This is a genomic window from Streptomyces herbicida, from assembly GCF_032656585.1.
GTDB lineage: Bacteria > Actinomycetota > Actinomycetes > Streptomycetales > Streptomycetaceae > Streptomyces > Streptomyces herbicida.
The window spans coordinates 344,501-402,171 of record NZ_JAUYWJ010000006.1 but is presented as its reverse complement, the minus strand read 5'-3'; the positions used below and the strand labels follow the sequence as shown (position 1 = coordinate 402,171).

The 57,671-nt window shown below is 70.5% G+C and carries 44 protein-coding genes (1 of these 44 cut by a window edge); 24 read left to right on the top strand and 20 right to left on the bottom strand.

Features of this window, described 5'->3' with window-relative positions; all coding sequences use genetic code 11:
- The first annotated feature begins 161 nt into the window (after positions 1–161).
- Positions 162–1,319: an ROK family protein gene (locus Q8A52_RS16145; RefSeq protein WP_316752521.1), complete on the top strand. Its 1,158-nt coding sequence runs from the start codon at positions 162–164 to the stop codon at positions 1,317–1,319.
- A 183-nt stretch (positions 1,320–1,502) separates the two neighbouring features.
- On the opposite strand, the gene Q8A52_RS16140 is transcribed toward Q8A52_RS16145, so the two are convergent.
- Positions 1,503–1,844, bottom strand: coding sequence for a DUF1877 family protein (locus Q8A52_RS16140; RefSeq protein WP_316752519.1), 342 nt, complete (start codon positions 1,842–1,844; stop codon positions 1,503–1,505).
- A gap of 349 nt (positions 1,845–2,193) precedes the next feature.
- Positions 2,194–3,438 (bottom strand): alpha/beta hydrolase family protein, encoded by a 1,245-nt coding sequence (locus tag Q8A52_RS16135; RefSeq protein ID WP_316752517.1) that lies wholly within the window; start codon positions 3,436–3,438, stop codon positions 2,194–2,196.
- Between the two features lie 523 nt (positions 3,439–3,961).
- Between Q8A52_RS16135 and Q8A52_RS16130 the strand changes: the two genes are divergently transcribed.
- Entirely contained in the window at positions 3,962–4,168 is a 207-nt protein-coding gene (locus tag Q8A52_RS16130) for a hypothetical protein (RefSeq protein WP_316752513.1), read from the top strand.
- A gap of 43 nt (positions 4,169–4,211) precedes the next feature.
- Positions 4,212–5,885, top strand: coding sequence for a DUF6895 family protein (locus Q8A52_RS16125; protein ID WP_316752510.1), 1,674 nt, complete (start codon positions 4,212–4,214; stop codon positions 5,883–5,885).
- Between the two features lie 502 nt (positions 5,886–6,387).
- Here the strand turns inward: Q8A52_RS16125 and Q8A52_RS16120 are convergent.
- From Q8A52_RS16120 to Q8A52_RS16085, 8 genes are all read right to left on the bottom strand, one after another.
- Positions 6,388–7,953 (bottom strand): alpha/beta hydrolase, encoded by a 1,566-nt coding sequence (locus tag Q8A52_RS16120; protein WP_316752507.1) that lies wholly within the window; start codon positions 7,951–7,953, stop codon positions 6,388–6,390.
- Between the two features lie 813 nt (positions 7,954–8,766).
- Positions 8,767–9,219 (bottom strand): hypothetical protein, encoded by a 453-nt coding sequence (locus Q8A52_RS16115; RefSeq protein WP_316752505.1) that lies wholly within the window; start codon positions 9,217–9,219, stop codon positions 8,767–8,769.
- Positions 9,216–9,737, bottom strand: a complete 522-nt coding sequence (locus tag Q8A52_RS16110; protein ID WP_316752502.1) for an RNA polymerase sigma factor — start codon at positions 9,735–9,737, stop codon at positions 9,216–9,218. Before Q8A52_RS16110 ends, Q8A52_RS16115 begins: the two co-directional genes overlap by 4 nt.
- Complete coding sequence (locus tag Q8A52_RS16105; protein WP_316752499.1) at positions 9,718–10,170, bottom strand: DUF3995 domain-containing protein; 453 nt, start codon at positions 10,168–10,170, stop codon at positions 9,718–9,720. Before Q8A52_RS16105 ends, Q8A52_RS16110 begins: the two co-directional genes overlap by 20 nt.
- Before the next feature lie 141 nt (positions 10,171–10,311).
- Entirely contained in the window at positions 10,312–11,082 is a 771-nt protein-coding gene (locus tag Q8A52_RS16100) for a hypothetical protein (RefSeq protein WP_316752495.1), read from the bottom strand.
- Position 11,083: 1 nt separating this feature from the next.
- Positions 11,084–12,514, bottom strand: a complete 1,431-nt coding sequence (locus Q8A52_RS16095; RefSeq protein WP_316752492.1) for a selenium-binding protein SBP56-related protein — start codon at positions 12,512–12,514, stop codon at positions 11,084–11,086.
- 570 nt (positions 12,515–13,084) lie between these two features.
- Positions 13,085–13,666 (bottom strand): DUF6434 domain-containing protein, encoded by a 582-nt coding sequence (locus Q8A52_RS16090; RefSeq protein ID WP_316752490.1) that lies wholly within the window; start codon positions 13,664–13,666, stop codon positions 13,085–13,087.
- 586 nt (positions 13,667–14,252) lie between these two features.
- Positions 14,253–15,602, bottom strand: coding sequence for a S28 family serine protease (locus tag Q8A52_RS16085; protein ID WP_316752488.1), 1,350 nt, complete (start codon positions 15,600–15,602; stop codon positions 14,253–14,255).
- Positions 15,603–16,535: 933 nt separating this feature from the next.
- Here Q8A52_RS16085 and Q8A52_RS16080 point away from each other — a divergent pair.
- Positions 16,536–17,423 (top strand): hypothetical protein, encoded by an 888-nt coding sequence (locus tag Q8A52_RS16080; RefSeq protein WP_316752487.1) that lies wholly within the window; start codon positions 16,536–16,538, stop codon positions 17,421–17,423.
- A gap of 309 nt (positions 17,424–17,732) precedes the next feature.
- Here Q8A52_RS16080 and Q8A52_RS16075 read toward each other — a convergent pair whose 3' ends face one another.
- Positions 17,733–18,347: a TetR family transcriptional regulator gene (locus Q8A52_RS16075; protein WP_316752485.1), complete on the bottom strand. Its 615-nt coding sequence runs from the start codon at positions 18,345–18,347 to the stop codon at positions 17,733–17,735.
- 88 nt (positions 18,348–18,435) lie between these two features.
- On the opposite strand from Q8A52_RS16075, the gene Q8A52_RS16070 reads away from it, so the two are divergent.
- From Q8A52_RS16070 to Q8A52_RS16060, 3 genes are all read left to right on the top strand, one after another.
- Entirely contained in the window at positions 18,436–19,239 is an 804-nt protein-coding gene (locus Q8A52_RS16070) for an SDR family NAD(P)-dependent oxidoreductase (RefSeq protein WP_316752483.1), read from the top strand.
- 46 nt (positions 19,240–19,285) lie between these two features.
- On the top strand, positions 19,286–20,080 hold the full coding sequence (locus Q8A52_RS16065; RefSeq protein ID WP_316752481.1) for a patatin-like phospholipase family protein: 795 nt from the start codon (positions 19,286–19,288) through the stop codon (positions 20,078–20,080).
- Positions 20,081–20,445: 365 nt separating this feature from the next.
- Positions 20,446–20,739, top strand: coding sequence for a hypothetical protein (locus Q8A52_RS16060; protein WP_316752479.1), 294 nt, complete (start codon positions 20,446–20,448; stop codon positions 20,737–20,739).
- 159 nt (positions 20,740–20,898) lie between these two features.
- On the opposite strand, the gene Q8A52_RS16055 is transcribed toward Q8A52_RS16060, so the two are convergent.
- Positions 20,899–21,147 (bottom strand): hypothetical protein, encoded by a 249-nt coding sequence (locus Q8A52_RS16055; RefSeq protein WP_316752477.1) that lies wholly within the window; start codon positions 21,145–21,147, stop codon positions 20,899–20,901.
- A 19-nt stretch (positions 21,148–21,166) separates the two neighbouring features.
- Positions 21,167–21,529 (bottom strand): ADP-ribosylglycohydrolase family protein, encoded by a 363-nt coding sequence (locus Q8A52_RS16050; protein ID WP_316752475.1) that lies wholly within the window; start codon positions 21,527–21,529, stop codon positions 21,167–21,169.
- Between the two features lie 897 nt (positions 21,530–22,426).
- On the opposite strand from Q8A52_RS16050, the gene Q8A52_RS16045 reads away from it, so the two are divergent.
- Entirely contained in the window at positions 22,427–22,999 is a 573-nt protein-coding gene (locus Q8A52_RS16045) for a dihydrofolate reductase family protein (protein ID WP_316752473.1), read from the top strand.
- A 64-nt stretch (positions 23,000–23,063) separates the two neighbouring features.
- On the opposite strand, the gene Q8A52_RS16040 is transcribed toward Q8A52_RS16045, so the two are convergent.
- From Q8A52_RS16040 to Q8A52_RS16015, 6 genes are all read right to left on the bottom strand, one after another.
- Positions 23,064–25,163, bottom strand: a complete 2,100-nt coding sequence (locus tag Q8A52_RS16040; RefSeq protein ID WP_316752471.1) for a protein kinase domain-containing protein — start codon at positions 25,161–25,163, stop codon at positions 23,064–23,066.
- 360 nt (positions 25,164–25,523) lie between these two features.
- Positions 25,524–26,102 (bottom strand): hypothetical protein, encoded by a 579-nt coding sequence (locus tag Q8A52_RS16035; protein ID WP_316752468.1) that lies wholly within the window; start codon positions 26,100–26,102, stop codon positions 25,524–25,526.
- Between the two features lie 149 nt (positions 26,103–26,251).
- Positions 26,252–26,689: a helix-turn-helix domain-containing protein gene (locus Q8A52_RS16030; RefSeq protein WP_316752465.1), complete on the bottom strand. Its 438-nt coding sequence runs from the start codon at positions 26,687–26,689 to the stop codon at positions 26,252–26,254.
- A gap of 126 nt (positions 26,690–26,815) precedes the next feature.
- Complete coding sequence (locus Q8A52_RS16025; RefSeq protein ID WP_316752463.1) at positions 26,816–27,409, bottom strand: hypothetical protein; 594 nt, start codon at positions 27,407–27,409, stop codon at positions 26,816–26,818.
- A 268-nt stretch (positions 27,410–27,677) separates the two neighbouring features.
- Positions 27,678–28,337, bottom strand: coding sequence for a response regulator transcription factor (locus tag Q8A52_RS16020; RefSeq protein WP_316752461.1), 660 nt, complete (start codon positions 28,335–28,337; stop codon positions 27,678–27,680).
- Complete coding sequence (locus tag Q8A52_RS16015) at positions 28,334–29,491, bottom strand: sensor histidine kinase (protein ID WP_316752459.1); 1,158 nt, start codon at positions 29,489–29,491, stop codon at positions 28,334–28,336. The genes Q8A52_RS16020 and Q8A52_RS16015 overlap by 4 nt, the downstream gene beginning before the upstream one ends.
- A 310-nt stretch (positions 29,492–29,801) precedes the next feature.
- Here Q8A52_RS16015 and Q8A52_RS16010 point away from each other — a divergent pair, with 310 nt between their 5' ends.
- From Q8A52_RS16010 to Q8A52_RS15950, 13 genes are all read left to right on the top strand, one after another.
- The gene (locus tag Q8A52_RS16010) at positions 29,802–31,301 is read left to right on the top strand and encodes a M1 family metallopeptidase (RefSeq protein ID WP_316752456.1); all 1,500 of its coding nucleotides are present in this window, start codon (positions 29,802–29,804) and stop codon (positions 31,299–31,301) included.
- Between the two features lie 543 nt (positions 31,302–31,844).
- Positions 31,845–32,444, top strand: a complete 600-nt coding sequence (locus Q8A52_RS16005) for an AfsR/SARP family transcriptional regulator (RefSeq protein WP_316752453.1) — start codon at positions 31,845–31,847, stop codon at positions 32,442–32,444.
- A gap of 34 nt (positions 32,445–32,478) precedes the next feature.
- A complete protein-coding gene (locus Q8A52_RS16000) occupies positions 32,479–33,156 on the top strand; it encodes an NADPH-dependent FMN reductase (protein ID WP_316752451.1) in 678 nt (225 codons plus the stop codon).
- Between the two features lie 120 nt (positions 33,157–33,276).
- Entirely contained in the window at positions 33,277–33,492 is a 216-nt protein-coding gene (locus tag Q8A52_RS15995) for an ammosamide/lymphostin RiPP family protein (protein ID WP_316752449.1), read from the top strand.
- Positions 33,486–35,294 (top strand): hypothetical protein, encoded by a 1,809-nt coding sequence (locus tag Q8A52_RS15990; protein ID WP_316752447.1) that lies wholly within the window; start codon positions 33,486–33,488, stop codon positions 35,292–35,294. The genes Q8A52_RS15995 and Q8A52_RS15990 overlap by 7 nt, the downstream gene beginning before the upstream one ends.
- A gap of 4 nt (positions 35,295–35,298) precedes the next feature.
- Positions 35,299–37,737, top strand: a complete 2,439-nt coding sequence (locus Q8A52_RS15985) for a lantibiotic dehydratase (protein ID WP_316752445.1) — start codon at positions 35,299–35,301, stop codon at positions 37,735–37,737.
- The gene (locus Q8A52_RS15980) at positions 37,734–40,079 is read left to right on the top strand and encodes a lantibiotic dehydratase (RefSeq protein WP_316752443.1); all 2,346 of its coding nucleotides are present in this window, start codon (positions 37,734–37,736) and stop codon (positions 40,077–40,079) included. Before Q8A52_RS15985 ends, Q8A52_RS15980 begins: the two co-directional genes overlap by 4 nt.
- Positions 40,076–41,548, top strand: coding sequence for a hypothetical protein (locus tag Q8A52_RS15975; protein WP_316752442.1), 1,473 nt, complete (start codon positions 40,076–40,078; stop codon positions 41,546–41,548). The genes Q8A52_RS15980 and Q8A52_RS15975 overlap by 4 nt, the downstream gene beginning before the upstream one ends.
- On the top strand, positions 41,545–43,794 hold the full coding sequence (locus Q8A52_RS15970) for a lantibiotic dehydratase (protein WP_316752440.1): 2,250 nt from the start codon (positions 41,545–41,547) through the stop codon (positions 43,792–43,794). The genes Q8A52_RS15975 and Q8A52_RS15970 overlap by 4 nt, the downstream gene beginning before the upstream one ends.
- Positions 43,791–45,059 carry a metallopeptidase TldD-related protein gene (locus tag Q8A52_RS15965; RefSeq protein ID WP_316752438.1) on the top strand — a complete coding sequence of 423 codons (1,269 nt, stop codon included), beginning with the start codon at positions 43,791–43,793 and terminating at the stop codon, positions 45,057–45,059. The genes Q8A52_RS15970 and Q8A52_RS15965 overlap by 4 nt, the downstream gene beginning before the upstream one ends.
- A complete protein-coding gene (locus Q8A52_RS15960) occupies positions 45,052–46,134 on the top strand; it encodes a hypothetical protein (RefSeq protein ID WP_316752435.1) in 1,083 nt (360 codons plus the stop codon). Before Q8A52_RS15965 ends, Q8A52_RS15960 begins: the two co-directional genes overlap by 8 nt.
- A complete protein-coding gene (locus Q8A52_RS15955; protein WP_316752433.1) occupies positions 46,106–47,209 on the top strand; it encodes an NAD(P)/FAD-dependent oxidoreductase in 1,104 nt (367 codons plus the stop codon). Before Q8A52_RS15960 ends, Q8A52_RS15955 begins: the two co-directional genes overlap by 29 nt.
- The gene (locus Q8A52_RS15950; RefSeq protein WP_316752431.1) at positions 47,209–47,880 is read left to right on the top strand and encodes a VOC family protein; all 672 of its coding nucleotides are present in this window, start codon (positions 47,209–47,211) and stop codon (positions 47,878–47,880) included. Before Q8A52_RS15955 ends, Q8A52_RS15950 begins: the two co-directional genes overlap by 1 nt.
- Before the next feature lie 152 nt (positions 47,881–48,032).
- On the opposite strand, the gene Q8A52_RS15945 is transcribed toward Q8A52_RS15950, so the two are convergent.
- A complete protein-coding gene (locus tag Q8A52_RS15945) occupies positions 48,033–49,190 on the bottom strand; it encodes a M20 family metallopeptidase (protein ID WP_316752428.1) in 1,158 nt (385 codons plus the stop codon).
- A gap of 152 nt (positions 49,191–49,342) precedes the next feature.
- Here Q8A52_RS15945 and Q8A52_RS15940 point away from each other — a divergent pair, with 152 nt between their 5' ends.
- The 3 genes from Q8A52_RS15940 to Q8A52_RS15930 form a co-directional block, all read left to right on the top strand.
- Complete coding sequence (locus Q8A52_RS15940) at positions 49,343–51,802, top strand: lantibiotic dehydratase (protein ID WP_316752425.1); 2,460 nt, start codon at positions 49,343–49,345, stop codon at positions 51,800–51,802.
- A 110-nt stretch (positions 51,803–51,912) separates the two neighbouring features.
- On the top strand, positions 51,913–52,470 hold the full coding sequence (locus tag Q8A52_RS15935) for a hypothetical protein (protein ID WP_316752424.1): 558 nt from the start codon (positions 51,913–51,915) through the stop codon (positions 52,468–52,470).
- A gap of 56 nt (positions 52,471–52,526) precedes the next feature.
- Positions 52,527–57,671: the 5' portion of a polyketide synthase gene (locus tag Q8A52_RS15930; RefSeq protein WP_316752422.1), read on the top strand. The gene runs 1,965 nt beyond the window's last position; only the first 5,145 of its 7,110 coding nucleotides appear in the window; its start codon is at positions 52,527–52,529; its stop codon lies off the right edge, out of view.

The window sequence follows — 57,671 nt, the reverse complement described above, 5'->3', positions numbered from 1 at the left end:
CCCCATCAAGTGAGCAGCGACAGTGGGGATTTGACGCGGACCGGATGGCCGGCCCTGAACGTACGGCTCCAGTGGGTCACGGAGGTGGCCAGAGCGTAGGGAACGGCGGGACCGCAAATCAATACTGGACGAAGTTATTTATTTCCCAGTACGTTGCCGCCGTGCTCCCGTACCACGCGCATCCGCTGGTCACAGCGCCGGCCGGCGCCGCCGTCCTGGCCCTGCTGCTCGCCGAAAGCCCGCTCAGCCGGGTCGAACTCGCCCGCCGCACAGGCTTGTCCTCGACCGCGGTGACCAAGGCCGCGAGGCCGCTCATCGACGGCGGTTATCTGCGTGAACTCCCCCCGGAACGCACCGCTCCGGGGGCCGGACGCCCCGTCAACCCACTGGCTGTCATCCCCCATCGTGAATTCTTCGTCGGGGTGAAGATCAGCGCCGACACCCTGGACGGCACGGTCTGCGACCTCCAAGCCCGAATGCGCGCCACCACCCACCGCCCGCTCGGCGACCGCGACCCGGACGCCGTATGCGCGTTGCTGGCCGATCTGGTAGCCGAACTGCTCGATACGGAAACCGAGTTCAGGGCCCGTACCCGCCATCTGGGCATTGCGGTCTCCGGGGACGTGGACCGCCAAGACGGCCGTGTCCGCTACTCCGTCCGCCCCGGCTGGCGTGATGTGCCGCTCGCCGAGAAACTGACCAGGGCAACCGGCCTGACCGTCACGGTCGAGAACGACGTCAAGGCCCTGACCACCGCTGAGCACTGGTTCGGCGAGGGCATCGGCACCGAGAACTTCGCGCTGGTCACCATCGGCTCCGGGATCGGCTCCGCCATCGTCGTCAACGGCGAGCTGCTCACCGGGGCGTACGGGGTCGCCGGCGAGTTGGGGCACGTCTGCGTCGACCCGTCGGGCCCCCGGTGCCACTGCGGCGCGGTCGGCTGCGTGGAGGCCATCGCCTCCAGTGACGCGATTCTCGCTACCGTGCGCCGCGCCGTCGGCGATCCGGACCTGGACTTCGACCGTGCCGTTCAGCTCGCTCGCGGTGCAGATCCTGCCGCGGGCGAAGCCTTCGTGCGGGCCGGCCGCGCCATCGGCATCGGTATCGCCACCTTGGTGAGCCTGGTAGGCCCCCAGCGCGTCGTCGTGACCGGAGAGGGAGTTGACGCATATGACCTGTTCGCCACGCACATCAAGGAGGCCTACGCCGCACACTGCTTCAAAGCGGCGGCAGAATGTCCGCTGACCGTGCGTCCGCTGCCTTGGCAGGAGTGGGCCCGCGGCGCCGCCGTCGCCGGCATCCAGGCGCTCTTCCCCTGACACAAGGGACCATCCCGGTCCCGGGCATCCGGGACCGGGACCATGAGCATCAGCGGCTGTCCTCCCAGACCGAGGCGCTCGGGATCACTGGCAGCCGACTGCTGTTGCTCGACTCGCGGGCAGGGCCGCAGGGAAGTCACGATGGCCTCCGTGATCTCTTGTCCCTGACGCTCCCAGCAACGTTCAGTCGACCCAGACGACCACAGCCATGCCCTGCCGGCTGGCGATGCCGTAGAAGCTCTGCAACAGGGCGAAGTGCTCAGCGAGATACGCACGTGGGTCTCCAGTGAATGCCGAGAACCCGCCGGCTTTCCGGTAGGCCGAGAGCGTCTCGAGCAAGGAGTCGATTTCCATGGCAGCGAGCACGCGGGCCACCTCGGTTACTGCCGCAGGGGCCAGCAGGGCGGGAGGGCCATCGAAGCCGTCGTAGAACTCAGGATGGTCGAGGAAGACGACCGGCTCGTTGAGATCCCTGCCGATGCTCCGCTCAAGGGTGCTGATGTGCTGCCGCTCCTCGGGCTGCATCCGCCGATGGAAGGCGAGCAGTTCTGATCCGACAGAGCAGTGATTTTCACCCGCGCGCAAAGGCGCAGTACCTGGGTCAGTGGGTCCACCACAGCACCGACTCATGGATGGAAAACCGCTGCTGCTCGCCGTACGTCTTTGCTTCCCTCCATGTGTAGACGGAGCCGGCCCGCCACGGGCAGCCGCGCGCTGTGCGACAGCTGCCCGTGGCGACCGTCTCTTTGATGCCCTCCAAGAGGGTGCTGCTCAGGGTGACAACGACCCACCGCATTCTCGATCTTGCTGCTGCGGCCCCCACCAGCGGCGTGGCCGAACTGCGGCTGCTCGTGCCGTTGTTCGATTGTGCGTCTCAGTTGGTCAGTCCGCGACCCGTGTCGCGTGTGGCTCCGAGGGTGTCGTCCAGCCAGTCGTATATGCGGGCCAGGGCCAGCCGCTGAGCGCCGGCCTGGCAGTGGGCGTCGGCACCCTCCTCCGCCGTGAAGTTGAGGAAGGTCTTGGGGCAGGTGAGGTCGTCATAGAGCTGCCTGGCCTGTCCGGCGAAGAACAGGTCCTCGGCGGCGTCGCAGATCAGGGCCGGACACCGGATCTGCGACGCGATGCCGTCGCGGAGGTGGTAGTCGAGGTAGGCGGCGCCGAACGTCCGGGGGGTGGGTGCGCCCATGACATACATGCCGTGGTTGATCGCCCAGCGCAGCACCGGGTTCTCGGTGGTCATGTGCTCGAGCCGGGCGTCGAGCTCCGGATCGGCGTCGGCGCGCAGCCGGCGCTCCATCTCGCTGCGCTCGCCGGGCAGCAGGTCGGTGACCGCGGGGCCCAGGTCGTAGACGCCGTCGAGGGCGATCACCGCCGCCAGACGGTGGTCGAAGGCCGCCGCCCTGGGGGCGAGGAGGCCGCCCATGCTGTTGCCGAGCAGGGCGACGCGGCGGCTGTCGACCTCGGGCAGCTTCATGGCGAAGTCCAGCACCGGACCCACCACGTTCTCCCAGTCGGGGCGGAAGACCAGGCCCTCGCGGTGCAGTGGTCCTGGCTGACCGGGACCGTCGAAGACGAGCACGGTGTAGCCGCGATCGACGCCGGCCATCGCTCCGAAGAAGTGCATCTCCTCCGCGGTGCCGTCGAAGCCGTTGTGCATGACCACGGTCGGGCGGGGCTGTCCCGAGGTGCCGGCCCGGTAGAGGTAGCCGGGCAGTGTGGTGCCCTCGTACGGGATCTCGACCGGCTCTATGCGGGGGCTGAAGAGGGCTGCCGCCGACCGGAAGCACTCCACGGAGCGGTCGTAGGCGTGCTCGTGCCTGGGGTCGCAGGGGTGGCCGTGCAGGAAGAACTCGGCGGACCGGTAGTAGTTCGAGGCCCGGAGGAAGCCGTCCCGGGCGCTCACCGGGTGGCCCGCCCCCAGGGCCCGTGCGGCCTCGCCGGCCACCCGGTCGGCTGTGGCCAGCCACGCGTCGTGCCAACTGCCGTAATCGCCCTCGGTGATACGCCCGCTGGTGGCCACCACCTCCCCGAAGTCGGCGCCGCCGTAGGCGATATGACCGAACGAGCGCAGAGTCTCGTACCAGAACTGGGCGTCACCGGGAAACAGCAGTCGTTCCATGAAACTCCTCCTTGACGTCGATGTTGTTGTGAGGGACGGACCGCGGTCACACGGCGGTGGCAACCACATGCGGCCGCATGGCTACGAGGCCGGTTCAGCCTCGGTAACCGGGGCGGAGCGCCACCCGGTGACCGTCGGCCGAAAGGCTCATGGAGCTCAGGCTCCCCGCAGGTGGTGTCCACTTTCCAGGCCCGCCGGGGGCGGTAGCTGTCCAATGCTGTCCACTTGTACTCAGCATCAGCCGGGGCCCGGTACCGCAACTCGACGCGGTCGGCGTGCTCGGCGAGCCAGGCACGGACAGCATCTGCTGCTGTTTCCACTTGTCATACCGACGAAGAATCTGACATTCAATATGCATAAAGCGCGGGATTGCAGGGAGTCGCCGCAAGTCGAGCATAAAAGAACGCGCGAACGAGCCGGCCAGTAAGTGAGACTGTATGAGTTACCGCTTACATATTCCACTGACATGCCGAATGGGAAGATAGTAGAGGGGAAATACTGGACTCCGAACAGGAGGTTCGCCATGTCCTGTCCGCCGTCGGTTGATGCGCGTAAAGCGCTGGATTTCCTCAGAACCAGTGGTCTGATCGATCTCAGCGCTCCCCTGGAGCGCGTGGTCGGCCAAGTCAGCCAGCTGGACGATGTCGCGGGCTATGTGCTGGCCTGGGAACGCTACGTCTTGGTCGTCGCCAACGAAGTAGCGGACACTCCCGCGGCCGCAGAAAGCTGACCCGCTGAAACTCAAATCAAGGTGACTGCCGGGAGGATCGTCAGTGGAAACAGAAGAGCCCGGCGTCCGGTCATCTCAAAGGCGCGCGGTGGAGGACCGGGCAGTTGCCTGGCTCGCTGCGCGCCGGGCCATGCTCGACCCACGGCACACCCATTCGGATACGGTCCTGTTCACCCGCAAAGCCCTGATCGAGACAGCGTTCCTCGTGGGGCTGCGCGCCCGACTCGATGACGCGCCCCTCGACGGTGGCTATGCGGCTATCCTCCAGCAGGTTGCAGACGTTGCCGGTAGGCCCTCGTACCGCGAGATGGTGGCGCAGGACGAGGAGGCCCTCCTCCTGTACGCGGGCACGTACGCCGCACTGCGGCTGTGCGGCCGTGAGGACCTGGAGTTCAGGCGCATCATCCAGCAAGCTGCGGCGGGCGGATACGCGGCGGCGTTCGAGCGGGTTCCGTACCGCCAACTGGACCTTCTCCACACCCTGTACCTGTGCGGCATCGAACATGACCTACCGGCCATCGACGCAGTGCTGCCGTTCACACTCCTGTGCCAGAACCCGAACGTCCTCAAGCTCGCCGACCGCGACATCTACGCCGTCACCCACACCATCTTCTACGCTACCGACTTCGGCAGGCGCACACCTGTCTGGCCCGGCGACTACAGCTCCGGCTCAGCCGTCGAACTCCTCGAAGCACTCCTCATCCTGGCCGAAGCCCGCACGAACGCCGACCTCGTCGGAGAACTCCTGTGCTGCCTGTACTGCCTCGGTGTCAACGACTCTGACGCTGCAGACCGAGCCTGGGCCTTCCTGGAATCTGTCCAGGAAGACAATGGACGAGTCAACGGCCCCGAAGGCATCATCCATCCCGGCATCGACAAGGGGAACGAAGACTTCCGGCACTGGGCAGAGGGCTACCACACCACCATCGTCACCGCCCTCGCCGGTCTACTGAGGCGAACGCCACGGCGGCGCACTGGCCCACGCCCGAACCTGCCGACTGCGGAAGTCGCCCTGACGGCACCCCTGCGGCGTGCTGTGGTGTGGCTGTGCGACCAAAGCTTGGAACAGGACCCACGCGTGGGGATTGCCGGAGTCACGGCCGCCGCCATCGGGGCCGCCGCAATCCAGGAACACCACCTCGCCAGACCGGCCCTCGAGCACTACGCGGCTGTCCTCTCGGAAGCACCCCGTACTCTCTGGCAGGAACAGGGCATGGAAGTCGCCGGAGAATTCGCCCTGGCCCTGCACGCGGCAGGAGCCAACTGTCCGTCCCTGAACGACTTCCTCAAAGCCACAGCGGACGTCGTCAGCTCGCTCCGCACTGTCCCCGCCGATATCGCGGACGGTTTGCACCGGCTGATCAGCCTCGGCTTCCTCGGCCCATCAGCCGCCGCAGTCATCCCCCAGCAATCCACACCGTACGAGCAGCGTTCCTACCCTCTGCAGGCTGCCAGCTCTCTGTGCGAAGCGAGAAAGACCTACAACCTGGGCCAACTCGCCGGCACCATCCGCACCCTCGCGCAGGGCGGATGGGGACGGCACCGCATCACCCAGGACGCCGTCGCCCTCCTCCTCGCCCAGCAGAACATCACCGGAGCATTCGGCTACCCCACGAGCGACAACAAGCTGGCACGCGGGCAGGCCCAGCGCTCCTGGACCCGAAGCGCAGTGGCAGCCCTCGCCATCGTGGTAAGAGCCAGCCACAAGGAGCACTGACGTTGCCTCAACACCGGGCGCCCGCAGCGCATCGGAGTTGCAGGACCGCTCGCCGGGCCGGTAGTTCGTGATGGAGATCTGCGTGCCGGAGCCGTCGCCGTCTCGGCGACGCCAGTGACATCGGCCGTGGGCACGTAGACCGTCGAGGCTGGACCGACCGTGCGTCTCGACGCGCCGATGGTGTCGTCGGTCGCCTGGGCCCGCGGCTCCACTTGGGTGGCCCAGGCATCGTCGGACTCCATGAGGAAGCCTGCGAACGGCAGGATCAGATCAATGCCTGCGTCGGGGACCGGGAACGCACTCACCCCGCTCCCTCGTCGCTGTTGCCCTCGTCCGCCGGCCGCATACCATCGGCCCGCCACCGCGAGGAGAGGCGTCATGCCGGATCCGGACGCGGCGGACAAGCACAGGAGCGGCGGTGCGCCCCGGAGGCAGGCAGCCGGCGGCCTCGGCCCATGGGTGGCGGTTTCTACGCCCAGGCCGAGGTCCGAGGGAAGGCGCGTCAGAAGCGGGGCGCTTCCGGTGTGAGCTGCGGTGTCGGGACGATGCGCTGGTTCACGCCGGGGCTCTGGCGACCGGACGTCGTACAGGTGACGTCCTGTGCCGGAAGCTTTCCGTTGCTCAGGTAGGCGTTGACAGTGCGGTTGGCGCAGGAGCGCGGGTCTTCGGAGTAGACGCCGTGGCCCTCGCCTCCCTTGACGTACACCATGCGCGAGCCCTTCAGGGCGTGGTGCATGCCCAGGCCGCTGATCAGGGGTGTCTGGGGGTCCCACTGGTTCTGGACGGTGAGCAGGCCGACGTTGTTGTCCACCGCGGTGACCGGCTCGGCCGGCTTGTCCCAGAACGCGCAGGGCGTGATGTTGGAGCCGAAGTCGCCGTAGAGCGGGTACTTGGCCTTGTCCCGGATCGCGTCACGCCGGTACTGCTCGACATCGCGCGGCCAGGCTGCGGTGTCGCCGCAGACGACGGTCCAGAAGACGGCGGAGCCGTTGTCGGCCGGTGGCTGGGCGGCGCGAGCCGGGGACCGGCGCGCTCCCTGCCGGCCGTCCGGCGCGGGGGAACGATGGGGGGCCGAGTGACCGTCGGCGGCCCTCTTGAGGTCGACGACCGTCTCGGCCGCAGACTTGGGGCTGAAGAACTCAGCGCGCAGGACGGCACGGATGTCGTCCCCGGTGCGCTTTTCGCCACCGACGTCGATGGGAGTGCGGTCGGCCCGGGCGATCAGGTCCCAAAACGTCTTCTTCACCTTGGCCGGGGTGTTGCCGAGTTTGTAGGTGCGATGGCGCTGTGCAGTCCACTTCGTCCAGCGGGTGAACGCCGGCTCGGTGCCCTCCGCCCAGACCTGGATCATGCCGCGCCAGACCCGTGCGGGGTCGACCGCGCTGTCCAGCACGAAGCGATCGGTCCGCTCGGGGAACATCTGCGCGTAGACGGCGCCCAGGTACGTGCCGTAGGAGTAGCCCAGGTAGGAGATCTTCTTCTCACCCAGAACGGCGCGAATGACGTCCATGTCGCGGGCGGTGTTGCGGGTGGTGAAGTAAGGCAGCTTGTCGCCGTTCTTGGCACGGCACTTGTCGGCCACGGTCCGGGCCCACTTCACGTCATTGCTGAACGTCCGCGGCCTGTAGGGGTGTTCGATGTTCTCCTGCGTGGTTGTGAGACCACACGTGAGCGGGCTGCTGCGCCCCACGCCGCGCGGATCGAACCCGATGAGGTCGTACTGCTCACGGACCTTCTTGGGCATCGTTTCCTTCATCATGGCCGGCATGTCCAGGCCCTCGCCGCCCGGACCGCCGGGGTTGAAGAAGATCGCGCCGTGCCGCTTGCCCGGGACACTGGTCTTCATACGGGAGATGGCCAGTTTGATCGTCTTGGAGTCGGGGCGGCTGTAGTCGAGCGGGACTTTGATCGTCGCGCACTGGAATGCAACGGGCAGTGACGGGTCGCACCGGTGCCACGCCGGCTTCTGGTTCTCGAATCTCTGCAGCGGTTCCGCCGCGGATGCCTGCGCCGGAGCAAGGGCGGGGATCAGAGTTGCCGTGACCCCCACAGCGAGCAAGGGCGCCATGCGTCCTATCCGCACGATGGCCGTACCTTTCTATCAACTTCTGTGACAGCACGACGATTTCGTGTCCACGTCGGCGGACGAATCCATCTGCAGGGCGGTCTTGCTCCGACTCCCGGAGTACTCAGAAACAGACGTGCGGATGAGAACCCAGACGGGCTGATTGCCATCCGCACCGGCCGGTCCCGTCGAGGCGGGAGCCCACATGAGGCACCTGTCGAAAAGCTGCAGGCCGTTGTAGGCAGCCTGAGTTGGAGGGCGGCGTGTGCAAGGAGTGCAGTGCCCGCCAGGGAACGGAGCCCGCTTGATGGGGTGCTCCGCCCCCAACTGCCTTCCCTTCGACCGACCGTCCGCCCCACCGGCTCACCGGCTGAGGTACTCCAGGCCGTAGACGCGGGTGGACGGGGACAAGTCCGGCCTCATCAACTCCGCGGAGAACGCCGGCGTCACAAGGGCAGGACCGAAGCACGGACAACCCCCCGGTTGGAGCCCGCTAGGGCTTCTCCGGCTTGATGGTGCCTCGGACGTGAACGCCGGCGGCGCCACTGACCCGGACCGTGCCGTCCGCATCGGCGGTGATCTCGGTGCTGCCGGCCCGTCCCAGACGCGCGCCCCGGGAGACCCGGTAGGTGGAGGGTGCGGCGCCGGTGCCGGTGAGCCACTGCCCGACTCGGCGGAAGCGGCGGCATGCCCGAGGACCCCGCCTCCAAGACCTGGTAAACGGCCTACTCCAAGGGCGGACACTGCGGCGTGCCGAGGGCTGCCGACCTGGATTCCGGTGGACCGCCGCGCTCGGTGAAGAGGGCACTGTCTGGCTCACAGCAAAGCCGTGAGGTTCTCCACGCTGCGGCGGCCCTCACGCCGTACGCCCAGGGGGATCAGGGCCGCGCGGGATGGCAGCCGCACGCCCCCGGTGAACGCGACCCGGGTGCCGGCGCCTTCGGGCGTGGCCGCCACGCCGATCAGCAGGAACCGGCTCTGCAGCCAGCACCAGCCCGGCCGCTGGACTCCGCGCAGCCGGGCCCGCATTCCGTACCTGCTGCGTGCCAGCGCCTCGACCCGTTCACCCTCTCGGCGGACCACGCGCAGCCGTTCCATGTCGGTCACGACCTGTCCGAACCCGCCCTCAAGGTCGCCCAGCAAGGACCAGACCCGTTCGAAGGGGGCGTCGACGTGTGCCTCGGTCACGTGGGCGCCGCGGATGCCGGCGGCCAGGGCGTGCAGGCGGCGTACGGGGTCGAGGTCGGTGGTGGGCCAGAGCTCTTTCATGACGTCCACGCCTTCCGGAAGGTGTCGCGGGCCCGGTGCAGCCGCGACTTGACGGTGCCCGCGCGCACACCGAGCAGGGCGGCGGCGGTGCGCTCGTCCAGACCCTCCATGTCACGCAGCATCAGCACCGCACGGTGCTCGGGTGACAGACGCGCCAGTACGTCTCTGATGTCGGCGCCGAGTTGGGGGTCACCGCGTGCCGGGAGCGCGCTGAGGTCGGCCGGTACTGTGCGGGCGGCGCGGTGCGCGGTGCGGACCGCCTCGCGCACGGCGATGGCACGGACCCAGCCGTGCAGGGCGGCCGGTTTCTTCAGGGTGCGCAGCGACTTGAAGACCGCGACCAGGGCCTCCTGTGCCGCGTCCTGCCCCTGGTCCAGGGCGATGGGCGTGCAGACGCGGACCACGAACGGGGCCAGGAGGTCCAGGAGTTCGGCCATGGCGAGGGTGTCGCCGCGCTGGGCGGCTCGCACGAGCCGGACCGCTCGGTCATCAGGTCGCTCATCGGGCACGGACCTCATCCTTCCACCGCGCCACGCGCAGGGCGGCTACGGCCAGGACCGCGCACAGCGGGGTGTAGAGGGCGAGGTTGAGCCAGTAGAAGGCGGTGCCTGTCTCCTTGGCGAACAGCCAATAGATCCCCGCCAGGGCGCGCAGCGAGAGGCCCGCGGCCACGGCCAGGGTGCCGAGACGGAGGATCAGGTGGCGGGGGCGGCGGGAGTGGGCGAGGACCAAGGCGGCGGCGGTGAGGAGGAGGGCGACGAGAGGGAGCAGGATCGGCGGTGTGAACGGCACGTCCGTACCGAGAACCGCTTGCGACAGGCTCCCGGCGTCGGCCGCGGGCCAGGTGGCGCCCGTCGTCCAGTACAGGTGGAGCAGGGCGTCCACGGTGAGCACCGAGGTGACGAGCGTAGCTGCGCGGGTGGGGGCGGGGGTGTATGGCCGGTACGACATGGGTCCTCCTGCGGTGACTTCTCAATCCGTCACCCTCCAGAGGAGCCGTCCACGCGAAACGTTCCATGGTGTACGCGAATTCTTCCACTGGCCCGCGAACTCACCCACCCTCTGCAACGAGGTACATCTGACTCTTTGTGGTCAGTGCTTGTCTGCCCCGACAAGGAGGACGAACGCGGTGAGAACGGCGGCAAGAGTCATCGCCGTCGCCGCCGGGACTGCGACGACTCGCCGGTCCGCGGGCCGCTGCTGACGGGCGAGTACGATCGCCACCCAGGCCCCCTGTGCGAGTACGCCGCCGATGAGGGCGAGCAGCAGTGGCATGAGGCCGTCCGGGATGGGCAAGGCGCTCGTCACGAAGGCTCCCGCGACAGGGCTCAAGCAGGCCAGCCCGATCCATGGGGCCACACGCCGCTTCGGGTGGACCCCCAGCAGGGCGGCCAGTGCCAGTCCCTCGCCGGCCGCGTGCACGAGGAGCGCCGCCATCACGGTGACTGACGGGGTCAGTGCCAGGGTCGCCCCCTCCAGAAAACGATGCAGTGCGAGCCCCGATGCCGAGCCGATGCCGCCCGCACGACCCCGCTCGCACGGGCAGCCGATACGAGCCACTGCACCCGTCGCCCCGTACGAGACGAGCGCGGCGAGTGGCACTGCCCACTGCGGCGCGCCGACCTCTTGCGCCTGATCCCACGCGTCGGGCAGAAGGTCGAGGACCGCGATGATCAGCAGAATCCCTGACGCTGCGGCAAGCAGGAGCTCCGACCGGCCGGATCCGCGCCGTGCCAGCCAGGCGCCGGCCGTGGTGGCCACAGCCACCAGGACCACGGCCACCAGCGTTTCGGTGGAGGGCAGCTGCCACCCGGTTCCTTTGTCGGTCTGCGCGCCTGCCGCGCAGAGCACGGAGAGCAGCATGTCATCGGCGGTAGCAGTACGAATCCGAGGAGGCGTCGCCGCCTTGCAGGCGCGTCTGGTGTACGCGCAACCCGGAGAACTCGGTGCCGTGCGGGAAGAAGCCGCTGTCGACCAGGAGCCCGCCGTGCGCGGTGTCGGCGTCGAGTTTGACCATCCACGGGTCGATGCCCGCGGGATAGAACTGCTCGTCCCAGGCGGCATACAAGGAGTTCGTCAGGTACACCCGCCGCCCGTCCCGGCTGAGCTCGACCATCTGTGCTCCGCCGGTCAGCGGAGTGTCGGGCTCGGCGGGGTGCGGCTGTCGGGTGACGATGCCGCCAAGTCGCACGGCCGCGGTCTGCCTGGGACGGAACGGGTCGCTCACGTCGTACTGGAGCAGGTCGCCGGTTCCCCAGGCGGATACGTACAGCCACTGGTCGTCCACCGACAGGTCGATGTCGGTGATCAATGGCGGCACGGCGCCGAACGGCTGCAGCGCCGGGGGCAGGTCCTCCGTTTGCGCGGGTTCGGCCGGGACGGTGATCACCTTGTGGATCACGAAGTCGTCACCCTCCCGGTTCCACAACCAGACCGATGCGGACAGGTCCTCCACGTTGACCACGGTGTTGGTGAAGCCCCACGTCGCCTCGGGGTCGTGCGCCGGGCGCAGTTCCAGGACCATCTGGTTCTCGTCCCCCAGGTCGAGGCTCTGCAGGTGCCGGCCGGAGTCCAGTTCCCAGAAGTGCAATGAGTGGCCGTACTGGCGACCCAGCAGCAGTTCGGGGACGATGCCGTCCTCGATCATCGAGGGACTCCCCCACTCGCTGGTCACGGCGATGTTCTGGCGCAGGTGCCACCAGACGTCGTAGGCGAGCCGCTGCGGTCCGCGGTCGCTCTCCCAGGCGCGCAGCACTTCGAAGCTTTCGTGGTCCAGCAGCGCGACGCCGCCAGGTCCGTCCGCACCGTCCGCGCCGCCCAGGCAGGACAGGAACATTCCGTCGGGCCCGCAGTGGAGTGTGTGCGGGCGGGAGTACCCGGCCTTGGCGGCCAGTTCCTCGGCCTCGATCACCTTGACCAGGTGGGGGCGGTCGGGATCGGGGCTGGTGTCGAAGACGTGCAGCCGGGATGAGCGCAGTCCGGGGACGATGAGGTAGCGCCGCGCAGCGTGCTGGTGACCGGCATGGGCCAGCGCGCTCGAGCAGGCGTTCCAGCCGAAGTGGTGCAGTTCGTTGCCCGGGTCGGGCAGCTCGGCGTGGGAGATCACGCGGCCGTACTCGGGGGATTCGGGGTCGGTACCGACGGTGAACAAGGCGTCGGCGCCCTGTGCGGTCGGGTCGAAACCGACGACGTAGGCGACCTTCTCGGGGGGCGCGGCGACGGCATCCGCCGGGGTGCGGTACAAGGTGGGGTCACTGTGATCGTCGCTGGAGTGAGCGTGCTCGGTCGTCGTCATGGCTGTTCCTCACTCCCGAACGGGAGCCTGGACCCGGCTGGACTCCCGACAGAGCAGCCGGGCTCACTCGTTCGAGATCGGCGTGCAGACGTGGGATATGTCCCGGATCAAGCGTTTCACACCCCCGGGAGCCCTGCCAAGGCGACAGCGCGCACCGCCCCAGCCCCCTCCCTGGAGCCGACGTCACAGCGCAGGAAGCACTGCTGGTCGGCTACGCCGTGGCAGGACAGGATCGCCAGCCGCGTCCCTTTTCCGCGTGGACGAGCCGGGACCGTCGAAGCGCTTGCCGGACCGTTCTGAGCTACTTCAGATACGACCTACTCCGGATACGACGGTAACTCAACAAAATCTTCCCATCACAGAGTGCAACACCGGCTCTCCTCAGAGGTCGGGAGGTTGCGCCGATGTCCTCGGTTCCAGGGCGGTCCAGGACGCCGGGCGAGGACCGCTCGGAGTAGGCGTGTTGAAGCCAGGCGACCAAGCACTCGCGCCCGCTGACACGGCTGAACCAGGCATCGGCTCTTCGGCTGTGGCGGTTCGAGTCCGTCCTCGCCCGACGAGCGTCTGCCGTCAGCCGCCGGGGGCTTTGGGGAGTGCGCGGTGGGCGTACCAGGCTTCGAGAGCCTGGGCGCGGGTGCCGGCCGGGTTCTGGCGGTGCCAGGCGCTGGTGAAGCGGTTGAACTCGAACTGCTCATCGATCTCGCGGGGCCTGGCCGCATCCGGGCGGGTGGTGTGCCAGTGGGCAACCGCGTCCGCCAGGGTCCGGCCAGGATTCTGGGCGATGAAGTCGCGCATGAAGGCGTCGAAGTGGAAGCCGGGGCCGATCGCCTCGACGAAGTACCTCCGCAGGACCTGGCTGCACCGCTGGCCGGCCGGGATCACGGTGTCGGCGTCGACGGGCTCGGCCAACTGCGCGGTCGCCGGGCCACGGCGGACCGGGGCGGCCGGCAGCGGCAGGCCGTCCAGCGCCGCGGCGAGCCGGGCGGTGAGCGCCGCCTTGCCGCCGTGCCGCGCGACGCCCAACGTGCGGGCGAGCCCGGTGAGCTCGTCCAGCGTCCAGTACCAGCGCAGCAGCTCGGCACCGGTGAGGTCGGCCGTCAGCGCCGGCCTGGACTCGCCGGCTGTCGTACTGGTGTTCCGATTCTCGTTCACGGCCGTCATTCTGCCGGACTGCGTCCTAGGGGTTCGTCCGTTCTGGTCGTGGCTGGGTGGGCCGTTCCCGGGGGGGCTGGGCCGGTCTGAGCGGCCGACCACCCCGCCGCGTCCGGTCTTTCGCGGCCATCCTCACCGAGCGTCCGGGCGAACGCGCGCCCGAATGGCTCGACGTCATCCGGCAGGACGACCTGACACCCTCCCCGCTGGCATCGACCGGTGCCGCGACGCCGTCGTCGCCGGACTCACCCCGCCCTGGAACTCAGGACTCGTCGAAGGCTGCGCCAGCCGCCCGAATCTCCAGGATCCGTCCCAGGATGCCTGTCTGCCGGAGCCTGAGTCACGGGCTCAACTGGTCCTTGTCGGCTACGGCTGGTGTCGGCGGGGTTCTTGGGCCGCTCGTCGGGCCGGCTGCCGGGACCGTTCACGATGACCCGATGGCTGGCGTTCATCGGGAGCGCGGCGCCCGGACGCGCGACACCGTTGGCCGTGCAGACTCGAGGTTCACACGGCGCACAACGCGTCGATTTCGGGAGGCAGAACTCCCGATGCTGACCGGCCTTCGAGAACCAGGGTCCCGGCGGTCTCACCGAAGAGACGGGCTCCCCGCCCAGCGGGTGAGCATGCCGACGGCCTCCGCACGGTCGGCGGGGGGCAGGTCGGCGATCGCCGTCCCGTGATTGGCGTCGGGGTCCCACAGGATGCGGGAGTCGCGCGTGCTGGGCCGGAAGGGCTCGGCGACGGAGGGGTCCTGGGCGCCGTTGACGAAGAGCAGCCGGCTGCCATGGCGGCGCACCCAACGGTCGATGTCCGGCATGGCGTCACGATCGAAGCGCATCGGGATGTCACGCGGGACGAACGTACGGGGCTCGATGGCGTTCGGATACCTCAGGAGGTCGGACAGGTGACGGGTGGCGAGGTCGAAGTAACCGAGCTGGGTGCCGAGTTGGTAGAAGTACGGGACGTAGTGCTGCAGGTCCGCGTCGGCGTAGAGAGGTAGGCCCGTGATGTCGTCCAGCCACGCGTACAGCTCGTCGGTGCCGGCGCCCGGGCCGGGTATGGAGGCACGGTCTGCGGCGGTGTTGCGCTGCCAGAACATGAACGGGGCCCGCAGGACTGCGATTTCGAGGGCCTTGTCGGCGCTGCCGACGATCCGGAACGCGGTGTTGCCGGCGGCGGCCCAGGCCTCGTAGCGGGCGACCAGCTCGGCGCGGCGCAGCAAGGCCTGTCGCTGCACGGTCCGCAGGGCCTCGCGGCAATCTGCGGTGCCCACGCTCTCCAGGAACCGCAAGTACGCGGTGTCGTCACGGTCGTCGACGTTGTTCGGGGCGGAGTAGGCGACCGTGCCGTCCACGTCGTGGGGGTGGAAGCGGCGGTGATAGATGCTGGCCATGCCGCCCTTGCTGCTGCCGATGGAGATCCACGCGCCGCGGTACAGACGGCGGAAGAGGCGGACGACACGGTGGTGGTCGTCGGCGGCCTGGCGGATCGTCAGCAGGGAGTGGTCGGCGTTCGCGGGGCGCGAGGTGCCGAAAAAGCGGTGCTCGACCTGGAGTTGGTTGCCGCCCAGCAGCACGGTCGGTTCGGCCCGTCGGGGGCTGAGTACCGCCTCGTAGCCCGTGCTGAACAGGACGGTGGGGCGGTCGACGGAGGTGTGCAGCAGGGTCAGGCGCTGCTCGAAGGTCCCGGCCGCGGGGTTCGTGTGGTCTGCCGGCTGGCGCAGGCCGAGGACGAAGAAGCGGTAGCCGGGCTCGGCGCCTTGGCGTTCCTCGAGCATGCTCAGCCCCGGCAGGGCCCGCAGAGCGGTCAGTATGTCGTCGCCGCCGAGGCGGGTCCGCTGCCGCACCGCGGCCGTTGCGGGGGCGGCCGCCGTGACGGCGAGGCCCGCCGTCAACGCCGCCGAGGTCAGCAGGCGCCGTCTCGTCCACGTGTGCATCGTGATTCCTCCTGAGCCATGACCACCGCGAGGGCACCAACCCCGGAGCGGCGCAGCGGTCTCTTCCCTGACTGGCTGACCGTTCCAGTACAGCCGGCGGGCGCCCCACCAAGATCCCGCGCCCGGGGGGACCGTCTCCCCCGGGCGGGGGAGACGGTCCCCTGCGATCACCTTTCCGGACAGGACTCAAGAGCCAGGCCCTACCACCACAACGACCTGCCGAACCCCAGAGGCCAACGGCAACCCGAGCCCCATCCGCTCCCGTGGCCTGGCAGGGCAACCGCCGGTGAGCATGAAAAGCACCTGGGGCAAGACCGGACACCAGCGCAACCAGAGGGGCCGTCCGACGCGGGCCGGCCCCGGCCGACAGGCTGGGCCTCGTGACGGAAGCGCCGCGCCTACTCGATCCGCTTCACCGCCGGCCGCTCACTGCTCACCGTGCAGCGGGAGACCTCCACGCACACCCGCAACTTCCGCCGCTGCCCACCGTCGACGACGGCGTAGTGCAGAACGGCGCACGTCGGCCACACCCGCTCCCCATTGCGGCCAGCAGTCGGCCGCGTGCTGTGACGACGGGCGCGGTCCCGCGCAAGGAGTTCACCCGACAGCGACACGCCCCCGCCTGTCACCCCGAGGCCCCCGCCGGCACCTGATCCACGGCCGCCGCACGTCCGCACCGGATCATATGTGACAGCGATGTACGGAACATGTCACAGGGCTCGTACCGCCAGGTTCCGTCGCTTCCCCCAGGGCCCCATCGGGTGGGATCTTTACCGGCCGGAGCGGCCCGCAGCGGGCCGCCGGGACGGAACGGGGTGACCCTTGACGCGCCAACAGCACCGCACAGACAAAGGCAGAACCGTCGGCAGCGCTCGCAGAACCGGCGGGATCGGCAGAATCGGCGGGAACCGCACAGCGCGCCGCCGAGCGGCGGTGACCGCCGCGGCGCTCGCCATGGCCGTACCACTGACCCTCGGGGCCGCAGGAGACGCGGGGGCGGTCGGGGACCACCCGATCGTCTTCGCCCGCTATACCGCAACAGCGCCCATCGAAGACCTCTACGGGATCTCCCCCAGTGGCGGCACACCCGTCCAGCTGACCCACACCGCCACTGTCAGCGACGTTATGCCCAGTTGGTCCCCGGACGGCAAGCGGGTGGCCTTCGTCCGCTACGGATCCGGTGGCGCCATCGACGGCATCTGGACGATGAAGAGCACGGGCGGCGACCTGAAGGTCGTCCCCGGCACCAAGGGCGCCTCCGACCCGGCGTGGTCCCCGGACGGCAAGCGGATCGCCTACGCCAAGCCGGTCGGCACCCAGCGCGAGATCTATGTGGCCGACATCGACGGCACCCCCGCCACCCGGCTCACCCACACCGCCGCGGACGACCTCCATCCGACCTGGTCCCCGGACGGCAAGTACCTGGCCTTCAACCGTGCGGACGCGGCCGGACACAGCAGGGTGATGCGGATCCGGCTGTCCACCATGGCGCAGACGGCCATCACCGGGGCGGGTTCCCACGACTGGACGCCCGACTGGTCGCACAACAACCGGATCGCCTTCAGCCGCGTGGACTCCTCGGGCTTCGCCCACCTCTACGTCGTCCGCCCCGACGGCACCGGACTGCACCGCATCACCGCCGCCCGCCTCAACGACAAGTACCCCTCCTGGTCTCCCGACGGCAGCCGCCTGGTCTTCACCAGGGGCGGTGCCGACGACGCGGACCCCGAACACCTCTACCTGGTACGGGCCGACGGCACCGGACTGACCCAGCTCACCAAGACCGACTCCCATGACCTGGAGGCGGACTGGCGCCCTTAGGACGCCCCTCGGCGGGCGGGTAGCCTGCCCGAATCCGGCGAACGCCCCTGCGGCCAGGGCGTTTCTTTCAGATCACCGGATCGTGAGCCTGGTCCGGCAGTCCGGGGGCTCATCCGCGTCCCGTACGGACTCACCGGCCTGCCCGCCGTCCTCCACCGTGTTGGTCGTCCCTGACAGCCGCAGGCTCCGGCCTGCGGCTGTTCTCACAGCTGACGCATCGACCACAACTGACACATCACCGCGACATCTCTGTCCGACCAGACGCGGTGCAGAGCTCACGATCTCCGCGCGAGCAAGCGGGTGCGCGTCTCAGCCTCGGCCCCGCACCGCCGCGAGGCACTGGTCGTAGAGGTCCGCGAGGTCGAGCCGTCCCTCGTGCTCGGCCCACAGTTCGGTGGCCGTGTCGACGCAGGCGAAGACCGTCGCGACGATCGCCTTGGCGCGTGGGTCGGCGGCCGGGCCGAGCGCCGGGCCGGTGGCCTGGTCGGCAACGGTGACGGCGCTCAGGCGGGCCTGGATGACCGGAACGAGGTCGGCCTGCCAGCGCAGCCGCTTCTCGACGTAGCGGGCGCGCAGCGAGGGGGTCGCGAAGATCAGGCGGGACAGCTCCAGCACCCGCTCCGGGGTGTGGTCGGCGGTGAGGATGACCTCGAATCCGGTGCGCAGGGCATCCCAGGGGGACACTTCCGCCGGCTGCCGCTCGACCGTCTGCTTCAGCAGCTCGCCCAGCGCCTCCTGGTCCCCGCAGACCAGGTCCTCCTTGGTCCCGAAGTAGCGGAACAGGGAGCGCTGCGAGATCCCCGCCTCCCGCGCGATCTGCGCGATCGTGGTCTGCTCGTAGCCCTGCTCGGCGAACAGCCGCAGCGCCGTGTCCAGGATCGCCTGGACGGCGGCCTGCCGCGATCGATCCCACAAGGTCGTCATGTGACCCAAGACTACCGCCCCTCTGGACAGTAGCCGCCAGCTTGGCATTAACTGCCAGGTAGGCAGTGACTGCACAGAGGAGAAAGTCATGACAGCGGTCGACTACAACGGCCAGACCACCCTGATCACCGGTGCCAGCGCGGGCCTCGGCGCCGAGTTCGCCCGCCGGCTGGCCGCCCGCGGCTCCGACCTGGTGCTGGTCGCACGGCGCAAGGAACGCCTGGAGGAACTGGCCGCCGACCTGCACGCACGCCACGGGATCCAGGTGCACGTGCTGGCGATGGACCTGTCCGTCGGCACCCCCGGGCAGGCGCTGGCCGAACGGTTGGAGCGGCTCGGCCTGTCCGTCACCAGCGTGATCAACAACGCCGGGTTCGCCACCTTCGGCCCCTTCCACCAGGCGGATCCTGAGCGGCTGCGGCGCGAGATCGCCGTCGATGTGACCGCGGTGGCGGACATCAGCCGCGCCTTCATCGGGCAGCTGCGGACGGCGGGCCGCGGGGTGCTGGTCAATGTGGCGAGCATGGCCGCCTACCAGCCCAACCCCCGCATGGCGCTCTACGGGGCGACCAAGGCGTTCGTGCTGAGCCTCACCGAGGCGCTGTGGGAGGAGTCCCGCGGCACCGGTCTGCGGGTGCTGGCCCTGTCCCCCGGCGCCACCCGGACCGAGTTCTTCGATGTCGTGGGCACCGAGCGTGCCGCCGGCGGGACCAAGCTCGCCTCGCCCGTCGACGTCGTCCGCACCGCGCTGGCCGCACTCGACCGCAGGAACCCGCCGCCCAGCGTCATCACGGGAAGCCTGAACCGGGTGATGGCCTTCCTCGCCCGCCGTCTGGCCACCCGGCGGCAGGTCATCCGGGCCGTCGGCCGACTCACCGCCGAGGGGGCATGACGATGGGCGGGAAGGCTGTCGTTCTGGGTGGGGTGGAGGCGGCCCGGTGGCGATCGGCCGACAGGTCGGCCTGCTGACCGGGCTGGCCGAGTCCGGCTGCGATCTGTCCGGTGCCGACTTGGTCGTCGGCACCTCCGCAGGAGCGCTGGTGGGGGCGTTCCTGGCTCGTGGAGCCGACTTGTCGGGCGCGTTGCGCTCGCTCGCCAGGATGGCGCAGGCCATGAGCGCGGACCAGTTGGCGGAGGGTTCGCAGGTTCTCCTCGCCGCGATGGCGCAGGCCAGCCAGGGACCCGAGGCGCTGCGGTCGATCGGGCGACTCGCCGTACAGCACCGCACTCTGCTCGACGAGGCGTCGTTCCTCGGACTGGTCACCGACCTCGTCGGCCAGGCCTGGCCGACGACGTTCCGGTGCACCGCGACCGCCATCGACACAGGCGAGGTCGTGGTGTGGACCGCCGACTCCGCGGTGGAGCTGCATCTCGCCGTCGCCGCCGGCTGCGCCGCGCCGGTCCTCTTCGCACCCGTGACCATCGGCGGACGCCGCTACCTGGACGGCGGCGTGCTCAGCCATGTCAACGCCCGGGCCGCCGCCGACGCCGAGCGCATGGTGGTCCCGTCGTGCTTTCCCCTCGACCAACCGCCAGCCGCTTTCCAGACGGTCCAACAAGAGATCGCGGAGCTACGTGCTGCGGGCGTCGCCCTGCTGACAGTGGAGCCCTCTCCCGAAGTCTTCACGCTGGGCGCGGGCGGCCCGGCCATGATGAACCCCGCACTGGCCGAACAGGCATACACCCTCGGACGCGCACAGGCGGGCATCGAGAGAGGCCGCACAGCAGCGTAGTTCGGGTGATGGCACAGGTGAGAGTGGTGGGCGGCTGGTCGGGGTGGCCTCGCCCGTCCACCCGCCAGAGCCACCGGAATCGTCAGCCGACGGGTGATCCGCGGACACCGCCGCTTCCGGGCGGTGCCGAAGGATCGCCGCAGGAGCGGCCGAGGCATCAGGGCGGGGAAGGCCACCACGGGCACGTCATCCGCCACGCTCCTTGAGGCAGGTACCGATGATCGGCCGCCGGCCGGCGGCAGCCTCTCATGCTCCCCCGAATCCCACTCGATGACGTGGGGCAGTTGTTGTCTGTGGCCGACCCGCGCTCGGCAGGCGTCGGTCCGACACAGCGCATGATGCTCCTGAGTGACACGATCGGTGCTATGGGCACCGAGACGGACTGGGCGTACCGGGTGTTCGAGCCGCACGGCTCGGAGGGATGGCGCCCCTACGGCAGCGACCCCGAACGGTGGCGGGGCACGATCACCGCCGACGATTCGAGCGAGGGACCCCAGTACGCTCTCTCGCTCGTCGTCGCCGACCTGATGAGCGAGTGGAAGGCACGCGGCCTTCACCGGGCGAAGCACGTGCGGGTCTGCCTCTGGCGCGAGGAGGAGGGCGAGGCCGAGGACGCCGACGCCATCGTGGAGGTCCGGCCGAACATCGACGGAGAGTGACCCGCTGCTCCGGGGTGGGTTCGCCGAAAAGCTGCCCAGTTGTGCGGCGCGGAGCGAGCAGGTCCGGACTTCGGGCCCCGGACTGTGCAAGCGGGTGGGATCAGGAGGTGGCGCCACGGCCTCGCAGTCGCGCGCCTCCTTCATGATCGGCCGGGCCGATCAGCTCGCCTCGACGGTCGACGCCGTGACGGCGGAGGCGAAGTCCGGCTGCACACCCAGCTGGGCGAGCATGACGCTGGCGCCCACGTAGCGGTTGAACTCCTTGATCCTGCCGTCTTCGATGAACCAGAAGTCGGCGGTTGGGACGTCGAGCTTGGCGCCGGTCGGCTGGATGACGCCGGCGGGCGTCTCGAACGGCCCGGTGAAGGTGCCCTGGATCGTCAGCTCGACGGCAACGATGTTGCCCATGACGTGGAACCGGTGGAGCTCACGGTGGACGTCGGGCGCCGGCCGGCCCATGGCCATCGGCGGAGACCGCTGCCTGCTCGGCCACTTCCTCCAGGTCGTCGCAGAACCACGCACCCAAGGGCGCCACCCGCATCGCCGCCCCGTTGCCGAGACTGCCCTGGCCGTCCAAGAGGCCCCGCCTGTGGACTCGCCAACTCGACGGCCGCTCAGCGAGCTTGGGCAACAGCTCGTGCATGCCGTATCCGTATCCGCGGGCGGCGTCGAAGAGGTAGGTCGCAGCGAACGTCGCCGCTAGGTCGTCCTGGTGAACCGCGCCGTGCGTCTCCAGGACAGGACTCGGCAGACCGAGAGCGCCATTGCCGTGTCGTCCGTCCAGTGCCACGACGGCTCCTCGGGGGTCCGTCGCTCCTGGATCGCCTCGAAAGCCTCCTGAGCGGGACGGAAGCGCGGAAACCAGCGCTCCCCGAAAGCGTCTCCGAGGGGTAGGCCCTCCAGGGAATCACGGGCGGCATCGTTGAGGAACACGGGCCGCATGCTGCCAGCGCACCCCACCGCTGTGCACCCGGATTCCCTCCCGGCCCGTTCGAAGCCCCGCCGGTCCGCATCCGGCTGCGACCCCCATCCGACAACTCATTTTTCCTTGACAAATTATTTTGTCGGAGGGAGGCTGAGAGCGTGCTGGACGTCGCTGATATCGAAGACCCCGCCGCGGCCGAGGTGTCACTGGCCCCCATCCGGGCGAGGACCCTCGCCGCCCTGGCCGAGCCGGGCCCGGCCACGATGCCGGCGGCCCGGCTGGGCCTGGCCTGGCAGAAGGTCGACTGCCACCTGCAGGAACTGGAGCGGCCCGGGCCCCAGTGCCTTGGGTGCCGTGAGCCCCGGCCCCTCGCGCCGCCCGTCGGCTGCCGGCCCTCGCCTTCCGGCTGGTCCAAGAGGTCGGGGCTCAGCTCGCCCTGGCCTCACAGGCCCCGCACCGGGCCGCAACGCTCGGCATCGACGCCGAGATCCGGTTCGCCTCCGCGGCCGACCGGGCGGCCTTCGCCGAGGAGCTGACCCGACCGGCGACGGCCCTGGCCGGTCGCCGACACGACAAGTCCGCGGCAAGCGGCCGGCGGCACCGCCTCGTCATCGGGCTGCACCAGGGCCCGGCAGCGACGTCGGAACAGCCGCCTTTCGCGGCGCTCTCCAGTGGATCCTCACGGGACACCGCCGCCTCGAGCGCGACCGAAGCGCTCACGCGGCAATCGAATACCGGACACGAGACATCAAGGAAACAAGGATGCGTACTCTGATCAGCACTGCCTTCATCTCGCTCGACGGCGTCGTGGAGGCGCCGGGTGGCGAACCCGGATACCGGAACGCCGGATGGACCTTCAAGGACGTCGAGTTCATCCCCGAGGCGTTCGAGATCAAGGGGCTGGAGCAGAAGGAAGCCACCGCGATCCTGATGGGCAGGGTCAGCTACCAGGCGTTCAGCCCGGTGTGGCCGGACATGGAGGAATTCTCCGACTACAAGTCGATGCCGAAGTACGTCGTCTCCACCACCCTGACCGACGACGACCTGGTCTCGAACTGGGGCGAGACCACGATCCTGCGCTCACTCGACCAGGTCGCCGCCCTGAAGGAGACCGACGGGGGCCCGATCATCGTCCATGGCAGCGCCTCCCTGAACCACAGTCTCTCGGACGCGGGCCTGATCGACCGCTACCACCTGCTGGTCTTCCCGCTGCTGCTCGGCGCGGGCAAGCGTCTGTTCAACACTGCGGACAAGGACACCCAGAAGCTGAAGCTGGTCGAGCACGACGTCTACGCCAACGGCCTGCAGAAGCAGGTCTTCGACGTCGTCCACTGACAAGTTCTGCGGCGGGCGGCGCTCCTTTCCAGTCCAGCGCGCCGCGAGTGCCCGTGTCCCCGCCTCAGCGCCAGGAGGGGTGGCCTTCCGGCATGCTGCCGGTGGTGAGCTTGCGGTCGCCGGTACCGTCCGTGCGGACGGCCCAGATGGCCGGTTGGTCGAAGGGCCCCCGGACGAAGGCCACCCACTTGCCGTCCGGAGACCAGACCGGGTCCATCTCCTGGGCGGCGGTCGCGACCAGTGCTCTGTCGCCCGTGCCGTCAGTCCCGACGATGTGGATGTCTCCCCCTGTCCCCACGCCGGGCGCCCCGGCGGTGTAGGCGAAGTACTTGCCGTCCGGCGACCAGACGGGGTCGAGCGCCCGCCGGGACTGGTGGGTCACCTGCCGGGGTTCACTGCCCGGCTGCGACGGATCGACCAGGTGGATCTGCCAGCCCGACGTCTTCTGCAGACAGATGGCGATGTACCTGCCGTCGGGGGACCAGGCCGGGTCCTCCACCTTCCCGGTGCCGGTGGTCAGTTGCTGCGCGGAGCCGTCCGAGACGTTCACCACGGACAACTGCTGCACCCCGCCCTCCCGACGCAGGACGGCCAGTCGACTGCCGTCCGGGGACCAGGACACCCGGCCGCCGGAGATGGCGGCGATGCGGCGGGCGCCGGTGCCGTCCGCGTTCGCCGTCCAGACGGCCGACTCCTGCGACGTCTTGCGTGTGAACGCGAAGGACTTGTGGTCGGGGGACCACTGCGGGAGGACGTCGCATGTGCCGTCGATCAGCTGTTTCGGGTTGTCCGTGGCGGAATCGCGGCGGCCGATCACACTGTGGCATGTCGAGGTCGACGATCCGGGGTCCGTGTCCAGCCGGACGAGCAGCGGGGCGTCGGGAAACGCCGCGGGGGTCGATCGCCGGGGCGACGACGAGGCACCCTTGCCGCTGTCGCCCGTCTTGGCGGAACCGGCCCAGGGCTGCCAAACGAGCAGGCCCGCGGTGGCCGCCGCGGCGAGCAGCGCCGCCACGGCGACGACCGTCCCGCGACGACCCCGCCGCTCCCCCGTACCGCCCGCCGGTCCGTTTCCGCCGGGCGGGAAGGGGCCGCCGGGTGGGACAGGGCCGCCGAGCGGCGATGCAGGGTCGGGTCTGAGGTTGGGCGCGGGCCCGAAGCCGGGGCCGGGCGGTGGCTGGACGGTCAGGGGGTGGGAGGCCACGGCCGTCCCCTCGGCAACCGTCGGTGGGGCAGACATGGTCGTGCGCGGGTCGGCGGGCGCGGCTGCCGGGCGATCCGGCGGTGCGACGTACGCCGCCGGGTCCTGGCTCCGTACGAGCGCGGTCGCCTCCGCGGGCAGCCAAACGTCGTCCGACGGATGATGGACCGTCAGGTGATTCAGGAACTCCATCGGACCGGGGCGGTCGCGTGGGTCCTTGGCCAGGCAGGCCGCGACGAGCCCGCGCAGCCGGCCAGGGACGCCCGTGAGGTCCGGCTGTTCGTGGACGACGCGATAGTGCCGGGCCGCCGACGCCCCGTCGCCGAAAGGAGCGACGCCCGCCGCCTGGGCGAGCACCACGCCCAGGGCGAACATGTCCACCGCTGGAGTGAGCGTACCCCCGGTGAGCTGCTCCGGCGCGAGAAAGCCGGGGGTGCCGATCTGGAACCCGGTCTGTGTCAGGGCCGTACCGTCGAGGGCCCGCGCGATGCCGAAGTCGATGACCCGGGGGCCGTCCTCCGCGATGATGATGTTGGCGGGCTTCAGGTCGCGGTGGATGACTCCGGCCTGGTGAATCGCCGCCAGCGCCTCGGCGAGGCCGGCGGCCAGCACGGTGAGCGTGTCCACGGGAAGGGGGCTCACCCGGTCGAGCACCGCCTGCAGGGTGGGTCCGGGCACGTAGGCCGTCACCAGCCAGGCCGGCTCCCCCTCCGGGTCGGCGTCCACGACCGGCGCGGTGTGGAAGCCGCCGACGCGGCGGGCCGCGGACACTTCCTCGGCGAACCTACGCCGGAATCCCGGTTCCGTGCTCAGCTCGGGCCGTACGACCTTGACGGCCACGGGCCGGCCCGAACGCGACCGGCCGAAGTAGACGACGCCCATTCCGCCTTGGCCGAGCCGTCCGACCAGCCGGTACTTGCCCTCCCCGACAGAGGCGGGATCGCCCGCTTCGAGCGGCCTCATGACTCCCCCCATCTCGCTCCTCCGGCGCGGCTTCGGGAACTCGCCACCCCGCCCCCGATGCCCGTCAAGCGGCCGTCATCAGCCGCAAAGCTCCCCAATTCCGGCCATCAGTCTAGATGGTCCGCTCGCGGAGTCATTGAGTCGGAACGGTGACGCATGAGCGGCCGTCATCGCCGAGGAAACCAGCTTCACCGTCCTGGCCGCGTCAGTGCTCCGGTCGCCGTCCTCGGAGGCGGACACCTCTGCTCGGCCCGCCGGGGAGCGGCTGCAGGTCGGCTACTGGCAGCCGCAGACTCCTGGTGCAGCTCTCTTCAATTCGTGGGACTGATCAGTGGGCTCGCCGGCCCGTGGGCATGGGGGTCAGCCGCTGCCGCCGGTGCCGCCCTTGCCGCCCGTGCCGCCGGTCTCGCAGCCGAGGCCGAGACAGATCCCGCCGGTGCCGCCCTTACCGCCCTTACCGCCGTCGCCGGTGCCCACCGCGACCCCGCCCGTCCCGCCGGTGCCACCGTTCGCACTGCCCCCGCAGATCCCGGCGCAGATTCCGCCCTGGCCCCCGATGCCGCCCTCGCGGCCCGGTGCGCCGGTCGTGCCGGTACCGCCGTTGGCGCTGCCCTCGCACAGTCCGGCACAGATACCGCCCTTGCCCCCGTTGCTCCCGTTGACGGTCCCGTTGCAGCTGCCCGCACACACCTGGTCGCCGATGCGGAGGCTGCCGTTGCCCACCGTGACGGAGCCGAACGACGCACTGCCGATCTGCCCGCCGCCACCCGGCTGGGTGCCCTCGGCGGGAAGCTGCCGGGCGGCGGCCATCGCGGCCGAATGACTCTGCGGCATCGGTGCCGCCATCGCGGTCGGCGCCAGTGCTCCGGCCGTCAGACCGGCGGTCAGCGCAGTGGAGACGGTGAGACCGAGACGGAGCTTCCAAGAACGCACACGCATGATGTTTCCCTTTTCGAAGAATTTTTTTCCGTGCGGCATATTTCGCTGCGTTGAATGAATCCGGGCGATGACGCCTCGCGCGGGGCAGAAATTCGGGACTTGGCAGAAACGCCCCGACCCGCATCGAGTCGGGGCGTCTGGGATGCCTCTCAGGAGCCGAGGAGGGAATTCAGGTTCACCAGCGCGGCCCAGTCGCCCTGGCGGACCTGCTTGACCCAGGTGTCGATCTCCTTCTCCGAGATCTTGTACTTCTTGGCGACGTCGGACTTCTTCGCCTGCCCGGACTCCACGATCAGCACGATCCGTAGCTTGTCCACGACCGTGAGCTCAGACTTGGGTTTGTCCGGCAGGTCGCCCAACGCGAAGCAGCCGCGCTCGCCGGGCTTGCCCGGCTCCCCCGGCTCACCGGGCGCACCGCCCTTGCCGCCTTCCCCGCCCTGTCCGCAGTGGGAATGGTCGGCCGAGGCCACCTGGCTGACGCCCGGGGTGACACCCGGCGACGCCTGGGCGGCACACGCGGCGCCGGTGGCGATGGCCATCGAGGCCACTGCCAGGACGAGCGGCCGCCGCCAGCGAATTCTGGACATGGGGTTCTCCGTTTTCCTTGAGCGAGGATGGGGTTTCGCGGGCGCTGCGCCGGCTTGCCCGACTCCGCTCGCGTTGATCAATGGGGGCGGAGGCCTCGCGGGCCTCCGCCCCACCGGGTGGAGCGGTCAGAAGATGCTGCCGCCCCCGGCGCCACCGCCGCCGCCCTGGCCGCCGAACAGAACGCCGAACCCACCGGCGCCGCCCTTGCCGCCATTGCCGCCCTGGAAGACGCCGAATCCTCCGTTGCCGCCCTTACCGCCGTTGCCGCCGATGACACCGTCGCCACCGCCACCACCGCCGCCGCCGTTGCCGCCGAACAGGCCGGTGCCTCCGTTGCCGCCCTTACCGCCGTTGCCGCCGATGACACCGTCGCCACCGCCACCACCGCCGCCGCCACCACCGCCGGCCAGGATGCCGTTGCCGCCATTGCCGCCGTTGCCGCCGTTGCCGCCGACGCCCAGGACGCTGCCGCCACCGGAGCCACCGGAACCGCCACCGCCGCCGATCAGGCCGCCGCCTCCGTCTCCGCCGTCACCGCCGGCACCGCCGCCGTGGACGAAGCTCACGACGCCCGTGGCGGGCATCGGGGCGGCCGTCGCGGCGGACGCCGGAAGGATGATGCCCCCGGTGATCACCGCGGCCGAGGCCACGAGCGTCGCGAGGCGGAAGCCCCGGCGCTTAGCACGGCCGTCGTTCTGCGTGTGAAAAATACGGGTCATGGTTTCTCTCCTACCGATACAGGGACTCTTTTGCGTGCCCCGGGAATTCAGGACGGCGGTCGGCGGACCAGTTCCCACCGGAACCGCCACTCCCTTCCAGATTTCTTCTCTGGATTCCCCGCCGGATTTCCTGTCCGGTGAGGACCGCACTTCAAGTACGCCCCATCGGCATCGCACGGTCACGTTCCGATGAGTCGTGACTTGACCACACCGGATCGATCGGGTAGAGGACCGCAGAAAAGCCGCCGGACTCCGGCAGAGCCCGGGGTCAGCGGGAGCGCACCGCTCCGGTTTCCCAGGCCCAAGCCGCAATCTCGACCCGGTTGCGCACACCCAACTTGGCCTGAATGTTCCCCAGATGAGTCTTCACGGTGGACAGCGAGAGGTGGAGCCGGTCGCAGATCTCCTGGTTGGTGCGGCCGACCGCCACCAAGAGGGTCACGTCCGTCTCGCGGTCGGTGAGCGGGCTGTCGACCTCGGACGGCAACGGCTGGTGGGCGAGCTGCTTGAGCAGTCGCACGGTGACGGCCGGAGACACCAGCGCGTCGCCGCGCGCCGCGGCGCGGACCGCCTCCACCAGGAGTCCCGGTCCCGCGTCCTTGAGCAGGAATCCGCAGGCGCCGTTGCGCAGGGCGGTGTGCACGTAGTCGTCCTGGTCGAACGTGGTCACCACCACGACCCGCCGCGGGTCGGGCACGCCCGGACCTGCCAGCAGCCGGGTCACCTCCAGCCCGTCGAGCTTCGGCATGCGGATGTCGACGAGGCTCACGTCAGGACGCAGCCGACGGACCAGCTCCACGCATTCGGCTCCGTCGGCGGCCTCGCCCACCACCTCGATGCCGGGCTGGGCGTCGAGGATCAGGTGGAAGCCCGTACGAACCATCGCCTGATCGTCCGCAATGACCACACGGATCGCCGAATCGCTCACGCGAGGGATCCTGTCATGGCCGGGAAATGCGCGGTCACCTCCCAGCCGCCCTCGGCCGTAGGCCCGGCGCGCAGTGTGCCGTCCACGGCTTCCACCCGCTCCCCCAGGCCGATGAGACCGAAGCCGCCACGTCCTCCCGCCGGGGTGGCGGCACGCACCGTGGGCAGCGTGTTGCGGACGTCGACGCGCAGGCACATGCCGTCCGTGCCCGCGCCACCGGCCTCCACATCAAGGCGTACGGTCACGTCGGCGCCAGGGGCATGGCGGCGAACATTCGTCAGGGCTTCTTGCACGACCCGGTGGACGGAGGTTTCCACCTCAGGGGCCAGCCGCGCGGCGCGGGCCTCGGTGGACGCGTCGAGTTGGGCCCGGGCGCCCTCTTCGGCGTACCAGGAGACGAGCCGTGCCAGCTCGGGCAGCAGTTCGCCGGGGCGGACGCCGCGGTGCTCCCCCTCGCGCAGCACCCGCACCAGGCGGCGCATGGTCTCCAGGGTCTCCGCACCGGATTGCTCGATGTTCTTCAAGATCGGTTCGATTTGTTCGGGCGCCGTCTTCTGGATCGTGCTCGCGGCCTGTGCCAGAACGACGATGCCGGTGACGTGGTGGGCGACGAAGTCGTGCAAGTCGCGGGCGAGCTCCAGCCGTTCGCCCTGGCGTACTGCGGCGACTGCGCGCGTCCGGCGGGCGTCCAGCAGTCGCAGATAGCACGCGAGACCGGCGGCGGCGCCCACCGCGAGGGTCAGCAGGAAGCACGCCGTGACGGTGTCCGCGTACGGCTCCAGCCGCAAAGGCGCGAGGATGACCGCGGCGGCGAGGCCGACCGACAGGATCAGGGCCGTTGCCGGACGCTCCACCCGCCGTGCGGTCCGGGCGAGCAGCACGAGCAGGGCGACGTTCTCCAGCACTCCCCATGTACCGCTGTCGAGCGGCCCGTACGCCCACAGTCCCGCCGTGAGGGCCAGGGATCCCAGCGCCAGGGCACCGGCACGCCACTCGGGGCCCGGCCCGCGGGCGGGGAAGAGGAGCGCGGCGGCGGCGAGCGGGCCGGAGAGGAGGGGCAGCCGGTTCGCCCAGTGGTCGTGCGGGTCGTAGTAGGACGCCAGGTCGAGCAGCCACACCAGGGCGAGACCGCCGCAGAGCGAGAGCGTGATCACGCGACGGGCGGACCGTGGGAAAGGAAGTTCGGGTTCCACGTCTCGAAGCCTACGGAGCACGGCATGAGCGTCAGCTCGGCCGAATGGCCGATACAAGTCCCGTGCACCGGCCGCGCGGCCGATCGAGCAACGCGGGGCGAGGCAGGGCGTCGTGCGCCGGTGGGTCCTTACCCGTCCCTCGATTGCCATGGCGGCGCTCGCCAGGCCTGGCCGGTGCGGTCGGCTCTCGGCCTTCCGGCCGATCTCCGGGGCGGATGACCGGTCGCTCGGCCGATACGGGGCAGGGTTGCCGCGGGCGAGGCTTCAGCGCATGTCACGGAATTCATCAACCGCCGTCATCGCCACGGGACTTGCAGCCACCTTGTTCGGCCTGACGGCGTGCACCGCGACGGGCGCCACCCCCGCTCCGCGAGCGGCGGAGAAGCCCCGGCCCGGCAGCGCCGGACTCGGCGACCGGCTCCACCCCGGGCTCGGCAACGGCGGCTACGACGTCCGCCACTACGGCCTCGACCTGGCCTTCACACAGGACCTCACGCGCTACACCGCCACCTCCACCATCGCGGCGCGCGCCACCCAGCCTCTGTCCCGCTTCAACCTCGACCTGGCCGGCACCACGGTCAGCGAGGTCACCGTCGACGGCCGCACGGCCCGATGGTCGCGGTCGGGCCAGGAGCTGCGCATCACGCCTCAGGTGCCGGTGCCGCGAGGGTCGGCATTCACCGTGCGAGTCCGGGTGCAGGCCCCCGTCCTCAACGCGCAGCGAGTGTCCGAGCTCGGAACCGGCTCGGCAGTTGGCCTGTTCCGCCAAGGCTCGTGGATCCAGGCCCTCAACCAGCCCTCCGGGGCCCACCGCATCGCCGCCCTCGCCGATCACCCGGCCCAGAAGGCCCCCGCAACGATCACGATCACCGCACCCTCGCGGCTGAACTCCATCGCCAACGGCGACCTCACAGCCACCCGGCGCGCGGGCGCGTACACCACGCGTCGCTTCGAGAGCCGCCGCAAGCTCGCCACCGAACTCCTGCAGATCGGCGTCGGTCCCTTCACCGTCGTGCACCGCCAGGGACCGCATGGCATCGAGCTGCGTTACGCGCTCCCCACCGACCAGGCACGCGCCATCGAACCGCAGTTGGACAAGACGGTCCCGAAGGCGATCCGGTTCTTGGAGGAACACCTGGGCAACGCCGGCTTCCCGCTGGGCACTTACGGGGTCTACGCCACACCGATGGGCGGCGAACTGGAGACACAGTCCCTGACCACCCTGGCCATCGACGAGCTGACTCCCGAGGAGTTCGCGAACAACGGCACGGACAGTGTCGTGGAACACGAAATCTCGCACGAGTACTTCGGCAACAGCGTCTCCCCGCGCCACTGGAGCGACCTGTGGCTGAACGAGGGCCACGCCATCTACTACCAGGAGCTGTGGGGTGCCCGCGAGCACAGCGGCGACCTGAAGGAGTCCATGCACGAGCTGTACCGGCAGGCGAACACCAACCTCCGCAAGCTGGGGCCGATCGCGGCACCCCGCCCCAGCGCGTTCAAGCCCCGGGCGATGGCGCCGTACGGCTGGACCGCATATCAGGGCGGAGCACTGACGCTGTACGCCCTGCGGCAGAAGGTCGGCGAAGCCGACTTCCAGCGGATCGAGCGCGCCTGGATCCGCGACTACCGTGACCGCGTGGCCGGCACCGACGACTACATCCGGCTCGCCGGCCGCGTCACCGGCCGCGACCTGGGTCCTTTCCTGCGTTCCTGGCTGTACGCCGAGAAGGTTCCCCCAATGCCGGGGCACGCCGACTGGCACTCGTGACGCAAGAGTGCGCTCCTCGGTGGTGCCATTCGATTTCATCAGCGGGCGCCGAGCCGTGGCCAGATCTCCACACCGTAAGGTCCAAATCTTTCGGCACCAGGTGCCTGTTATTTCGGTTGATTCGCTCGGCACGTAATCCACCTTGGAGAAGGGTGTGGGCAAGGTCTCACGGCGCGTGTCCGCCTTGCGTTCGTGATCGCCACCGTATGTACTGAGCCGCGCCGTTCAGAGACCGGGTCACAACCCGATCCTGATATCCGTTCCACGGATCTCATTTCACTGTCCACAGCGTTGAGTGTCACTGTTCTGCTGCACAAAAAGAAGGAGGTCCTGATGACTTCTCACCTTTCCGAACGGATTGTTGTCCGCTGCCTCGGCAGCTTTTCACTCGAGACAAAAGGGCACCCAGTCAGACGATGGCGAGCAGGCAAAGCACGTGACCTCTTTCTTTACTTACTGGTCAATAGAAGCCGGGTGGTTGACTGTGAGGAGCTGTACGCCGCGCTTTGGCCGGACCGTGCACGCTCTCCACGGTCGAGTTCCGTGAAGGTCGCCAAGCACGCGGTACAGCACATACTCGGCGCGGCATCCGATCCGGGAGAGCAGCCCGCCGCTGAGATTCTCTTCGACGACTGCGGATACACCCTGAAGACCTATGACATGTGGTTGGACGCCGACGAGTTCGAGCAGCGGTGCGACAACGGCCATGGGGCCGCCGCCCGTGACGACCAGGCCACGGCCGTCGAGCAGTACGGTCGGGCCCTGGAGCTGTACAGCGGGGACTTCCTGCAAGGCTTGAGTGCCGAGTGGGCTCGGGAACAACAGGACTCGTTGCGATCACTGGCTCTGGGAGCCGCCGAATACCTGCTGCGGGACGCCCTGTGCCGGGACGACCTTCCTCAGGTGATCGCCCTGAGCCGGCGGACTCTGGACATCGATCCGTACCAGGAGGACGTCTACCGGACCCTGATACAGGTGCACGGTGAGCTGGGTCAGCTGGGCCAGGCCAAGGCCTGGTACGACCTGTGCCGTCGTCGGATGTCCGGCGAACTGGGCATCGACATCAGCGCGGACACGCAGCGGGTCTTCCAGCGGATGACAGGCGTCCGCAAGTCCCGGGCTGCCTCGCGACCCGGCACGTAACCCACCCATAACCGGCCTTCTTAGACTCGCAACCATGCACCTGACCAAGGACGTTGGTGGGACCGTGCTCAAGACGCAATCAGGTCCGGGTTCTTCCGCGGCAGAGATCGGCGCAAGCGCGTCCGGCGACGGCGGACCGTTGATCGTCGGCATCGGCGGCACACTCCGGCCCGGTTCCTCGACGGAGCGGGCGGTCACGGCGACCCTGTTGGCCGCGGCCTCCGCCGGTGCCCGCATCCTCATGCTGGGCGCCGCCGAACTCCAACTGCCGCTCTACTCACCCGGAGACACGGAGCGCACCGCAGCGGCCCGGCGACTCGTCGACTCGGTGTCCCGCGCCGACGGCCTGGTCATCGGAACACCCGCGTACCACGGAGGCATGTCCGGACTCGTGAAGAACGCACTCGACTACATCGAGGACCTCCGCGAGGACCGCCGCCCCTATCTCCACGGCCGCGCCGTCGGGTGCCTCGTCACCGCACAGGGCACACAGGGCGCCTCCGCCCTGGCGGGACTGCGCTCGGTGGTCCACGCCCTGCGCGGCTGGCCCACCCCCCTGGGCGTCACCGTCAACACGGAGGAGACCGTCCTCAGGCCGGACGGAACCAGCGCGGATGCGCGGATGGCGGCACAACTGGCGATCGTCGGCGAGCAGGTGGTCGAGTTCGCACGGATGCAGCCACCGACGCGGATGCGGGCCGCTGCCCGCTGACGAGCCACCGCGCCCGGCCTACCTCTTCTCCGCTCTTTCCCTGAACTCCCTGGTTCCGGCTGCCCTTTTCCGGGACCTTGCGCACGCCCCGACCGACCATGCCCAAACAGGAGGGCTTCCATGGAAGACACCACGTTGTCCGCAGAGACCGAGAAGGACGCAGTCGGCGTACCGGCCGCAGACGTGCGTACCGAGGACGCACCCGCCGACGCCGAATCCCAGGACACCGAGCTCGAGGGTCTCGACGACCTGGACGACGTCGACTTCGACCTGGACGAGGTCGAGAACAAGATCGCCCCGCTGGCCCTCGCCGCGATCGAGTCCGCTCGATGGTGAGGCCGGCCGGCGAGACGGCCCCTGCCAACGGCAGCGCCGTCCGGGTCGATGTGAACACCGGTCCCGCCGCCTCCTATACGGGACTGCGGGAGACTCTCAGCGCGTTGCGTGCCGAGGGAGCCGACTTCGGCGACATCGCCTCTCGCCATCCGGCGGAGTGGGCCGAGCTCTTCCCCGCCGAGGCCGCTCCCGGCACAACACCGCTGGAGGAGATCGCCCTCGCGCCCTCCGAGCGGCGTCTGCACCGGGAGAGCGAGCAGGTCTACCGGGCGCTGTCGGTGGCCGCCGCGGCCTTGTGCGCCGGCACTTCGCAACTGGGCAGACCGCTGCTCGTGAGCGGGATCGGCGGCACCGATCTGTCCTCGCTCCGCGGCTTCATGCGGGCCGTGGAACATGCTCAGGTCGTCGAGGGCGCCGAACTGCTCCTGCACGAACCGACGTCGGTACGCGGCACGGTCGGCGGTCACGCCGACTACCGCGGAGAGCGGGTACGTTGCCTGCGCCGCATGGGGCTGCGTGTCACCGAGGACGACCTGGTCATGGACCTGGGCACCGAGCGTGACACGGGCTTCGTTCCGGTGTCCGAGGAAGGCGAGCTGTATCTGCGGGCGCGAGACGGCGAGAGTTCGGCCGTCGACCGTGTGGCGGCCGCGCTCGCCTACTGCCGCAGGGCGTTCTTCTCCGCGAACTGGGAGGGCATGGCGGCCGTCGCCGACGAGGCCCTCGCTCTGCTGTCCGGCATCCCCGAGTCCCGGATTCCGGAGCTGCTCGCCAAGGCGGAGCCGGAGCAAGAGCTCGTCCACGCCATCGAGTTCGAGACGGCGATCCTGCGGGGCACCGCCGATGTCCGCGCGTTCCTGTTCAAGGTGATCGGCATCCAGGCCGGGTTCCGCGGTGACCAGGACACGGCGGTCGCCTGTTTCCGTGCCATGCGGGACGGAGCCGACGGGCTCTCCCCGGAGATCCGCGCCCAGTCGCATCTGTACTCCGCGCTCACCCTCTCCAAGCGCAAGCAACGGCTGGCCGATGCCGTCGCCGAGGTGGAGCAGGGATTCGAGGTCGTCAGGGAACGGCAGGGCGAGGCCGAGAGCATACGTCGCGAGCGCGGCTGGCTGCACAATCTGCGCGGGCTGACCCTGTTCTCCGAGCGTCGCCTCAAGGCGGCCTTCGAGCACGAGAAGCAGGCGCTCGCGTGCATGGCCGGGCTCACCGACGCCAGCTCCGCCCATCTGCGCATCAATCTGTACTCCAACATCAGTGTGCTGCAGGAGAAGGCGGGCAAACACACCTCGGCCCTCGGGACCTGGGAGAAGTTCAAGCAGGCCACCGGCGCGGCGAACGCGGCCTTCGTCAAGCACCACTCCTACCGAAGCGCCGGTCTGCGTCTGCTGGTCGGGGAGCGGGAAGCCGCGCTGGCGGACCTGGACACCACGCTCGTCAACGCGGCGGGACTGGGCGACCTCTTCCACGAGACCGAAGTCCGGCTCGAACTCGGGATGTTGCATGCAACCTCCGGAGACACCGAGACGGCCCGCGAGCAGTACGAGGGTGCGGAACGTGTCGCCCGGCTGCTGGGTGACCCGTACCGGATCGCACTGGCACTGGCGGGTCAGGCCCTGACCTCGGGCTCCGTGTCCACCTCCCGTGCCGTGGCCACGACCGCCGCGCTCAGTCTCACCCGGCCCGGTGACGCCGACGCTCTCGCCAAGACGGTCGCCGAAGGCGGTGAGCTGACCGCGCTGCTGCCGAAGCCGCGCACCAAGCTCAACCGGCCGTTCGACCTGATCAACTTTCAGGACTGAGGCGATGACGGACGAATCGACTGGATGGCAGCTGTATCCACGGCTGCTGCTGCGCCGAGCGGGCTTCGGTATCGAGCTCCTGACGGCACTCGGTGACGGGGCCACACTCGCGGCCGCGGAGAACTACCGCGAGGCGGCAGTGCGGTTCGAGGAGCGGCGCACCCGGCTGCAGGAGGCGATCGCCAAGGCTGTCGCCCGGGCCGACCGGGAGGCCGACCGTGCGCTGCTGCGTGCGCTGTCGAAGCTGCGCAGCCTCGCGGGCCGCAGGCTGTCCGTCGAGGAGAGCCCTTCGGCCGCCGGGCTCGACACTGCGGTTGCGGACTACCGTACGGCGCACTCCGCGCAGCAGACGGCCGCCCGACGTCTGGGGGACGCGCTCTCCGCGGAGGTGCTGCGGCGGCCGGAACGGGTCCGCGACCTGCTCCGGGACGAACGGGTGTGCGACGCCCTGCTGCAGCTGTCGCCCTCGTTCCACACCGAGGTGGTGCGCTGGATCGACAGCTGGAAGCAGCGGGAGAGCGGGGCGGGACGCAACCGTGCCAAGGACCGGTCCTTCTACCGCCGGGTCTATCTGTACGGTCAGCGGCTCGGTGCGAAGAACGAGACGACCAGTTTCTTCGGGCCGCTGGTCCACGGCAGGATCGATCGCGGTGCCGAGGGCATCGCCCTGGGCACCGAGACGGACTCCGGGGTGCACTTCCTGGAGGCACAGGCCGCGTTCTGGGCAGTGTGCGAGCTCGCCCGGTGCGTCGGCACCGATCCGGACGTCCAGGACCGCCCGCCCGTGACCTGGATGCCGTCCTGCCGCCGGGAGAGTGCCGCCGAACCCGGTTCGGGGACGGTCCGGCTGACGGACGGACGTCAGGTCCGGCTCTCGGGTACGGGGTGGAAGCTCGCCGACAGCGTCGACGGACGGCGATCCGTCGCCCAGCTCGCCGCGCTGGCGGACATCGATGTCGCGGAGGCACGCCGCATCCTGGAGCGGCTGCGCCAGGCCGGCGCCGTACGCCTCTGGCCGGAGCCGCCGTCCACGACGGCGCGTCCGCTGGACTGGCTGGTCTCCTGGGCCGACCGTTACGCGGACGGCACGGCGTGGCCTGTCGGGCTGCGCGAACTGCGGCAACTGTGCGCCGCATACGCGGCGGCCGACGGTCACCGCGAGCGTGCCGAGGCCCTGGCCCGGGTCGAGGAGTGCTTCACCGCACTCACCGGGGTCGACGCCCGCCGCGCCGCCGGCCGGATGTACGCCGACCGGCTCGTGGTGTCCCTGGACGCCAAGGGCGACCAGAGCCCGGTGGTGGTCGGCGGGGCCGTGGCACGGCGCTGGGAGGAGCAGCTCACACCGGTGCTGGATGTGGCCGCGCGCTACGGCGAACTCCAGCAGCGCGCCGCCCGTGAGCTGTGTGCCGAGATCATGCGATCGGCGGGCACGGACTCCATGCCGTACGACGAGCTGATCCGCCGTGTGCACACATCCGTCGAGGCGGGCGGACTCGCTGCCCAGGCAGGCCCGCTCGCCGAGTTCACGCGGACGTACGCAGAGCTGGTCCGGGCTCATGTGCACGGGCATGAGTCCCGGCTCGCCCCGGCCGAACTTGCCGGGCTCGCGCCCGAGCCCGGCCGTGACCGGTTCGTCAGTCCGGATCTGATGCTGGAGAGCGGTCCGGACGGCAGGGAACTGCTGGTCCTGGGCGAACTGCACCCGTATGTCTTCGCCTGGGGTTCGCAGGGCCTGTTCAGCGACGAACAGGACCGGATGCTGGAGGACTTCGCCTCGGGACTGGAGCCGTGGGGCGGCCGGGAGCGGCTGGCCACGGTCATCCGCCGCAGACGGCACAAGGGGCTGGTCGCCGACTGGTTCCCCGGACGTTTCGTCGAGATCACCTCGGTGGCGACCGACGACCGCGAACGTACCGTGCCGCTCACGGATCTGACGGCCGTCCTCGTCGACGGCACGCCGCGACTGCGCACGGCGAACGGTGAACTGACCCTCTACGCGGGCGAGGACGACCATGTCCATCTACGGGCCTTCGCCGCACCGGGTGTCGCACTTCCCCTGGTCAGGCTCGGGAACTTCGCCCCACGGATCGTGGTGGGCGACCTGATCGTCCAGCGGGCCCGCTGGTGGTTCGGCCGCGCCGACCTCGGCATCGAGGCCGTACGCGACCCCGCGGCCGCCTTCCTCGCCGTCCAGTCCCTCCGGGCACGCCACGGCCTGCCCAGGTTCTGCTTCGCGTCCATGGCCCATGAGCCGAAGCCGGTCGGGATCGATCTGGACAACCCCGTCGCCGTCGACGCGCTGGTCGCGATGGTGCTGGCCGGCGAGGACGAGAGCGTGTCGCTCGCGGAGATGCGACCCGCCCCGGACGCGCTGTGGCTGCGCCACGGCGAAAAGCCCGTGACCTCGGAGTTCCGGATAGCCATGAAGAGAGCGTCGTCGTGAGTGAATTCGCCGGTTCCACCGGTTCCGCCGATTCCACCGGACCTGCGAGTTCCAGGGATTCCACCGGGAGTTCCCCGGAACGCCCCCACTGGACGCTGCTGCCGACCGTCGTACTGCGCAGCGCCGGGTTCCCCTGGCAGCTGGTCGAGAGTCTCGCCTACGAACGTACCCGTGGCCTTCTCACCGAGTTGTCCGCCCTGGAGGAGCAGGCCGCCGAAGTCGCGTCACGGCTGCACCCCTCGGGCCGGCTCGCCCGGGGCCAGCAGAGCAAGCTGCGCAATCTGCGGCCCCTGCCACCCTCGGAGACGTTCCCGGCGGACTGGCTGGCCCAGTGGAACGACGTGACTGAGAAGGTCACCGAGGCCCGGGAGCGGCTCGTCTCGACCGTCGACGCCGACGCCGCCACCGTCGAGGAGGCTCTGGCAGGCATCCGTACCGATGCACGCGTCAACGACGCCATCGTGTGCTCCTCCCCCGCCGTCCACCGCGATCTGGCCCGGGGTGCGACGGGAGGCCGCATCCGCAGGCAACTCGCCGCGTACGCGCAGCGGCTCGCCTCCAAGAGCGAGACGATGAGCTTCTTCGGGCCCATCAACTACGGCAGGGTGGACCCCGGCGCCGACACGCCGACGACCCTGACCTGGGAGGGCCACCGGGAGATCCGGGTCCGCCAGGCGCACACCGCAGCCCGTGTCAATGACGCGGTACAGGCGATGCTGCTGGACGACGACACGCTGGCCGCGCGGCTGACACCGGTACGCAAGACCGTCTCGCGCCTGCCCAAGGGCCCGGAACCCGGCGCCCTCCTGATCCGGGCCGCTGACGGGAATCGCACGGTGGCCGACATTGCCGCCACGGCCGGCGCGGCCGAGGCCCAGATGGTCGTGGCGTTCCGCGCGGGCGTGGCCAAGGGGGTGCTCACCCACACGCTGTGCCCGCCGTCGACGGTGGTCGATCCGCTGCGCTGGACACTGGAGCACATCGACGCCGCGGATCCCGTGACGGCGGAACGCGCCGCAGGAGTGCGGGCGCTGCTGGTCAAGGTGCTCGACCTGCTCGACGGCTACCCTTCGGCTCCTCCTGCCGGCAAGCTGGCCCTCCAGGCCGAGCTGGAGTCGCTGCTGCCGGTCGACAGCGGCCCCACGAGCCGGGGTCGTTTCTACAACGACCGGGTCATCGTCCACGAAGCGGCCGTAGGCACGGCCGACCTGGACGTCCGCGGCCGACTGGCCCGCGACATGTGCGGAGCGGTCGCGCCCGTCCTCGATCTGCTGGCCCACGAGGCCGAACTGACCCGGGCCCGCACCAACCGGGCGGTCGCCGCAAGGCTTGGCCGCGGCCGGATTCCGCTCGTCCGTGCCCTGCGCGTCTGCGCCGGACTGAACATCGAACCCGGCGGTCGCCTCGAGGCCGAACTCGGCACGATCCTCGCGGACATGGGCGACGACGTTCCCGAACTCGACGTCGCCGGGCTGCTGTCCACGCCGCCCGCACCCGAGGCACCGGTCCTGTGCTCCATCGACGTCCTGATCGCAACGCCCGACCTGGCGGCCTACCGCCCCGGGATCACTCCGCTGGTCCTCGGCGACATCCACGACGCCGCGCTGCTGACCCCCTGGGCGCTGCAGTTCCACCCGGACTCCCCCGAGTTGCTGGCCGAACGTGATGCCGCCGTGCGCCAAGCCCTGGGCGACCAGATCTCCGTCAATGTGATCTCGCGGCGCACGACCGGGCTGCCACCACTGGAGTTCCCCGGCGTCGTGCTCGAACTGGGCGGCACCGCCGGCGTGGACCGGAAGCGGGTCGGGCTGGACGAGCTGTGGCTGGACAGTGACGGCGAACGAGTCGTGCTGCGCAGCGATGCCCACCCGGAGCAGAGCCTCCTCTTCCACAACGGTGAGCTGGACACCGCCGTGCACACCGCGCTCGCGCTGCCACGCATACGGCGTCCGATCCTTCCCGACCTGCCTCATGTTCCCCGGCTGCGCTGGGGCAACGTGGTCTTCTCGCGACGCCGCTGGATGCTGGAGAGCCCCGCGGTCCTGGAGGCCAACAGCAGCCGGCGAGAGGCCGACCGGCTCCTCGAGTCGGCCCGTCTGGTGCGCGAACGCGGCCTGCCCGACCGGTTCTTCGTGAAGTCGCCGGCCGAGCGCAAACCGGTGTACGTGGACACCGCGAGCCCCGAACTGCTCAAGGGCCTGGCCCGGCTTGCGGGCACCGCCGACCGGCTTGCCGTCTCCGAGGCGCTCCCGGCGCCCGAGGACGCCTGGCTCCGCGACGGTGAGCTGCGTTTCGCATCCGAGTTGCGCTGTGTGTACGTGCGGGGCGGGGGTGAGCGATGACACGGCATGTCGTCATCCCACCGCTGTTCGATCCGAGTCTTGAACCGCTCCTCGACCCGACGGACGAACCGCTCGACCTGAACCGCGAGTTCACGAGCCGCATCACCGGCGCCGGGCACCTGCGGTCGCTGGCCGCCGCGTACGACCTCGGGCAACTCGACGGGAACGATCCGGCCGGGCGCCGTACAAAGGCCCTCTTCCTCCGCGCGGCCGTCGCCATCACCGCTCGTACCGATCGCCATGACGCTGCCCGTCTGCGGGCGATGGGTGTCGCGATGCGCCTGTCCGGCGAGAACGACCCGGCGCTGCGGCTCGCGGCGGACGACGTCGAAATCGTCGACGGCACCACCGAGCGCGGCGCGGACGTCGTCTCCGCGGCGGCACGAACCGCACTGTTCGGCGCCGAGGCCGACCGTGCCCGTGACCATGCTCCAGGGCAACGTGTCCACCTGCTGGTCGAGACCGATCAGCAACTGCCCGCGGCTGCTGCGCTCATGGAAGTGCTGGGCGCCGAACGGGTCGTACTGTGCGGGCGGTTCGTACGCGCTCACCGGACGGCACTGGCTGCACTGCACCCGTTCTCGGCGGCCACCGGCTTCGACGACTGGGTGCCGTCCTGGCGTCTGCGCAAGGAGTGGACGACGGACGGCACGCCCGTGCACTGGGTGCGCCGCGCCTCCGACTGGCGGCCCGGAAGCGTCTGGGCCGGATGGCTGGAACCCGATCAGGCGGCACTGCTGCCCACGCAGGCGTGGCGCGGATGCCGCGGGGCGGCACTGACCGTGGCCCGGCTGAAGTCCTGGTCCGCCGTGACGAGTGCGGACGGCACGCGCACGGACCTGGAACCGGTCGTGGAACTGGCCGACGAGGCATCGCTCGCCGTCGAGCTGCTCGTCGGAGCCCCGGGGGTCGGCGCCGACGAGACCAGGGCCACTGCCAAGCGGCTGGCGTCCGGCCCGGGACCGCGACTCGCGGGACTGAGCCCCTTCCGGCTGCGTGCCGCGGACTGCCACGACGTCCCCGAGTCCTGGGACGGGCTGCCGCTGACGCGGGCCGTCACGGGCCATGATCTGGCGCGTTGGGACCGGTTCAGCGCACCGGACACCCTCGGCGAGACCGATCGTGACGCCGTCCTCGGCGCGCTCAACGCCGAATTCGGCGCGGAGACCGACCTGTATCCGGGCCGGTTCGCGTGCTGCGTCCTCGCCCACACGGCCCCCGCGCCGGTGTGGGAACCGTCCGCCGTCGTCGTCGCGGACGAAGGCGAGGGACCGGACGGCCAAGGGCCCGGTTCCTTCGTGGTGAACCTGAGGACGGGAAGCGCCTTCCGGCTGCATCCGAGGCTGGCGCCCGTCGTCGAGCGGCTGGCATCGGGCGACGCCACCGTCCTGGACCGGCTGAGCGACACGACCCGTACGAAACTCTCCGGCCAACTGGTCCGGGCTGGTGTGATGCGGAGGGCACAGTGAGCCGACGATGGTGCATCGGACGGGAGTTCATCCTGCGCCATGCGGGCATGCCGTTCGACTGGCTGGAGGAACTGGGGGCTACGAGTTCCCTGCTGGAACTGGCGGACCAGGTCCTCGATCACGAACGCACCGTGCTGGAACTGGTGGACGCCCGCTTCGCGGGTCGGCGAAACCAGGAGATCCGGGCCGATGTTCAGCGCGGACGCGTGCGGCAGCTGCTGAAGTCGGCCGGGCCCGGCTGGTCCGAGGCGGTAAAGGCCTGGGAGCGGGCGCGGCAGCGCTACGTCCTCGCCTACCAGGTGGCCGACGAGGAGGCCGGCAGGCGACTGCGGGACCTGCTGGCGACTCCCGAGATCTCGGAGGCGGTGTTCCTGTCCAACCCGGACGCCTACCGCAACATGCTGCTGCCGCTCCTGGCACACGACGGTCCGCTGACGTCCCGCCGGCGCCGGGTGCGCCGGCAGATGTACACGTACGTGCAGCGGTTCTGCGCGAAGAACGAGACGGTCAGCTTCTTCGGACCGATGGCCTACGGTTCGGTGCGTGCCGGCGACGGAGCCGAACTGCGCGCCGACGTCACCCGCACCCGGAAGGTCTTCTTCTCCCACTGGGCGGCACGAGCGCTCAGCACCGCCATCGCCCGGGATCCCGGGATCCTGCCGCATCTCGCCTTCCACTCCACCGGCCGTGGCGACCGGTCCGAGGAGCCGCTGCTGTCCCTGGTCGCCCCGGAGGGCACCGTGTTCCGCGATCTGGTCCTGGCGGCGGGACAACCGGCGCGGGACGTGGCCCGGACGCTGATGCGTCTGGTGGCCACCGAGGCCGTCACCATCGGCCTCGGCGGTGGCGAATACGACCTGTACCCGCTCACGACCCTGAGCGAGCAGCTTGCCGCCCTGCCGGCTTCACCCGCCCGTGAGCGGTGGCTCGGCCGTCTGGCCGAACTCTCCCGTCTGCTCCGCGATCTGGCCGAGCAGCCGCTCGAGCGCAAGGCCACGACAGTGGACGCGCTGGAGCAGCTGTTCACGGGCATCACCGGCAGGCCCGCGCGCCGCGGCGCGGGCGCCCCCTACGCCGATCGCGCGGTGTTCTTCGAAGAGTGCGCCTCCCCCTTCTCCCTCGCGCTCGGCGCCGAACTGATCCGGCGCTGGGAGGAGCAACTCGCACCGGTGATGGAGGTGTGCGTGGCGCACGGCCATGCCACACAGGCCGCGGCGACGGCCGCGGTCCGTGACGCTTTCGCGGGCGGCCCCGGCAGGCCCGCCGTGGAACTGGATCTCCTTGACTACGCGACCCGCGCGGCGGAGAACCGGGCCGACTCCACCAGCACGTTCCAAGCGACGCATGCCCCGAGCTATCCGGGCGCCGCTTGGCGTTGCGAGGTGGAGCGGCTGACCGCGGAGGCCAAGGCTCTGGACGGGGACCGGTACGCGGTCGTCGACCTGTGCCCGAGCGCGGCGGACTCCTCGGACCTCGACGCCGCCGCGCTCGTGCTCTCCCGTGCCCACCACCACCTGCTGGTCCACAGCTGGCTCGGGACCATGCACCCGGATCCGGAGCGGCTCGGCGCGGACGCCGCCGCGTGGACCGCCGAGCAGGACGACGCGGTCGTCGGCCTGGACTTCGGCCGCCGCAACAAGGGCTACTACCGCTTCCCCGGACCCGAGGTGGCGATGCGCCCGCCGACGTGGACCGACCACGGCCGCGAGGACCTGATGAAGCCGGAGGACCTACGGGTCTCCATCACACCCGACGCCATCACCCTCCGGGACCCGCAGGGCCGGCCGGTGACCGCCTACGTTCCGCTGAGCGACTTCGTCAAGTACGCACCGGTCGCCGCCCTTTCGCACCCGCAGGTGCTGCATCCGAGCTTCGCCGCCGACGGCACACAGCCCGAAGTCCAGGTCGGTTCCGTGGTGTTGCAGCGCTCCCGGTGGCAGGTTCCGGCCGGTGCGCTGACCGTTCCGGAGCCGTCGGCGCGGTTCCTGGAGCTGCGGCGGCTGGCCCGCCGCACCGAAGGCCGCTTCGTGTTCTGCCGCAGTGCCCACGAACGCAAGCCGTACCTGATCGACCTCGCCTCGCCACTGGCCGCCGACCTGATCAGCCATGTGGCGCGCGGCGCCGACGAGTTGGGCGTCGAGCGGATGAATCCGGGACCCGAGGGACTGTGGCTGCGGGACGCCGAAGGCAGGCGGTACACCAGCGAGCTCCGGATGCAGATCATCGGCAGGAGCGAGCGGGCATGACGCACACGACGCTCTTCGCCGAGCACTCCCTGCGCCTGCGCACCGACGTCCTGCCCGATGGCACGACCACCACCGAGCAGTTGTCGGCCCGGGGCATGAGCATCGAGCGGCACCTGGGCGAGGGGTTCACCGAACACCGCTTCGCGGATGACGACGATCTGCTCAAGTACAGGCACCACGATGTCGGCGCCACTGCCGCCGAGAGGATGCGCCAAACTCAGGACAGGCCCGTGTTCTCCGTCACGGCCGGACTCCACACCGCACTCGCCGCGATCGCCGCCGAGACGGGCGCCGGGCTCACTCTCGGCGTGGCCCAGCAGCATGTCGCCGCGGGCGGCCCGGAGCAGGTGCGGGCCACGGAACGCATCGTCACGACGGTGGAGATACGGCTGACGGGCCAGGACGGGCGCGTTCACGCCCGGTCGGTTCTGTGCGACCCGCCTGGGGAGGTGCACGGGGTGGCGCCGCTGAGGGCAGCGGTGGCGGGGACGGCCGACGCGATGCGCGAGAGGCTTGTGCTGCCCCTCGCCGACGAACTGCCGGACGGCGCCGACCTCGTGCTGCTTCCCGGCCTCGCGGGGGCCTTCTTCCACGAGATCGTCGGCCATCCCATGGAAGCCGACGTCGTCGCCTCGGGCACCAGCTATCTGGGGGCCCGTGCAGGGCAGCGCGTGGCTCCGCCGTGGCTGTCGGTCATCGACGGCGGTCAGGTGGCGCAGCGCGGCTTCCGCAGCTCCTTCGACGACGAGGGCACTACGTGCCGGACGGTCCGTCTGATCGACCACGGCACCGTGGGTCCGCCGATGACGGACCTGGCCCTCGCCGGCCGCCTCGGCACACCCGGCTCGGGACACGGGCGCCGGCAGAGCTATCGGCACCCGGCCATCCCGCGCATGACCCATACGGCCGCCCGGATCGAGCCCGCAACCGAGCTCGAGCGGCCCGTGGGCGACTGGATCGCACCCTATGGGTTGCGGCTGGACACCATGAACATCGCCTCCGGCGCCTTCGTGTTCCGCGCCCCCTTCTCCCTGCTGCACCGCGCCGACGGCAGCGTCGCCAGGCTCGGCCCCCTCCAGGTGACGGGCAACGGGGCGACGGTGCTGGCGGGCCTGCGGCCCTACGACCACCGGGTGGAGTCCTATCTACGGGCCACCGGCGGCTGCGGGAAGCTCGGGCAGTTCCCTGTGCTGGTGTCGTTCGCCAACGCGGGATTCCGTCTCCCCGCGGGACTGGTCGGTCTGCGGGCGGTGGCCCATGCGTGAGTTGCGCGTACGCGCCTCCGGTCTCCTCACCCCCGCCCCCGGCGGGCCCCGGCTCACCGTGTCACTGGACACGCTGCGGCTGGATCGCGACACCCGCGGACGGGTCACCGGTTCCCGGCGGGTCGGCGAGCCCGTCGCACAGGAGGCCGCCAAGGACACGAGGCTGCTGCTCACCGAAGCCGCCGCCCGGGCAGCGGCGGCGAGGGCCGGGCTTCAGAGCGCGGTCGCGACGGTCCGCCAGTGGCACGGTGCGGACGGACTGCCGCTGGCGCGGCGAACCGAACTGCTGGCCCGTGTCGAGACCGCCGACGGCCCCGTCCTCCTCGGCACGGCCGCCTACGGTGAACCGTCCGCGCTGGTGGAGTCGCTCCCCTGGGACGAACTCGCAGCGCCGGCAGAGCAGTCGGACACAGCAGCACCGCCGGACGACTGGCGGGAGAGGCCGCTCGTGCTCCACCCTTCCCCCGCGGCCGTGCTCATCGCCGGCACGGCCTTCTCCCTGACCTCGCGCGGCGGCCGGGCCACCGCCCACCGGCTCGCCGGCCGCCGCGCACTGCCGCCACTGACCCTGCGCGATCTGCCGTCGCCTCCCGCCGAGAACGGTTGCGACGATCTCGGCAACCCGGCACACGGCACGACGCTCGTGGACGCCGGACGGATCTGTCCTCCGTCCCCGCTCGACGAAGACATCCCGATTGGTCGCGCGGTCTGGGACCACGACTCCGCCGCCTTCCGGCCGCCGCAGCTGATCCGGCTCGAACTCAGTGGCCCGGAGGCTGTGCCGCCACCGCACGCTGTCGAACTCATGTGGTGCGTCGAAGGACTTCAGCGCTACCACTCCGACGGCACCGTACGCCTTCAGTGCCTGGCCAGGACTGCTGACCGGCCCGGCGTCCGGTTCTCCGTCGTACTGCGGGGCAAACCCGTCCATCTGCTGCGCCAGGCCCGCGGTCTGGCCGGCCCTCCCATGGCTGTCCACAGCGACAGCGACGTGACCACCCGCTCGCTGGTACTCGCCGGCGCAGCCGAACTGGAAGGTGCAGGACATGCCGTCGTCACCGTCATCACTCCCTGACTTCGCGCTCGTCGGCGGCGGGCTCGTCGGCGCGTGCCTGGCAGAGGAACTGAGCAGCCGGGGCGCGTCGGTTCTGGTGCTCGATTCCGGCACCGAGCCGGGCCATGCCACCAACCGCGCCGCCGGAGTGGCGGTACCTTCGCTGCGCTATCTCGGCGACCGGGAGTTCTACGACTGGCTGCGGACCGCCAAGCGGGATCTGGACGCCGACATGGCGCGACTGGAGCCGGAGTACGGCGCGTTCGGCGTCGCACGGCCGATCCTGCGTGCGCTGCGCGAGACCGATGCCACCACGTACGGCGAGGTCCTGGATGCGATCGGAGTCGGCGCCTGGGTCGACGGTGACGAGCTCGCCTCCGCTGCTCCGGGTCTGAAACTGCCTCCGAGCCGACGCTATCTGCTCGACGAGGACGGGCTGATGATCGACGGCCGCAGGTATCTGGACTCCGTCCGACGCCGCTGTCTCGACCAGGGCGTCACCTGGCAACAGGGCTGCACCGTACGCGAGGTGAGCGCGGAACAGGCGGCGGTCGCGGTCCGCACCGACGGCGGGACGGTCCATGCCGACCGGGTCGTGATCACCGCCGGCGCCTGGAGCTCCGGCAAGGGGCTCGCCGAGTCCACCGGAATCCGGCCGCAGCGCGGCCAGATGGCGGTCCTGCGCACCGAGGAGAACCTGAGCTGCATCCTGTCCTCCGCCTACTACCTCGCCCCCGGTGTCGGTGACGACATCATCGTCGGGGCCACCGAGGAGGACGCCGGCTTCGCCGATCACGTCACCACCGAGGGCATCGGCCATCTGTTGAGGTTCGCGACCACCGCCATGCCCGGGCTCGGCGATTCCGTCCCCGTGGAACTGCGCGCCGGGCTGCGGCCCGTCTCCGGCACCGGCCGCCCCCTGGTGGGGGCCCTGCCCGGTCACGAGCGGATCTTCGTCTCGGCGGGCCACGCCGGCCACGGGCTGCTCTCCGCGCGATGCACCGGCAAGGGCCTGGCGACCGGGCTGGTCGATGACGACTGGGACGCCCTGCCCTACAGCATGTGCCCCTCCCACGCGCTGGACGGTGCCGCGTGATGCGAGTCGACCATGTGATCCTCGGCGCGCGGACCATCGAACCGCTGCGTGAACTGCTCTGGGAGCGGTACGGGTTCGGCGTCACCGACGGCAGTCCCAATCCGGACGGCACCGCGAGCTGGGTCGTGCCCTTCGACACGCCGGAGGTTCAGTATCTGGAGCTGCTGGTCACGGACGACGAGCGGAAGCTGGCTGAAAGCGGCTTCGGGCAACTGTTCCTCGACCGGACCGCGGACGGGCCGGCCTTCCTCAACTGGGCCGTCCTCACCGAGGACATCGAGTCCACCGCTCTCCTGGTGGAGCAGGTCACCGGGGTCGATCCCGATCTGATCCACGGCGAGTCCGTACGCGCGGACGGCGGCCGTGTGCCGTGGGCCGAGGCCGCGTTCGAGCTGTCGTGGTGCAGCCGGGTGCTGCCGTTCTTCCTGGCCTACGGCGGCACCGAGACGCGTGCGGCCCGGGTGGCGGGCGACCTCAAGGCCGCCGGACACCGGGTGTGCCCCGTCTCGTTCAAGCAGGTGGTGACCGGTCCCGCGCAGCAGCAGGAGTGGGTGCGGCGGTGGCCCGGACTCGCAGGGCTTCCGGTCAGCGTCGATCCCGCGGCAGGTCCGGGGATCGCCGCGGTGCACATCGACACCGCCGAGGGCGAGACCGTGGTGCGGCTGCCGTGACCCGCGAACGACCGGTCCCTCGGCGGGTGGGGGGCTCCCCGCCGGCGGGCCGTACGATCCGGGCCGTCCGCGGCCCGCACGTCGCCGAAGGTGGTGGGCGGCGGGAGTGCTCGCTCCCGGGCCGCCCCACGCGAACGGCCGCCGGACGATCCCTATGCCAGGATCTCGCCCCTGCTCAGCCGCTCCCGGTGCAGTGTCAGCAGCCTTTCCCTCGTCTCGTCGTCCTGGGCGGCCTGCGCCGCGGTCCAGGCGAGCGCGAGGGCGCCCTGGACGAGTGCCCGGTCGGCGCCGGGCGCCACACAGGCGGCGGCGAACTCCGGCTGGTGATTGACGGCGTCACCGCTGTCGATACCGATACTCGGGTGCAGGCTGGGCAGGGCCCGGCTCACGTTGCCCATGTCGGTGCTGCCCGTGGGCATCGTGTGCTCCTCCTCCCGGGACACCAGCGGCCGGCCCAGTTCCGTGGCCGCCGCCCGGTACGCCTCGGACAGGAACGGGTCATGCACCAGCTCGGCGTACGCGGGTGTGGCGAGGACCTCGTGCGTGCAGCCCGTGGCCACGGCACCGCCCTCGAAACATGCCCGGACGCGGGCCTCCAGGCGCCGCAGGGACTCCATGTCGGCGGCGCGCAGGTTGTAGAGGGCGCTGGTGTGGGCGGGCACCACGTTCGGCACCTCGCCGCCGCGGGTGACGATGCCGTGCACCTGCTGTCGCGGCTCGAAGTGCTGGCGTCCCACGCCGACGGCGACTTCCGCCACCGTCAGCGCGTCGGCCGCGTTGACACCCAGGTGCGGGGCGAGGGCGGAGTGCGACTCCCGCCCGGTGTAACGGACTTCGAGTTCCACCAGGGCCAGCGGGCTGGGCGCGCAGTTGTCCTCGGGGGCCGGATGGACCAGCATCGCCATCGAGACCTGGTCGAAGACCCCGGCCTCCAGCAGCGTTATCTTGCCACCGCCCTCCTCCTCGGCCGGCGTTCCGATCACGACGACCGTGAGGTCCAGTTCTTCGGCAACGTCGCGCAGAGCCAGCGCGGCGCCCACCGAGGACGCGGCGATGATGTTGTGCCCGCAGGCGTGGCCGAGCCCCGGCAGCGCGTCGTACTCCGCGCACAGTCCCACAGCCAGCGGTCCGTTCCCGAAACGAGCGGTGAAGGCGGTCTCCAGACCCCCGACTCCCCGCTCGACCTCGAATCCCTCGGCCCGCAGCAGATCACTCACCTTGGCCGCACTGCGGTGTTCCTGAAACGCCGTCTCCGGTTCGGCGTGAATACTCCTCGACAGGGCGAGCAGCTTTTTCTCGGAATGGTTCACGGCATCGCCGCAGCGACGCATCGTCCGGGGCGAGATCATCATCCGCATAGTTTCCTCCGGGATATCGGGAACAGGCTCGCCGGAATCTGCGCGAGTCCTCTATTTCCTACCGGAGCCCGCGCCAAAAAGCGATACCAGTCAGGAGATTTGACATGACATCACTGACCTGGAACGTGCGGGCGGGAAATGGAGAACTCTCTGTCGAGACCATGCCCTGGTCGCTGCTGCGCGCGACCGGATTCCCCGCCCGGCTCCTGGACGGACTCGCCGCCGTCGAGCTCCTCGACGGCGCCGCGGCGGTACTCGACGCGGAGAGCGACTTGGCAACGGAGCGCGCGCACTTCTTGGACCAGTGCTGGCCGGGACTGCGTGAAGCCGTACGCGGCATCGAGCCGCGCCAGCGTTCGCTGCGGGCGCTGCAGAGCTGCCGCCGAGCGGTCGAAGAGGGCGCGCCGCTGGACGAGCGCGGTGCGGACATCCTCACGGCAACGGGGATGCCGGACTGGGCACCGCGGTGGAACGCACTGGTCACCGCCCATCGGCAGCAACTGGCGGCCACACGCTCCGCGTTCGACGCGGGCGTGCACCGGGCCCGCCTGCGTACGGCGGAGGCCGCCGGACTCGACTCGTTCCAGCACGCCGTGTTCGTGTCGAACCCGGCGTTCCACCACGCCGCTCTAAAGACCCCGCCGCTGGCCCACCGAGGCTGGGCCGAGGCGGAGACGGAGAGCGGCCTGCCGCGCGGTCTGCGTCGGCGCATCGACACCCTGCACCGGTATCTGCGCCGTTTCACCACCAAGTGCGAGACGGTCTCGTTCTTCGGCCCGGTGCTGTTCAACCGGCTGCGCCCGGAGCAGGAGCAGGCCGTTGTGGTCGGTCCGCCCGGCCGGGAGAAGGCCGTCGTGGAGGCGAGTGCCTGGCTCGTGGAGCAGCTACGGGAGCAGGCGGCCACGACCGTGCCGTTGACGCTGCAGCACGCCTGGCCCAGCCCGCTGTTCCGGCAACCGGATGCGGCCCCTGTCCTGGAGCGGGCGGTCGACGGCCGCCGGTTCAAGGTCGCCGCGCCCGCGCTGGCCCTGTGGCGCGCGGCATCGGCCCGCCCCGGCAGCCGCATGGACGCGCTGCTGGCGGCGGCCGGTGCGGCCGAACAGTCCGACGAGGACGCGGCGAGGCTGGTATCGGCGCTGGGTCCCGCACTGACCGTCTCGCCCTGGCGGCTCCCCTCCACCGAGCTGCACGCGCTGACCAGGCTCGCGGCCGAGCACCCCACGCCCACGGTCCTCGAACTCGCCGAGGCCCGCGACAAGTACGCGGAGGCCGGCTGGCCGCAGCGCGCCGGGCACCTGGCCGCGGCGCAGTCGGCCAGCGAACAGGCGGGCGGAGCAGTGTCGCGCAGCAGCGGAGAGCACTACGCCGACCGCGAGCTGTTCCACGAGGACAGGTCGAGCCCGCTGAGCGAACGGGTCAGCTTCGGGGAACCGGTCATCGACCGGTTCCGCCAGGTCACCGAGGCCGTCTTCCCGCTCGCCTACCTCGCGGCCCTGCTGGCGCGCGACGACGCCCGCGACGCGCTGCGCGCAGTGCTGCAGGGCGCACCGGCTCCGCTCGCGACCCTGGCGGTACGCGAGGTGCCCGGGCGTACGGACCGACGTGACCGCCTCGACGCCGTACTTCGCGATCTTGTCACTGAGGCCGTCGAGGAGGCGAGCCCGGGCGGCCACCGTCCGCCCGCCGTCGAACTCGGCTCACGCCGACTGGAAGAGGCCCTCGCACCGCTGTGGAGCACCGTCTCCTACGGCCCGCGGGACGCCTGCCTGCCCAGCCCGGACCTGATGGCCGCAGGCCCCGATCCGGCCACCGCCACATGGGTGCTGTCGGAGATGCACGACGACTGCAGCTCCGTCTTCGGCGGTCTCGAGCAGCCGCTGCACAGCGATCCCGACGGGCTCTGGGCCGACTTCACCGAACGGGTGGGGCGCATCATCCCGCCCCACACGGCCGCGACCATCGTCGCGCGCAGACGCAGCGCCCATGTCACCCCTGAACTGCCCGGCGTGGCAATCGAGCTGAGCGGCATGTCGGGCAAGGACCGAGCCGAAGTGGTGCCCATGGCCGAGGCCCTGGTGCCGCCATCCGGGGACGCGGTGATCGTCGGCGGACAGCGGCGGCTGCTGTACCCGGGAGACCTGTCGTCCACGCTGCATCGGGCGCTCTCCCGGCCCGCTCTGGTACCCGTTCCGGTCGACCTCGGCCCGTACACGCCCAGGATCCTGGTGGAAGGGGTCGTCCTGCAGCGCGCCCGATGGCGGCTGTCCGTTCCGGCGAAGGCGGGCGACCCGTACGGGCGGTGGCTGGCGGTCCAGCGGCTGCGGGCCGCGCACGGACTTCCACGCCACGTCTACGTGAAACACCCGGCCGAACCCAAACCGCTGTACGTCGATTTCGCCGATCCGCTGTCGGTGCTCGACCTGGCAGCACTTCCCGAGGAAGAAATCGTCGTGTCCGAAATGCTGCCCACCCCCGACGAATTGTGGTGGCGGGTGGAGGACCAGCCGCACTGTGCCGAATTCCGTATCGGCTGCCTGGTGCGGCCACTGCCGAACAACCCATGAATCGAAGCAGCCGAATGCCGGTGCCGAGGGAGCCGCGAATCGGCGGCCATGGATCGAGACCCGCGACATGGCTCGTGCAACCCATCGGTGAAACAAGGAGAAAGCCCATCATGGCCAACGACATCCGCATCACCGGCTTGACAGGGGACGTCTGCGACGAGTCCGCCGAGCGGCGCGGGCCGGTGGGCCAGGGGCTCTTGTGCCCGCTCGGCAGGTTGGTCACCGATCTGCCGGACCTGCAGCCCGGCGGGCCCGTGCTCGACATCCGCTGCGGCGCCTGCCTGCTCCCCGTCGCCGGCGCCGACATGGTCCTGTTCCTGCTGCCCCTGCCGCAGCAGGCGCAGTCCTGCGTCGAGAGCCTGTGGAATGCCGTCCTCGGGCTCGGCGACCCGCCGGTCGACGAGCGAGCAGCGGCGGCTGCCTTCCGGGCGGCCGGCCTCCGTCATGTCGAGAGCCGGCAGGTCTCTGCGAGGTCCCGGTTCGGGACGATCGACGGCTGCCTGTCGTGGGCCTGGGCGGTGATGGCGCACATGCAGGGGGACCTGGTGCCTCCGGAGGTCGCGGCCGAATCGACCGCTGAGGCGCGCGAGGCCCTCAAGGCCCTCGCCGACGCCGACGGCTCCCTGGAGTTCTCCTGCCCGGCCAGGACCGTTCTCGCCGTCCGTTGACGGCCCGGCACATCTGCCGCCCAAGCACTGAGTACGAAGCCGAGAGGTTCGATCACATGCACGCTGAGTTGATCCGCCCGCTGTCCGAGTTGCTGCGCGGCCATGCCGACCGGATCGGGGACAAGGCCGCCTTCACCGACGCCCGGCGAAGCGTCAGTTACCGCGAACTGGAGTTGCGGACCTCGCGGCTCGCCGGGCATCTGGCCGCCCTGGGGCTGGAGCGGGGCGGCCGCGCGGCCGTATTGACGGGCAACACCGTGGAGGCCGTGGAGAGCTGTCTCGCCGTGATCCGCGCGGGCGGTATCACAGTGCCGCTCAACCCCCAGGCGTCCGACGCCGAACTCGCCCACTTCCTCGACGACAGCGGGCCGACCCTGGTGCTCTGCGACCCACCGCGCCTCGACCAGCTGCTACGGGTGCTGCGTCCCGGGCGGCCCATGCCTCGGATCATCGTGACCGGCGAGGCTCCGCCGGAGCACGCACCCGAGGGCACGGCCGCGTACGAGACCCTCGCGAGCACCGAGCCCGAGCGGTCGGCCCCCGAGGAGAATCCGCTCGACGACCCCGCGTGGATGCTCTACACATCAGGCACTACAGGCCGCCCCAAGGGTGTTCTGTACTCCCTGCGCAGCTCGTTGTGGCTGGTGGCCTCCTGCCACGTCGGAGTGTTGGGGATGTCTCAGGACGACCGGCTGCTGTGGCCCATGCCGCTCTTCCATGGGCTCGGCCAGAACCTGTGTGTCATGGGGGTGACGGCCGTGGGTGCCAGCGCACGGCTCATGAGCGGTTTCGCCTCCTCCGAGGTACTGGACGCCCTGCACGAGGACGCGGTGACCTTCCTCGCGGGCGTGCCGACGACGTATCACTATCTGCTGGACCGCGCCCACGAACAGGACATGGGCCTGCCCGCGCTGCGGCTGGGCTTCGTAGCGGGCTCCGCGAGCGGCGCCTCCCTCGGCGCCCGCTTCGAGGAGACCTTCGGTGTCCCGCTCGTGGACCAGTACGGCTCCACCGAGACCGGCGCGATCACCTCGAACCGGCCCGCCGGAGACCGCGTCGCCGGATCGGCCGGACTCCCCGTGCCCGGCGTGGGCATCCGCCTGGTCGACACCGCATCCGGCGCCGAAGTGCCGACTGGAGAGGAGGGCGAGGTGTGGGTGAGCGGCCCCGCTCTCATGCTCGGCTACCACCGGCAGCCCGACACCACTTGCGACGTAGTGCGCGACGGCTGGTACCGCACCGGTGATCTGGCGCGGCAGGACGCCGCCGGGCATCTGACCCTGACCGGCCGGCTCAAGGAGCTGATCATCCGCGGCGGCGAGAACATCCACCCCGTCGAGATCGAGGAGGTCCTGCACGGCGTCCCGGGTGTGGCCGACGCGGCGGTGGGCGGCGAGCCCCACGACGTGCTCGGCGAGGTACCCGTGGCGTACGTGGTGCCGGGCCCGGACGGCCTGGACGCCCAAGGGCTCTTCGCACACTGCCGCGAGCACCTGTCGTACTTCAAGGTGCCCGAGAAGGTCTACGCCGTCGACCGCATACCCCGGACCGCGGCCGGGAAGATCACGCGCCATCTGCTGGCGGATGCGGATCGCCGACTCCTCGCTGCGACGACCACCGCCGACCCCGGCACGGGAGCGAGCGGGACCGAGCCGGGCGACGCGGCCGAGTGGGCGCGGCGACTGGCCGGCATGTCACCGACCGAGCGGAACCGGACCGTGCTGGACCTGGTCCGGGCCGAGGTGGCCGCGGCCCTCGGGCTCGAGTCTCCCGAACAGGTCGCGCCGGCCCGGCCGTTCGTCGACCTGGGGCTCGGCTCCCTGGCCGTCGTCGCGGTCGGCCGCAGGGTGTGCACCGCGCTCGGGCTGCGGCTGCCGGCGACCGTGGTGTTCGATCACCCGACGTCGGCAGCGCTCGCGGACCGGCTGGTCGCGGAAGTGACCGGCTCCACCGGCACACGCGTACCGTCGCCTCACCCGGACTCGCAGGCCGACCGGCCCGCCGGTGACGACGAACCGATCGCGATCATCGGCATGGCCTGCCGCTACCCCGGAGGGGTGGAGTCCCCGGAGCAGCTGTGGGAGCTGATCGCCCAAGGACGCGACGCCACCGCGGAGTTGCCCGGCGACCGGGCCTGGCGTCCGGAGACGTTGGTCCACCCCGACCCCGACCATCCCGGCACCACCTACGCATCCCGCGGCGGCTTCCTGACCGATCCGGCCGGCTTCGACGCCGGATTCTTCGGCATCAGCCCGCGAGAGGCGACGGCCATGGACCCGCAGCAGCGGCTCCTGCTGGAGATCGCCTGGGAGGTGTGCGAACGGGCGGGTATCGATCCGACGAGGCTCGCCGGCTCGCAGACCGGCGTCTTCGTGGGCTCCAAGGGTCAGACGTACAGCACACTCGCCGCGCCCGGCTCCGAGTACGAGGGATACCTCGGCTTCGCCACCTCCGGCAGTGTGATGTCGGGTCGCGTGGCCTACACCCTGGGCCTCCAGGGCCCGGCCATCACCGTGGACACGGCGTGCTCCGCCTCGCTGGTGGCACTCCATCTGGCCTGCCAGTCCCTGCGCTCGGGCGAATCGCGGCTCGCGCTCACTGGAGGGGTGACGGTGATGGCCACTCCCGACGACCTGATCACCTTCAGCAGGCAGCGCGGGCTGGCCCCGGACGGCCGCGTCAAGGCCTTCGCCGAGGCGGCGGACGGCACGGCCTTCGGGGAAGGCGCGGGCATCCTGCTGCTGGAACGGCTTTCGGACGCGCGCCGCGCCGGCCACCAGGTGCTCGCCGTGATCCGGGGCAGCGCCGTGAACCAGGACGGCGCGTCCAACGGGCTCACGGCGCCCAACGGACAGGCCCAGCAGCGGGTGATCCGCCAGGCGCTCGCCAACGCCCGCGTGACCCCCGGCGAGGTCGACCTCGTCGAGGCCCATGGCACCGGGACCACCCTCGGCGACCCCATCGAGGCGGAGGCCATCCTGGCCACCTACGGGCAGGGCCGGTCCCCCGGCCGTCCGCTGTGGCTGGGATCCGTCAAGTCCAACATCGCCCATACGCAAGCCGCGGCGGGCGTCGCCGGCGTCATCAAACTCGTACAGGCGATGCGGCACGAGGTCCTCCCGGCGACACTCCACGTCGACGGGCCCTCCCCGCACGTCGACTGGGCCTCGGGCGACGTGCGCCTGCTGGCCGAGTCCCGGCCATGGGCCGCTGGTGAGCACCCCCGGCGCGCCGGCGTGTCGGCCTTCGCCATCAGCGGCACCAACGCCCACGTCGTGCTGGAGGAAGCACCGTCCCCCGCCACTCCGGTCGGTTCCACGCGGGCTCACTCACGGCCCTCGGGCGCCGTGCCCTGGCTGCTGTCGGCCAGGTCGCCCGCCGCCTTGCGCGAGCAGGCTCGACGGCTGGCGTCCTTCGTGCGCTCGGCACCCGAGCACGGTCCTGCGGAAGTGGGTCGTACCCTGGCGCTGTCCCGTGCATCCCTGGAGCACCGGGCCGCCGTCGTCGCCGACGGTACCGACGCAATGCTGCGCGGTCTCGACGCGCTCGCCTCGGGTGAGCCGGCGGCCGGGCTCACCACGGCGCTCGCGGAAGCTGCCCGGATTACCGCCTTCCTCTTCACCGGGCAGGGCTCCCAATGGACCGGCATGGCTCGCGAACTGCACGGTGCCTTCCCCGTGTTCGCCGATGCCCTGGACGCCGTGTGCGAGCACCTCGCTCCGCAGGTGCGCGAGGTGTTGCTGGCCCCCGTCGGCACGTCCCACGACGACCGCATCCACCGCACCGATCTCGCCCAACCGGCCCTGTTCGCCCTGGAGGTGGCCCAGTTCGCCCTGCTGCGCTCCTGGGGGGTGCGCCCCGACGCATTGGCCGGGCACTCCGTCGGTGAGCTGGCGGCGGCGCATGTGGCCGGGGTCCTCTCGCTCCCCGACGCCGCCGGGCTGGTCACCGCCCGCGGGGCATTGATGCAGGCGCTGCCCGAGGGCGGGGCGATGGTCGCCCTGGAAGCGGACGAGGAGGAGGTGCTGCCGCTGCTTCAAGGGCGCGAAACCCGGATGGGGATCGCCGCGGTCAACGCGCCCAGGTCGGTCGTCGTCTCGGGTGACGAGGAGCCCGTGGCCGCCGTGGCCGCCGCGCTGGCGGCCCGGGGCCGCAGGACCAGGCGCCTGACGGTGAGCCATGCCTTCCACTCCCCGCGCATGGACGCGGTGCTGGACGACTTCCGTACCGTCGCCCGCACGGTCGCCTACCGGGCACCGGCCCTCCCCATTGTCTCCACCGTGACCGGCGCCCTGGCGGGCGAGGAACTGCTGTCGCCGGAGTACTGGGTCGGGCAGCTCCGCTCCGCCGTCCGGTTCGCGCCCGCGGTACGAACCCTGCGCGCCCAGGGCATCGACATCCACGTCGAGTTGGGTCCCGACGCCGTACTGACCACACTGGCGCGCGACACTCTCGGCGACAGCGCCCACCTGGCTGTGCCGCTCGCCCGCGCCGACCGACCGGGCGCCGAGACCGCGGTCGCGGCCCTGGGCGCCCTGCACAGTGCCGGAGTCGCGGTCGACTGGGCGGCGTTCTTCGAAGACGCCGGTGCGGCCCCTGTCCCCCTGCCCACATACGCGTTCCAGCGCAGGCGTCACTGGCTGCCCACTGCCACGGCCGTCCCGACCACGCCGCCACCGGTGCCGACCCCCGCCGAGGACGTGGACGAGGCAGTCACCCCGGCCGCAAGGCTGCCCGGCGCGGCAGCCACTCTGGCCGACCGTCTCGCGAACATGGACGACGAGCAGCAGCTCCTGTACGTCATGGAGCAGGCCGCGACCCGGGTGGCGGCCGCCCTCGGACACGCCGACGCGAGCGACATCGATCCCGACACGCCGTTCCTGGACCTGGGCATCGACTCACTGACCGCCGTGGAGATTCGCAACCAGCTCAGCGACCTCAGCGGGGTGAACCTGCGGGCCACGCTCGTCTTCGAGCGCCCCACCCTGGCCGTCCTGGCCGACCACCTGCTGACCAAGATCCTCAGCGAGGCAAGCGCGTCAGGCGCCGCCGACGACGCGGTGGACTTCGCCGCCGAAGTGACGCTCGCGGACGACATCGTGCCGGCCGACGAGGTCGTCCGGGTGGCGGACAAGCCACGAGAGGTGTTCCTCACCGGGGCGACGGGCTTCCTCGGCGCCTTCCTGCTGCGCGACCTGCTG

Coding starts and splice junctions, on each gene's coding strand:
- Q8A52_RS16095 (WP_316752492.1), bottom strand. CDS start 12,514: ATGACGACGACCGAGCACGCTCACTCCAGCGACGATCACAGTGACCCC.
- Q8A52_RS16105 (WP_316752499.1), bottom strand. CDS start 10,170: ATGTCGTACCGGCCATACACCCCCGCCCCCACCCGCGCAGCTACGCTC.
- Q8A52_RS16140 (WP_316752519.1), bottom strand. CDS start 1,844: ATGCAGCCCGAGGAGCGGCAGCACATCAGCACCCTTGAGCGGAGCATC.
- Q8A52_RS16060 (WP_316752479.1), top strand. CDS start 20,446: ATGGGCACCGAGACGGACTGGGCGTACCGGGTGTTCGAGCCGCACGGC.
- Q8A52_RS15995 (WP_316752449.1), top strand. CDS start 33,277: ATGGAAGACACCACGTTGTCCGCAGAGACCGAGAAGGACGCAGTCGGC.
- Q8A52_RS16120 (WP_316752507.1), bottom strand. CDS start 7,953: ATGGCGCCCTTGCTCGCTGTGGGGGTCACGGCAACTCTGATCCCCGCC.
- Q8A52_RS15950 (WP_316752431.1), top strand. CDS start 47,209: ATGCGAGTCGACCATGTGATCCTCGGCGCGCGGACCATCGAACCGCTG.
- Q8A52_RS16135 (WP_316752517.1), bottom strand. CDS start 3,438: ATGGAACGACTGCTGTTTCCCGGTGACGCCCAGTTCTGGTACGAGACT.
- Q8A52_RS16025 (WP_316752463.1), bottom strand. CDS start 27,409: ATGACCCGTATTTTTCACACGCAGAACGACGGCCGTGCTAAGCGCCGG.
- Q8A52_RS16000 (WP_316752451.1), top strand. CDS start 32,479: ATGCACCTGACCAAGGACGTTGGTGGGACCGTGCTCAAGACGCAATCA.
- Q8A52_RS16035 (WP_316752468.1), bottom strand. CDS start 26,102: ATGCGTGTGCGTTCTTGGAAGCTCCGTCTCGGTCTCACCGTCTCCACT.
- Q8A52_RS15960 (WP_316752435.1), top strand. CDS start 45,052: ATGCGTGAGTTGCGCGTACGCGCCTCCGGTCTCCTCACCCCCGCCCCC.
- Q8A52_RS15985 (WP_316752445.1), top strand. CDS start 35,299: ATGACGGACGAATCGACTGGATGGCAGCTGTATCCACGGCTGCTGCTG.
- Q8A52_RS16055 (WP_316752477.1), bottom strand. CDS start 21,147: ATGGGCAACATCGTTGCCGTCGAGCTGACGATCCAGGGCACCTTCACC.
- Q8A52_RS16010 (WP_316752456.1), top strand. CDS start 29,802: ATGTCACGGAATTCATCAACCGCCGTCATCGCCACGGGACTTGCAGCC.
- Q8A52_RS15990 (WP_316752447.1), top strand. CDS start 33,486: ATGGTGAGGCCGGCCGGCGAGACGGCCCCTGCCAACGGCAGCGCCGTC.
- Q8A52_RS15940 (WP_316752425.1), top strand. CDS start 49,343: ATGACATCACTGACCTGGAACGTGCGGGCGGGAAATGGAGAACTCTCT.
- Q8A52_RS16030 (WP_316752465.1), bottom strand. CDS start 26,689: ATGTCCAGAATTCGCTGGCGGCGGCCGCTCGTCCTGGCAGTGGCCTCG.
- Q8A52_RS15935 (WP_316752424.1), top strand. CDS start 51,913: ATGGCCAACGACATCCGCATCACCGGCTTGACAGGGGACGTCTGCGAC.
- Q8A52_RS16085 (WP_316752488.1), bottom strand. CDS start 15,602: ATGCACACGTGGACGAGACGGCGCCTGCTGACCTCGGCGGCGTTGACG.
- Q8A52_RS16040 (WP_316752471.1), bottom strand. CDS start 25,163: ATGAGGCCGCTCGAAGCGGGCGATCCCGCCTCTGTCGGGGAGGGCAAG.
- Q8A52_RS16070 (WP_316752483.1), top strand. CDS start 18,436: ATGACAGCGGTCGACTACAACGGCCAGACCACCCTGATCACCGGTGCC.
- Q8A52_RS15975 (WP_316752442.1), top strand. CDS start 40,076: ATGACACGGCATGTCGTCATCCCACCGCTGTTCGATCCGAGTCTTGAA.
- Q8A52_RS16130 (WP_316752513.1), top strand. CDS start 3,962: ATGTCCTGTCCGCCGTCGGTTGATGCGCGTAAAGCGCTGGATTTCCTC.
- Q8A52_RS15965 (WP_316752438.1), top strand. CDS start 43,791: ATGACGCACACGACGCTCTTCGCCGAGCACTCCCTGCGCCTGCGCACC.
- Q8A52_RS16075 (WP_316752485.1), bottom strand. CDS start 18,347: ATGACGACCTTGTGGGATCGATCGCGGCAGGCCGCCGTCCAGGCGATC.
- Q8A52_RS15955 (WP_316752433.1), top strand. CDS start 46,106: ATGCCGTCGTCACCGTCATCACTCCCTGACTTCGCGCTCGTCGGCGGC.
- Q8A52_RS16100 (WP_316752495.1), bottom strand. CDS start 11,082: ATGCTGCTCTCCGTGCTCTGCGCGGCAGGCGCGCAGACCGACAAAGGA.
- Q8A52_RS16110 (WP_316752502.1), bottom strand. CDS start 9,737: ATGAGGTCCGTGCCCGATGAGCGACCTGATGACCGAGCGGTCCGGCTC.
- Q8A52_RS16115 (WP_316752505.1), bottom strand. CDS start 9,219: ATGAAAGAGCTCTGGCCCACCACCGACCTCGACCCCGTACGCCGCCTG.
- Q8A52_RS16045 (WP_316752473.1), top strand. CDS start 22,427: ATGCGTACTCTGATCAGCACTGCCTTCATCTCGCTCGACGGCGTCGTG.